Source organism: Amycolatopsis sp. NPDC004368 (genome assembly GCF_053602515.1).
Map to the genome: position 1 here is coordinate 1 of NZ_JBSGDT010000023.1, position 57,016 is coordinate 57,016.

Sequence of the window (57,016 nt, forward strand, 5' to 3'; positions counted from 1 at the left end):
TCCCAGCACCTCGTTTCTGACCTTCGACAAGCCAGAAACCTAGGCCGAGCACGGCGTGCGCCCCTCCCACGCCACGCCACACACCCACGGATCAATCACAAGAGCCTTTTTTGTCGGGGGTGGCCGATAGGCTGGACGTGGGACGCCCCCCGGGAGGGTGGGGTATGTCCGGGGCCCAGGAAGGTGACGGGCCCAGGAAGGTGACGGGCCCAGCAAGGTGACGGGCCACAATGGATAGAGCCGGCCCACGCGCCGAGCCGGCCCCTCAATCCGGCCTGCCCCTCAATCCAGCCGGAACACCGACTGCGCGTTCGTCGAGTAGATCTTCGTGCGCACCTCCTCCGCCAGGGCCGACTCGCCGAGGATCGAGACCGCCGCGGCGGGGCTCCAGCAGGGGTGGTCGGTGCCGTACAGGATGTTGTCCGGGCCGTAGTACTCCAGGGCCGTGCGGATGGTCAGGGACTGGGGCGCGACGGTGTCCACGAAGACGCGGCGGAGGTAGTGCGACGGCAGCGACGGCAGGCCCTCGATGCGCGCGTTCTTGTCGATGCGCCCTGCCTGGTAGGGCAGCAGGCCGCCGGCGTGGGTCTGGACGATGCGCAGCGACGGGTGGCGTTCCATGATGCCGCTGAAGATCAGGCGGAGCACGGTGACGCTGGAGTCCAGGAGCCGACCCAGAGAGCGCTGGATGCCGTCTTGATAGCCGGTGAGGACCTCGTTGAACGCGAGGTCCGTCGGGTGCACGATGAGCGGCACGTCGAGCTCCGCGACGCGGGCGTAGAAGGGCTCCAGCCGTTCCACATCGACCGTCTCCGGGCCGATCATCGACGGCAGGTTGACGCCGCGCAGGCCGAGCGAGCCCACCGCGTGGTCCAGCACCTTCAGCGCGGAATCGGTGTCCTGCAACGGAATCGCCGCGGTGCCGAAGAAGCGGCCGGGAAACCGCCGCTGGGCGCCGGCGATTTCCTCGTTGTACGCGAAGGCCACGTCCAGCGCCTCGGTGGCCGGCATCTGGTCGAGCATGCCCGCCAGGACGCCGGTGGTGCAGACCACCACCGTCTCCCTGCCGGTGGCGGCGTACGAGGCTTCGAAGCCCGCGTCGAGGTCGTACCACTTGGCCGGCAGCGGGATGAAGCCCTTGCCGTTGTTGTAGAGGTAGCGGTAGCCGTCGCCCACGCGTTCGGTGCGGGGGAAGCCGGAGCGGGCGGCCATGGTCTCGAAGTGGGATCGGGGGAACCAGTGGAAGTGGGTGTCGACCACGCGCATCGGAACTCTCCTCAGCTCATCCGGTGTTCGGCGAGGATGCCGGCGAAGATGCGGTCGGCATCGGGGCGGTACTTCTCGTGCAGGGTGCGGAACAGGTCGTGGCAACGGGTGGCGGGCCAGTCGGCCGGCAGGTGCTCGGCGGGCAGCCGCGGGGTCTCGCGCAGCAGCTGCCGGAACGCCGACGCGAGCATCAGGTCGCGGCCCAGGTCGTCGGTGGCCTCGGGCACGGGGTCGGGCACGTCCCACGCCCGCAGGAACCGGTGGTAGCGCGCGGCGAGCTCGTCGAGGTGCCACGTGCGGGAGATCATGCCCTGCACGTCGTCGAACTTCGGGTACGCCGTGAACACCTCGACGTGCTTGTCGACCCCCGCGCCGGGCAGCTGCTCCAGGATCGCCGTCACGTCGCGTTCGCCCGGGGCGAGCCACACGCCGTCGCGCAGCAGGCCGAAGCTCTCCCACGCCAGGGCGCGCCGCAGCAAGTGGCGTTCCTTGCGGTGCGTCTCGGGCAGCGAGAAGCACAGGATCGTCCACGCCCCGGGCGGCTGCGGCTCGTCGCCCGTGTCGTGGAACGTGCGCTGCTGCTGCACGCGCACGACCCGCAGCCCGACCTCCGACGCGCGGAAGTACGCCACCCGGCCCCGCCGTGACCGCTCCAGCAGGCCGCGCTCGGTCATCCGCGACACGGTGAGCCGGGTGGCGTGCGCCGACAGGCCGATCCGCGCTAGCACGTCGATGTACCCCGTGGTCGCGATCTCGGGGTTCTCCTCCAGGCAGTAGCGGCCGATCATCGTCAGCAGCAGCGTCTGCGGGGTCGGCGCCCGGCTCAGGTCGGGCGCCGGTCGCTCGGTGGTCAGGACGAACCCCCTGTTCTCACGCCCGCCGTGGCGTTCTGTGCGAACGTACCCCCGAGCAGCGGCAGCACGTGCTCGCGCAGCACCGAAACGGTCGCCGGATCCGGCCCCAGCAACGACTCCGCGACCCGCCGCGCTCGCGCCCGGCCCAGCTCCCGCTCGGCGAGCGTGGTGAACTTCGCGACGATCTCGTTGTCCGGCAACGGGTTCCCCGGGTCGCCCCGCGCGTCGAGGCGATCGGTGGAGACCGCCCCCGACGCCGTGGTGATCTCCACCCGCGCGCCCCACTTCGCGGGGTACGCGGCCGTGAGGTCGTCGGCCGAACCGACCTCGACGACCCGCGCCAGCTCCAGCACGGCGTCGTCGTGCAGCGCGCCGTCGTCGAAGTCCCACGGCGTGCAGTGCCCCCGCAGCGCCGAGGTCGCCAGCACGAACTGGGCGCTGCCCAGCGCGCTCAGGGCCGAGCCGAACGGCGGCGGCCGGTCGACGATCCTGGCCAGCTGTGCCGGCAGCAGGCAGGTCAGCCGTCGGATCGAGCCGGAGGTCCAGCCGCCCGGAGGCCGCAGCGCCAGCACGGCGTCGATCGCGCCCTGCAGGTGCTTCGCGCCCGCGTGGGGCTTCAGGCTGGTCTCCGGCAGCAGGTACGGCGGGGGCAGCTGCGCGTCCGTCCGGCGCAGCGGCGAACGCGGGTCGTCGAGGATGTCGAGCGGGCCCGTCCACCCCGAGTCGGCCGCCAGGAACGCGGTGACCGCGCGCTCGGCGGCGAACCCGGCCAGCAGGTACTTGCCGTCGGCCCGGTCCGTCGCCCCCGCGATCGAGCCACCCGCGTGCTGCACGGCCAGCGCGATCGCCGACGCCGTGACGGCGGGGGAGCGGTCCAGCAGCACGGCCGCCGCGGCCGCGCCCCCGAGCGGGGCCAGCAGCGCGGTCGGCCACCAGCCCCGGCGGATCAGCCCCTCGCCCCCGATCACGGCCGCCGCGCCGAGCGCCACCTCGTAGCCGGCCAGCAACGCCCGCTCGTACTGGTCGGCGGAAACATCCCCCGGCAGCACGGCCAGGGTCGCCGGCAGCACCACGCACCCCGGGCACAGCACCGAGCCGCGGTGGATGTCGCCGACTTCCCAGGCGTGGGCGTACGCCCCGCCGAGGAACGCCATGCGCCGGGCGGCGCCGTCGTCCGCCGACAGGGTGCGCGCCAGCCCGGACATCGAGCCGCCCAGGGTGGTGCGGCCGGCGACCAGGGCGCCGACGGCGTCGGTCAGGTGGGCTCGCACGGCGGCCCGGACCGCGGGCGGCACCGGCCGGGAAGCGACCGAGTGCGCCCGCGCGGCGAGCTCACCGACGAGCGACATCTGCCTGCGTGGCCCGGAGCCGGCCGGTCTCCGGCTCGTCCACCCGCCCGTCGGCCGTGAGCACGACGCCGTACAGCTCACGCGCGGCCTCGGCCGTCACGAAGCCGTCGCGCACGTCCTCGGCGACGTCCTCGGCCGGCCGCTCCGCCGGCACACCCCAGCCACCACCGCCCGCGGTGAGGAAGGTGACCTTCGATCCCTTCTGCAGCGCCAGCCCCGTGTGCTTCTTCACGTGCTGGGGCTGTCCGCCCGGCTGCGTCACGACCGTGTCGTTCACCGCGCCCGCCTGGCCGCCGCGCAGGCCCCACGGCGGGCAGGTCGTGCGCTCGTTGGCGATGTTGGTGAACATCATCTGCTGCGGTTCCACGTCGATCGCGAGCCCGAGACCACCGCGGTGGCGGCCCGCGCCACCGCTGTCGGCCCGCAGCTCGTGGCGCGTGAACACCAAGGGGTAGCGCGCTTCCTGGATCTCGATGGGGATGTTGCGCACGTCGCCCTGGCACACCGACACGCACGCGCTCGGCCCGTCGCCCACGGGACGCCCGCCCCAGCCGCCGCCGTTGATGTTGAGGCACACGAACCGCGCGCCGGTCTTCTCGTTGATGCCGTGGAAGGTGAAGCCGGACATGTCACCCTTGTGCGCGGCCGGCACCTGGTCGGGCAGCGCGTCGGCCAGCGCCCGGATGATCGTGTCGACCACCGTGGGCAGCGAAATGCTCCACTGGCCCAGCGCGGCCGGCGACTGGGCGTTCAGCAGCTTTCCTTCCGGCAGCACCACGTGCAGGTTGCGGAAGGAGCCCTCGTCGACCGGGTGCGTGGGCAGGGTCAGCATCTTGAACGCCACCCGCGCGGCCGCGACACCGCCCGACTTGCCGGAGTTGAGCGGGCCCTTGACCTGCTCGTTGATGTCGGAGAAGTCGATCGTGAGCTCTTCGCCCTTCACGATCACCTTGAGGTCGAGCGTGATGCGCTTGTCGAGGTCCTGCCCGTCGTTGTCCATCCACGCCGATGCCGTGTACTCGCCGTCGGCCATCTGCGCGACGGCGTGGCGCGAGAGGCGTTCCGACTGGTCGCGCATCTCGGTGATGCACGCCATCACCGTGTCGAGGCCGTAGCGCTCGCACAGCTCGGCTATGCGGCGCTCGCCCAGCCGGCAGGCCGCGATGGCCGCGCGCAGGTCGCCGAGCGACGATTCGGGGATGCGGATGTTGTCCTTGAGGATCTGCATCACGTCGGCGTCCCACTCGCCGGCCTTCATCACCTTGATGGAGCGCAGCTGCAGGCCCTCGGAGTAGATGTCCGTGGTGGCGGTGGAGCCGAAGCCGATGCGCGAGCCGCCGATGTCGACCCAGTGGGCGCGCACCGCGGGGAACGCCACCACCTTGCCGTCGACGAAGATCGGCGTGTAGACCACCACGTTGTTGAGGTGCTGGCCCGCGACGTACGGGTAGTTCATCACCAGCGCGTCGCCGGGTTCGAAGCCCTCGAGACCGTGGCGCTCGATGCCGTCGGCGACGGACACGCCGAGGTCGGCCAGGAAGATCGGCAGGCCGCCGAGGTTCTGGGCGATCAGCTCGCCCGCGGTGTCGACGAGGCCCACGCAGTAGTCCTGCACCTCGAAGATCATCGGGTTGTAGGCGGCGCGGCGCAGCGCGGTGGCCATCTCGTCGGAGTACGCCACGAGCGCGCAGCGCACCACTTCGAGCGTGACGGGGTCGATGCTGGTCGGGCGGGTCATGCGGGGCTCCCCACGGAGACGACGAGTGACAGGTCGGCGGCGACGGTCAGCACGTCGCCGGCGTAGAACACGACGGACGAGGTGGCTTCCTGCACCACGGCGGGACCGGTGATCCGGTGGCCGGGCCGCAGGGCCTCGCGATCGTAGACGGGACAGGCCACGGGTTCCGGGCCGCCGCCGTGCAGCACCACGGGCCGGTGCTCGACCGGCTCCGGGTCCCCGGCCGCGGTCTCGATCTCCGCCGCGGTGCCCGCGGTCGTTTCGAGCGGCAGCGAGATCACCGTGCGGACGCCGACGGCTTCCACCGTCTCGTCGGCCGCGTGGTGCCCGTAGAGGCGGTCGTGCAGTTCGTCGTAGAGCGCGCGCACGGTCGCGTGGTTCGCGGTGGACAGTCCCTCTTCGGGCACCGGCACCGGGATCGTGAACTCCTGGCCCTGGTAGCGCAGCTCCAGGAAGTGCTGCAGCACGGGCTGGGTCGTCGGCTCGCCGACGTCGGAGCGCAGCCGGGCCCACGCCTCGGCGCCGAGGGCCTTGAGCGTGATCGCGTACTGCTCCACTGTGGACGGTTCGAAGCGGGCCAGGTGCGTGCGTGTGAGGTCGTGACGCACCTCGGAGTAGAGCATGCCCTTGGCCGAGAACTGCCCGGGCAGCACCGGCACCACGACCGTGCCGATGGTCAGCTCGCGCGCGATCGACACCGCGTGCAGCGGGCCGGCACCGCCGGTCGCCACGAGGGCGAACGTGCGCGGGTCCTCGCCCTTCTCGACCGAGACGGCGCGCACGGCCAGCGACATCTGCGCGTCGGCGATCGTCACGATGCCGCGCGCGGCGGCCAGCAGGTCGAGGCCGAGCGGCTCGGCGACGTGCTTCGTGATCGCGGCTTCCGCGGCCGCACGGTCCAGTGGCATCTCGCCGCCGAGGAACCGGCTCGCGCCGAGGCGCCCGAGCACCAGGTTCGCGTCGGTCACGGTCGGGCGGTCGCCGCCGCGGCCGTAACACGCCGGGCCGGGCGCCGCGCCGGCGCTCACCGGGCCGACCTTGAGCGCACCCGCCGGGTCGACCCACGCGATGCTGCCGCCGCCGGACCCGACCTCGACGATGTTGACCACGGGCAGCGCCATCGGGTGGCCGGTCGCGTAACCGCCGATGAAGTAGCCCGGGCTGATGTCGACCTGACCGTCCTTGACCAGGCTGGTCTTGGCCGTGGTACCGCCCATGTCGAACGAGATCAGCCGTGGCAGGTCGAGGCCGGCGGCCAGCGCCGACGCCCCGATCACGCCGGCGACCGGGCCCGACTCCATCATGCGCACCGGGCTCTGGCGCGCGGTGTCCACGGACATGATGCCGCCGTTGGACTGCATGATCAGCAGCCGGCCGCGGAAGCCGCGGGCCTCCAGGCGCGTGGTGAGCGAATCGAGGTAGCGCGACACGACCGGGCCGACGTAGGAGTTGAGCACGGCGGTCGACGTGCGCTCGTACTCGCGGTACTCGCGCATGATCTGGTGCGACAGCGTCACGTACGCCTCGGGCCACAGCTCGGTGAACAACCGCCCCAGCTCGAGCTCGTGCTCCGGGTTGGCGTACGCGTGCAGCAGGCACACCGCCACGGACTGCACACCCGAGGACTTCAGCTCGGTGATCAGCTCGCGCGCGGCCGCGACGTCCAACGGCGTGCGCACATTGCCGTCCACGAGCACGCGCTCGCGCACCTCGCGCCGCAACCGGCGCGGCACCAGCGGGTCGGGCTTGCCGAAGAACAGATTGTACGGCTCGGAGCGGTTGCCGCGCCCGATCTCGTAGACGTCGCGGAAGCCCTCCGTGGTGATCAGCGCGGTGGCGGCGCCCGCGCGCTGCAGCACGGTGTTGATCGCGATGGTCGAGCCGTGCAGGAACAGCTCGGTGTCGGGCAGGTGCGCGCCGAGCTTGTCGAGCCCGTCGAGCACGCCCTCTGCGTGGTCGTGCGGGGTGGTCAGGGTCTTGGCGGTGCTGAAGACGCCGTGCTCGTCCACGGCGGTCAGGTCGGTGAACGTCCCGCCGATGTCGGCGGCGATCTGCTTCACGGGGTACCTCTTCCTCGTCAGCGGGGTCAGGGGAGTTCGGTGCGCCAGGAGTCGGCGAGGGATTCGAGCTTGCGGGCGCCCACGTTGAGCAGGACCCCGGCCACGATCACCACGAACACGGACGCGAGTACCTCGGTCGTGCCGAGGTGTCCGGCGAAAAAGCTGATGTTGTAGCCGATCCCGCCGTCGCCCGCGAAGAATTCGCCCACGACCACGCCGACGAGGCCGCGGCCGACGCCCAGACGCAGGCCGGCCATCACCGTCGGCACCGACGCGGGCAGGATCACCTTGCGCAGCAACGCGGTCTCGCCGGCGCCGAACGACACGGCCGTGCGGATCAGCTTCTTGTCCACATTGCGCACGCCCTGCGCCGAGTTCACGATCACGGGGATCACCGACATCAGGAACGTGATGGCGATGACCGTCGGGCTGCCGAGGCCGAACATGAGCACCAGCAAGGGGAACAACGCGATGATCGGCGCCGAGTACAGCAGCCACACGTACGGTTCGACCACGTAGTCGACGTAGCGGTAGCGGCCCATGAGCAGCCCGACGACCACACCGACGATCGCGGCCATCAGGAACCCGATCACCAGCTCCAGCGCGCTCGTGCCGAGGCTGCGCAGCAGCAGCCCCGAGCCGATCTGCTCGCCGAGCGAGCCCGCGATGAGAAGCGGGGAGGACGTGAGGAACGGGTTCACGAGGCCGGCCCACACGGCGATCTGCCACAGCACGGCGACCAGCACGAGGAAACCGCCGCCGAGCACGACCGGCATGGCCTTCTCGGGCAGACGCCGCTTTCCGGGGCTGACAGTGGTGGTCATCGGTTCACCTCTCCCACGACGCGACTGGTGCTGCTCAAGGTGCCGAGCACACGCAGCAGCGCGGTCACGACGTACCCGAAGATCCCGACCACGAGCGTCAGGAACAGCAGCGGCGCGACGTCGAAGTTCTGGCCGTAGGTGGAGATCAGCTGGCCCACGCCGTCCGTGCCGCCGTACAGCTCGGCCACGATCACGGCGATCACGCCGCGTCCGGCACCCAGGCGCAGGCCCGCCATGATCGTCGGCAGGGCGCTGGGGAACAGGATCTTGCCGAACATCGCGCCACCACCGGCGCAGAAGGCGCGTGCGGCCTGCACGAGCTTCGGGTCCGTCTCGCGGATGCCCGCCATCGCGTTGACCGCGATGGTGATCACGGCCTCGATGAAGACCATCGCGATCTTCGAGGCCTCGTCGATGCCCAGCGCCAGCACCACCAGCGGCAGCAGCGCGAGCGACGGCGTCACGTAGAGCGCGATCAGCGCCGGCTCCAGCGTCTGGCGGATCCGCAGCTTCCAGCCCATCAGCATGCCCACCGGCACCCCGACGACCACGGCCAGCGCGAACCCGGCGAAGAACTCGACGAGGGTCGTCTGCGCGTTCTCCCACAGCTCGCCCGAGCTCATGAGGTCACCACCGGCCTGCACGATCGCCAGCGGGGTGCTGGTGAACTGCACGTCGACCACGCCGGTCGACGCGGCGAGCTGCCACAGCGCGAGCACCACGACCACGCTGCCGAGCACGAATCGCGCCCGCACCGGCGGCAGCCGGCGCAGGCCCACCGCGCGGCTCGGCGGCGCCGCGGCCACCGGGCGTGGCGGCCGCGTGCGCAAACCCTGCGTCATGACGGCACCGCCGCCTGCGCCTGCGCGCCGAAGAGCAGCTCGGCCAGGTGCGTGCGGTACTTGCCGAACGCCTCGCTCGCCCGCACCGCCGCGTCGCGCGGACGCGGCAGGTCGATCTCGATCACCTCGACCACGCGGCTCGGGCTGCCGCCCATCACCAGCACGCGGTCGGCGAGGAACACGGCCTCGTCGATGCCGTGGGTCACGAACAGCACCGTTTTCCGGTCCAGGTCCCAGATCCGCAGCAGTTCGGTGGCCATCAGCTCGCGCGTCTGCGCGTCGAGCGCGCCGAACGGCTCGTCCATCAGCAGCACCTCGGGGTCGGTGGCCAGGGCGCGGGCGATGCCCACACGCTGGCGCATGCCGCCCGAAAGCTGGTGCGGGTGCGCCTCTTCACGCCCCGCCAGGCCGACCAGCTCGATGAAGTGCCGCGCCCGGTCCAGCCGCGTCGTTTTGTCGACGCCCTGCATCTCCAGTCCGAACGCGACGTTCGCGAGGATCGTGCGCCACGGCATCAGCGACGCGTCTTGGAACACCACCCCACGGTCGGGGCCGGGTTTGGTCACGACCTTCTCACCGATGCGGATCTCACCGGCGGACGGGCGCAGCAGGCCGTCGGCGGCCAGCAGCACGCTGCTCTTGCCGCAGCCGCTGGCGCCCACGATCGTCACGAACTCGCCGTCGCGCACGTGCGCGTCGAACCCGTTGACCGCAACGAACGATTCGCTCTTGCCGGGGTAGGAGATCTGCAGGCCGTCGAAGGTGATGTCTGCCATCTTCTCCTCCGTTCAGCTGGTCTTGGGCAGGAAGCGGGTGTCGAGCCACTGCGAGTCGGGCAGCCGTTTCGCGAACACCTTGCCCTGCAAGCCCATCTGCCAGAAGTCGTCCATCGCCTTGGCCGAGGGCATGCGGCCGTCGGGGTAGAGCTGGCCGATCCACTCGGCCATGCTGGCCTTCGAGTCGTCGACGCTGATCTTCAGCGCCTTGGCGATCGACTTGGCCGCGGCGTCAGGCTGGTCCTTGGTCATCTGCATGGCCTGCTTCAGCGTGTCCACGAACTTCTTGGCGCGGTCGGGGTTGTCGTTGACGAAGCCCGGCTTGCTCCAGGTGACGTGCATCGGGTAGCTGTCGACGAGGTCCTTGAGATCGAGGATCTTGTTGTAGCCGGCCTTTTGCGCGTAAACGGTCTGCGGCTCGGTGAAGATGTTGGCCTGCAGCTGGCCCGCCTTCATGGCCGCGAACCGCGCCGCCGAGGCGCCGCCCTGCACGACCTTGATGTCCTTGTTGGGATCCAGCCCCGCCTTCGCCGCGGCGAAGCGCGTGAGCAGGTCGGTGGACGAACCGATCGTGGTCACGCCCCAGTTCTTTCCCCTGCCCTGCGCCACGGTGTGGATCTCGGGCACGGCGTACCAGGCGAAGGCCGTCATGTCGAAGCCGCCGTAGATGACCTTGACGTCCTGGCCGGCTTCCTCGGCCGTGAGCGGTCCGGTGAGCGAGCCGACCGCGACGTCGACGTCACCGGACAGCACGGCCTTCGCCAGCTCGGCGTCGCCCTTGAACGTCACGGCCTTCACGGTGAGACCGTGCTGCTTCCAGAGGTTCTCGTCGTTGGCCAGGTAGACCGGGGCGAGGGTGGTGGCCTGCACCGGCAGGCCGAGGGTGAGCGTCTCACCGCCGCCCGAGGAGGCGGCGCCGCCCGAGCCGCACGCGGTGGCGACGAGGGCGAGGGCGAGGGCCGGTACCGCGAGCCGGGTCCGGCGGAGTTTTTTCCATGGCACGGGGGAGACCTCGATTGTGTCCAGAGGGGAGACCGAAACGCGGGGAACTTTGCCGCCTCGGTCTGGAATCGGGCGAGGTGTCGACCATGAGAAGCATCGGGAGGTGCACCTCTTTGTGCTCCGGTCAGTGTGACTCCCGATCTCGACGCGCGTCAAGAAGCTGAGAAACATCATTCGCGCCGGTCGGCCGCGGCCGCACGTCGGCACGACGAAACCCCCGGCGGACCCGAAGTCCTTGTCCGCCAGGGGAAGTCGCCGAGCACGTCCGTCCTAGCGGAACACCTCCGGTCGGTTCTTCGCGAGGTTGATCAACCCGCCCGCCTCGAGCATGTCGACGAGGAACGGGTCGGCGGCCGCGCCGCGGATCGTGGTCTGGGTGGTCAGGTTGGTGAACTCGCCTGTGGCCAGGTCCACGCGCACCCGGTCGCCGTCGGACGCGAAGTCGGGGTTGAGCCCGACCTCGAGCGCGGGCAGGCCGACCTCGAAGCAGTTGCGGTAGAACGTCCGGGCGAACGTCTCCGCCACCACACAGCCGATTCCGGTGGCCTGCAACGCCTTCGTCGCGATCGCGCGGCCCGAGGACTGCCCGAAGTGCTTGCCGGCGAACACGATGTCACCGGGCTGGACCTTCTTCGGGAACTCCGGGTTGAGGTCTTCGAGCACGTGCTGCACGAGGATCTCCATCGGCTCGAACACGTACTGCGTCTTCACGAGCCGGTCGGTCGGGATGTTGTCCCCGAACCGCCAGCAGCGGCCCTCGAACTTCACGATTTCCCTCCCGTGTGGACGGACGAGGCGATGACCCCCGCGACGGCCGACGCGGCGACGGTGGCCGAGGACGCGAGGTACATCGACGCGTCGGGGCTGCCGTTGCGGCCGGGAAAGTTGCGGGCATGGGTGGAGATCATCGTCTCGTCGGACGCCATCGCGCCCATGTTGTAGGCCTGGTTCGAACCGGTGCTGGGCGGGAACCACGTGGCACCGGCCTCGTGCAGCGCGAGCACCAGCCCTTCGCGCGCCGCCTCCGCGAACACTTCTCGGCTCGAGGGCACGAGGTGGAACCGCGTGTCCGGGTGGACCTTGTGCCCGGCCAGCACCTCGGCCGCCGCGCGGAAGTCCTCGAGCCGTCCGCCGCCGTGGCCGCCCAGCTCGGCGTACTGCACCGGAGTGCCGGCGACCTCGGCGACGGGCTTGACGTTGCCGACGGTCGGCGGGCACGCGACCGTCGGGTCCACCTCGCCGACGTCGAAGCGCAGCACCTGGGCCGCTTCCTCACCGTCGCCGTGCACCAGCATGCCGGCGTCGCCGCCGGGCAGCGTGCGCACGAAGGCCTCGGTGACCTCGTCCGGTTCGACGAAACTGCACTTCGCGCCGAGGTCCACGCACAGCAGCGGGAACAGCCAGCGGTCCCAGAAGGACAGTGCACGCACGTACGGCCCGCCGAACTCCACGGCCCGGTAGTTCAGCGCGCCCTCGCCGATGCGCCCGACCAGCCACAGCGCGATGTCGCGCGGGGTCACGCCGGGCTTCGGTGTGCCTTCGAGGTGCACGCGCGTGGTCTCCGGCACCTTGAACCACGCTTTGCCGTACGGCAGCACGGTTCCGGCGTGGGAGTCGTTGCCCAGCGCCACCGCGAGCGCGCCCAGCGTGCCGTGCACCGGCGTGTGGCTGTCGGACCCGACCACGATCATGCCCGGCTTGATGTGCCCGTTGCGGACCACCGCGTGGTGCAGGTTGCCGTTGCCGCAGTCGTAGAGCTTCAGGCCGTGCTTGCGGGCCCAGCGACGGTTGTGCTGCAGCACGTCCGCCTGCTGTTCGGTCGGCGGTGCGAAGTGGTGGTCGAACACCATCACGGCCCGCTCGGGGTCGGGGATGGGCACGTTCACGCGCTTTTCGTACACCTGCGAGGTGAGGTACCCGGACAGGTCGTGCATGATCAGGCGGTCGACCTTGGCCACCACGATCTCGCCGGGCTCCACGGAGTCGCGGCCGCTCGCGCGGGCGAGGATCTTCTCGACGAGGTTCACGCGACCACCGCCGTCGCGACGATCTCGCGCGGGTCGGTGATGACCCCGCGGATGGCCGAGGCGGCCGCGGTGGCCGGGCTCGACAGGAAGATCTTCGAGTCGTAGCTGCCCATGCGGCCCTGGAAGTTGCGATTCGCGGTCGAGAGGGTGGTTTCGCCGTCGGCCATCGCGCCGCCGTTGCCCGCGCACGCGCCGCAGCCCGGGTTGGTGATCATCGCGCCGGCCTGGATCAGCTTCGTGAGCACGCCGCTGTCGGAGGCCTGCGCCATGATCTTCGCCGACGCCGGCGTGACGATGAGCCGCAGGCCCGGCGCCACGCGGTGGCCGTCGAGCACGTCGGCCGCGATCACGAGGTCGTCGTACTTGGCGTTGGCGCACGAGCCGATGAACACCTGGTCGAGCTTCGTGCCGGCGACGTCGTCGACACCCACCACGTTGTCGACGGTGTGCGGCACCGCGATCTGCGGCGCCAGCGTCGGCCCGTCGAGCCGCACGGTGGCGCGGTAGGTCGCGCCCTCGTCCGGCAGCAGGATGTCGAGCTCGTCGCGCGGCACGCCGGCCTCGTCGAGGTAGGCGAGCGTGGTGCCGTCCGGCGCCACGTAGGCGTTCTTCGCGCCCATTTCCATGGCCAGGTTGCAGAACGTCATGCGCTCCGACACCGACATGCCCTCGACGTAGGAGCCGGAGAACTCCACCGACTCGTACGTGAGCCCGTCGGCACCGAGGTCGCCGATGAGCTTGAGCATGATGTCCTTGGCGTACACGCCCGGGGCGAGGTCGCCGTCGATCACGATCCGCACCGACTCGGGCACCTTGACCCACAGCTTCCCGGTCACCCACGCGGCGGTGATCTCACTGAAGCCCACGCCGGTGCCGAACGCACCCAGCGCGCCGTAGATCGTGGAGTGCGAGTCGGTGCCGATGATGAACTGCCCGGGCCGGACCAGGCCGTGCTCCATGAGCACGATGTGCGCGATGCCGCTGTTGACGTCGAAGAAGTTCTTCACGCCCATCTTCTTGGCGAACTCGCGGCACAGCGCGTGGTCCGCGGCCGTTTTCGCGTTCATGGCGGGGGACAGGTGGTCCATCACCATGGCGACGCGGTCGACGTCGAAGAGCCGCTCGACGCCCATCTTCTCGAGCGTGCGGATGCACCGCCAGCTCGCGGTGTGGCTCATGTACAGGTCGGGATAGGCGTCGACGATCTGGCCCGGCACGAGGTCGGCGACCCCGGACGCGCGCTCGATCGCCTTCTGCGCAAAGGTCTTGGCGGTCACTGCTTTCCTCCCGCGAAGCTCGCCATCAGGTGCGGGATCAGGCCGCCGTCGGCCATGATCTCCCGCAGCACCTGCGGGTACGGGCTGAACGGGAAGGTCTGCCCGCCCACCTCGACCGTGCCCGCGTCGTAGTCGACCCACATCTCGCCGCCGTCTTCGGCCGCCTCGGCCGCGGCGGGCGACTCGACCGCGACGAGCCCGGTGTTGATGGCGTTGCGGAAGAAGACGCGGGAGAAAGAGGCCGCGACGACCGCCTTGATCCCGGCGCCGATCAGGCACGTGGCGGCCTGCTCCCGCGCGCTGCCGCAGCCGAAGTTGCGGCCGGCGACGACCACGTCGCTGGCCCGCAGCCGCGCCTGCGTCTCCGGCCCCAGCGGCTCGAAGGCGTGCTCGGCGAGCTCCGCCGGGTCGATGCTCACGAGGTAGCGGCCGGGGATGATGACGTCGGTGTTCACGTTCTCGCCGAAGGTGATGACTTTTCCTCCGACGCGGTGCTCACTGCCCATGGGAAGTCTCCGCTCGTGGTTGCGGGGGTGTCAGGCGAAAACCGGTCACGGGCTCGTCTCTTCCAGGAACCAGTCGGTGGGCACGGTGTGCCCGAGCTCGCGCTTCTCGGCCAGCGCCAGCGCCCGCGCGCAGACGGCCGCGAACTGCACGCCCATGCCGGTGTTGTTGGCGAACACCGTGATGTCCTCGGGGCTCGTGCGGCCCGGGGCCTCGCCGAGCAGCAGGTCGCCCAGCTCGCGGATGTCGTCCCACTCCATCAGGCCGCGGTCGACCGGGCCCAGGATGTCGTACTGCTTGTCGTGGTGCACCTGCTCACGCGAGAGCACGGTGATGTGCGGCGCGGCGCGGTCGAACGTCGTGTCGTCCAGCTCGCGCCGGGTGGCCGTGCCGTCGGGCGAGGTGATGGCCGTGACGTGGGTGCCCGGGTCGAGCCAGGCGCCGTCGAAGCAGGCCTCCATGGCGGCGGTGGCGCAGGTGACGATCTGGCAGCCGGCCACGGCGTCGCGCCGTTCGTCCACGGCCACGATCTTGCGCCCGGTCTTTTCGCTCCACACCTTCGCGAACTGCTCGCGGTGCTCGGGCGTGGGGCTGTACACCCGCACTTCTTCGATGTTCGGCCGTACCATCAGCAGGCACTCCAGGTGCGCCTCGGCCTGCCAGCCGGAGCCGAACATGCCGGCGACCGTCGCGTCCGGATTGGACAGTTCGCGGATGCCGAGCGCGGAGGTGGCGCCCACGCGCATCTTCTGGATGAAGCTGTCGTGCATGATGGCGAGCGGTTCGAGCGTGGTCAGGCTGTAGAGCGTGACGAGCCCGACGTACTTGCCGCCCGGCGCGGCCGGGATGAGCCGCCGGCGCTGCACACCGCTGGGCAGGGTCTCGACGCCCGCGATGTCGGACGTGATGCGCAGGGCCCAGACGCCGGCCGAGACGTTGCCGCCCTCCTGCGACTTGAACCGGAAGCGGAAGCCGGGGTGGCGGCTGTCCTCGACCGGGAAGTAGGTGTGGTTGCGCGGCCGGTTGGCGCCCTGGCCGGAGTTCAGCTCCTTGTACGCCTGCTCCAGCGCGTCGAGCGTCTCGCCGGCGGTGAGCACCTGCTCGATGTCGCCGTTGGAAAGGATCCTCACCGTTGTGCTCCTGTCAGGTGTTCAGCTTCGCCCGCGCTCACGCGGACGGTTTCGGCCACGGCCGCGTTCCCGCCGTCGGCGAAAGTGACTTCCACGGAGACCGCACCCGCCTCGCCCTCGGCCAGCACCGCGGCCGGGTCCTGGGCGCGGAACTCGCCGCTCGTGGACAGATCGGCCTGGTTGACCCAGCGGACCTCGACCTGCGCGCCTTCGGGCAGCTTCGCCAGCGCAGGTGCGGCGGCCTCCGCGAGCTCGCGAACGGCGGCGCCGGTCCGGGCGGCCGCGATGGCCGCGGTCAGGGCGTCCTTGAGCGCGGCGGGCCAGCCGGCGCCGTCGCCGAGCACGCGGCTGGAGTACACCCAGTTCATGCGGTACTGCCCGGTCACGCCGAAGGACGTGACACCGTCCGAAGTGGACAGCGAGATCGGGTAAAGGTCGAGGAACCCGCCGCCGCGCAGCGCGCGCTCCACGGTCTCGACGCGGCTGCCGGCGGTGCTGCCCTCCACGGTCGCCTTGGCCGCGGCGTCGTCCAGGATCCGGCCGGCCGCGCGCAGCAAATCGGTCTCGGCCTTCGAAGGAACCAGGCGCTGCTCACGGACCAGGCTGCCGAGGCGCTTGACCTGCCAGCCGGGCACCGCCGCGACGATCTCGTCGGCGACGTCGGCGGGCCACAGCGCGGCGTCGACCAGGCCGATCGTGCCGTCCTTCTTGTCCAGCAGGTACTTCGCGACGAGCTCGGCGAAGTTCTTGCCGCCGCTGAACTCGGTGACCTTCGACGAGGCCCTCATCCAGTTCTGCACCCGCAGCGAAAGCTTGGTGAGGAACGTGACGGGTCCTTCGGCGGGGATCGCCAGCACCCCTTCGTTCCAGTAGAGGCACAGGTTGGTCAGGTAGGCGAGATCGTCCGAGCGCGAGACGTCGGCGTAGACGAAGGCGACGTCGACGCCCTCGGCGGCCATGGCTCGCTGCAGCGTGGCGACGCGGTCGTGCCACTCCTGGTCGGGGGTTTCCGCGGGGTCGAGTACGTGCAGACCTCGTTTCACGCCACGTCTCCTGTCTCGAACAGCTTGCGTTCGGTCGTGATCAGCACTTCACAGCCGTCGGCGGTCACGCGCACGGGGTCGCCGAGCACGTGGTAGCCGGCGAGCGGCGTGTAGGTGTTGGGGTGGATGATGAACACGGAGTTCTCGGGCAGCACCGTGTGGTTGCCCTCGATGATCGGCGTCTCGTCGAGGTGCAGGCCGTGACCGTGGCCGCGCACGCGGGTGTAGGCGCTGGTGCAGTACTCGCCGTAGCCGTACTTGCGGAACACGTCGTTCTCCGCCACCGCCACCTCGTGGGCGGTGATGCCGGGGCGCACCACGGAGATGCCGGCCTCGACGGCCTCGTTGAACAGGTCGAACGACTGGCGTTGCCCGTCGTCGGCCTTGCCCACCACGGCGGAGCGGCAGATCTGCAGCCAGTAACCGTCCATTTTGGGCGTGAGCTCGGTGCGGACCATGTCGCCGGCTTCGAGCAGCCGGTCGCCGGGCGGGGTCATGCCGCGCACCTCGTCGCGGCCCGAGGCGATGAGCATGAAGTTGTCCTCGGCCCCGAGGTTCTTCAGCCGCGCCTCGACCTCCGCGACGATCCGGTACTCCGGCAGGCCCGGTTCGAGCACGTCCACGAACGCTTCCCAGCCCGCCGCGCACACCACGGCGCTGCGGCGCATCCGGGCCAGCTCCCACTCGCTCTTCACCAGCCGCGCGGTGTCGAGCAGCTTCGTCGCCGACCCCACTTCGGCGCCCGGCGCCGCGGCGCGGATCGTCTCCATGAGCACGAGCGGCACGAGCTCGTGGTGGGCGATGCCGATGCGCCGCGGCGCCAGCTCCTTGAGGACCACGCCCAGCTCCGCCGGGTTCGCCGGGTCCAGCCGCCGGGCCTCGCCGACCCAGCCCTGCGCCTTGAACGCCGCGAGGTCGGAGGGCCGCGTCGAGAATGCGACCGCGTCACCCTCGGCCGGGAACACGACCAGAGCCGCGCTGCCCGCCGGGGTCACGTCGGTGAAGTAGCGGATGTTCTCGCGCCGCCAGGCCGGGCCGTAGGCGAGCACGACGTCGAGGCCCTGTTCGGCCATCGCGTCGCGGATCTTGCGGTGCCGCAGCTGCAGCTCCGCGAGATCCTCGGGGGACAGGCCCGCTCCGGCGGGTGCCGGGGCGTGGTCGATCGTCATGGTTCCTCCACGGGGTGGTGGGTGGACAGGATTACGAACGAGCGGTGGTCAGGACCGAGTCCGGCCGTTTCCCGGTGATCTCCTGCGAGATCTGCTCGACGGTCCTGCCGCGGGTCTCGAAGGTCGCCACGAGCGCGGCGATCCCGGCGAGGATCGAGATGATCCCGAACAGCAGGAAGAACAGGAACTGCGAAGCGTGCGCCGCCAGGATGAACCCGACGAGCACCGGCATGATGAGGCCGCCGACCTTCTGCCAGGCCGCCGCCCAGCCGAGGCCGGTCGCGCGGCTGGCGGTGGGGTAGAGCTCGCTGGCGTAGGCGAACAACGTGCTGCCCGCGAGGCCGCTGCCGAAGAACGTGGCCAGCGAACCGAGCACGATCACCGCGCCGGTGGCCGAGGTCGTGCCCCAGGCGAGGCAGAACAGTCCGCTGAGGACGAACGCGCCGCCGAGCACCACGCGTCGGCCGATGCGGTTGATCAGCTGCCCGGCCAGGATCGCGCCGACGACGCCCGAAGCCGTGATGATCGCCGTGTAGCCGAAGCTCTTCAGCAGATCGACACCTTGTTTCTCGAGCACCGAGGGCAGCCAGCTCGAGAGCCCGTAGAGGAACGCGCCGGCGCAGACCTCCATGAACCAGATGGCGATCGTGTAGCGCAGGTAGTGCTTGGCGACGAGCGTGCGCACGGTGGCCCCGGCCTCGGGCACCGCGTGTTCGGCACCGGGGGTCTCGGTGCCCTCACCGCCGCGGCACAGTGCGCCGACGACGGCCGCGGCGTCGCTCAGCCGTCCGCGGCGCAGCAGGTAGCGGACGGACTCCGGCAGCGTGGCCAGCATGACCGCGCCGACCACCACCGGCACGGTCGCGATCACGAACATCGCGCGCCAGCCGAACGCCGGCACGACCGCGGTGCCGATCGCGGCCGCCGTCGGCAGCCCGATCAGCCACGCCGCCGTCGCAGCGGTGACCAGCGGTCCGCGGTGGCGCGACGGCACGAACTCCGCGATGTAGGGCAGGACCACGGCGATCTCGGCGCCGAGTCCGATTCCCTGCAGTGCCCGGAACGTGACGAGCGCGCCGAAACTCTGCGCGAACACCGCGGCGAGGGAGAACAGGGCGTAGACGATCACGGTGATGGCCAGTGGCACCTTCCGGCCGAACCGGTCGGACACCGTGCCGGCGACGGCCGCGCCCACGAGCATGCCCGCGAACAGCGCGGAGGAGAACACGCCGGCCGACTCGCTGGTGATGTGGAACGTCTTGATGACACCCGGCAGGATCACGCCGGTCAGGTTGATCACAAACCCGCACAGGAAGTGTCCGATGAGGACGGTCACGTAGATGCGCAGGTGCCGGCCGGTGAACGCCGACTCGTCGAGGCGGTGCAGGAGTGCGCGCGGTGAGGTCGCGGGGGATGGGGGCATGGTGGGGCCACCTCCTTGTGGCTCTGAAAACCCTGTGGCTCTGAAAACCCTGTGGCTCAAAAACCTGTGGTTCCGGGCAACCGGTTGCTGGGAACATCCCTGGGCGGTGAGGCCCCGTTTGCGGGTGGCTCGCGGCGGTGGGTGCGTCACGGCGCGCGGAACCGGCCGGTGCGAGACCTCGTGGCGAACGCCCCGGTGGTCTCGATCCGGTGTGGTGCGGTGGTGCGACCCCCCTTGGGTCTTCTTCCGTTACCGGTCGTCCAGGTTGCCCTGGACGTCGAAGTACAGCTGCGAAAGCGCGGGCAGGATCTGCTCGCGCACTTCGGGCGTGAGGCCCGCGGTGAGCTCGGAGGTGAACTTGTCGAGCGCGCGCCGGGCGGAGTCGCGGGCGTTGACGCCCTTGGGGGTGAGCTCGAGCTGCATGGTGCGCCGGCTCGTGGCCGACGGGCGCCGCGACAGGAATCCCTGGGTGACCAGCTTGTCGACGCTTTCGGACATGGTCGACGGGTTGCGGTGCGCCAGTTTGCACAGCGCGGTGAGCGAGGTGTGTCCGCTCCCGACCCTCGACAGGATCCGGTACTGCCGGATGGTGAGCGGTTGCTCGAGTCCGGCCATGAGCTCCGTCTGGAGCCGCGTCAGGCGCCCGCCGAGGGCGAGCAGCACTTCGCCGAGTGAGGCCTGGGGGCCCAGCTCGTCAAAGGTTTCGGTGTCGCGAGTGGTCATTTTGGTCCCCGTACGTTCCGGTACCCGAAATAACGTCGGGGCCGACTGTACGTCCGCCGACCGTCCGCTGGGAAGGGGTGATTTCGTGACGAGGAGAGTCTTTCAATGGGTGAAAACGCGGATGGCCGACGGCACGCTCCGGGTGAGAGCTTCACCGAAGCCGACCCCGACCGAAGGAGCTCTGAGGCGTCGATGGCAGCGTTCGCCCGAAACCAGTGGTATGTCGCCGCATACGGCCGCGAGGTCGGCCGGGAGCTGTTCTCCCGGACCGTGCTCGGCGAGGCGATCGTCTTCTACCGCACCGAATCCGGCGACGTCGTCGCGCTGGCCGACCGCTGTGTGCACCGGCGCTACCCGCTCTCGGAGAGCCGGCTCGACGGCGACAAGATCGTCTGCGGCTACCACGGCTTCACCTACGACAGCGCCGGCTCGTGCGTGTTCGTCCCCGGCCAGGCGCGCATTCCGCGCACCGCACGGGTTCCGTCGTACCCGGTGGTGGAGCAGGACTCGTTCGTGTGGGTGTGGATCGGCGAGCGGGAGCTGGCCGACGAGAGCAAGATCCCGCGCGCGCCGTGGCTCGCGGACCCGGTCTACACCACCGTGAGCGGCATGGAACCGCTCGCGGCCCGCTACGAGCTGCTCGTGGACAACCTGCTGGACCTTTCGCACGAGACGTACCTGCACGGTGGTTACATCGGCACGCCCGAGGTCGCGAACACGCCGATCACCACGGAGGTCGACGAGGACCGCGGCATCATCTACGTCAGCCGCCACATGGCCGACGCAGAGTGCCCCTCGTTCTACGCGAAGTCCACCGGCATCGAGGGCCGCATCACGCGCTGGCAGGACATCGAGTACCACCCGCCGTGCCTGTACCTGCTGCACAGCCGCATCGCGCCGGTCGGCGTGCTGCCGAATGAGGACGGCACCGACCCCGACGGCTTCCACGTCGAGGTCGTCTACGCGATCACGCCGGAGACCGAGCACAGCACCCATGACTTCTGGGCCGTGGCACGGGACTTCGCCCTCGAGGACCAGGGCGTGTCCGATTTCCTCGCGGAGAACAACCGCACGGTGGTGCTGCAGGACGTCAAGGCGCTCGACATTCTCGAACGCGTCATCCAGACCGAACCCGAGGGGCACCAGGAGCTTTCGGTCAACATCGACACCGGCGGCCTGGCCGCGCGCCGCATCCTCAAGAAGCTGGCGGCCGGCGAGAGCGCGCAGGTCGTGCCGTCGTGAGCGAGCGCGTGGCGATGCTGCGGGGCGAGACCGTGGTGCGCATCCACTGGAAGCTCGGCACGGATGTGCTCGTGGGCGTGTGCCACTGCGGTGCCGAGCACGAGTCGGAGGATCCGGTCGAGCTGTGGGACTGGTTGCTGGCCCATCCCGTCGGACACGGTGGATCGAAACCGCGCGGTGGTGCGGAACCGGCGGCTCCCCGCGAGCCGGCACTGGCGGCACGGGCCTGAGGAGGGAACGAATGAGCGTGGCCACCGAGCTGGAGCTCGACGTGGTGCCGGCGGCCCCCGAACGGCTGGCCGACGGCGTCGTCCGGTTGACCCTGCGCGATCCCGCCGGGGCGGACCTGCCGGAGTGGACGCCGGGCGCCCACGTGGACCTGGTGCTGGGCCCGGATCTCGTGCGGCAGTACTCGTTGTGCGGGGATCCGGCCGACCGGTCGGTGCTCCAGGTGGCCGTGCTGCGGGAGCCGTCCGGCCGCGGGGGTTCGGCGTTCGTCCACGAGCTGACCGGCGGCGAGCGGCTGCGGGTGCGCGGGCCGCGCAACCACTTCGCGCTCGAACCGGCGCCGCGGTACCTGTTCGTGGCGGGCGGCATCGGCATCACGCCGCTCGTGCCGATGATCGCCGCGGCCGAGGCGGCGGGCGCCGACTGGCGGCTGCTCTACGGCGGCCGCACGCGGGCATCGATGGCGTTCGCCGACGAGCTGCGGACGGCCTACGGCGACCGCGTCGAGTTGGTGCCGCAGGACGAACGCGGCCTGCTCGACCTCGACGCGGCGCTGGCGGCGGCACCCGGCGCGGCCGTGTACTGCTGCGGCCCCGAGCCGCTGTTGGCGGCGGTGGAGCAGCGGTGCGACCCGGGTTCGCTGCACGTGGAGCGGTTCACGGCGAGGCCCGACACCGAGCCGAAAGCGGCGTTCGAGGTGGAGCTGGCGCAGTCGGGCCGCACGCTGGCGGTCCCGGCGGACCGGTCGATCCTGGAGGTGCTCGAAGAGTCCGGGCTGCCCGTGTTGTCCTCGTGCCAGGAGGGGACGTGCGGCACGTGCGAGACCGGCGTGCTGGAGGGCACGCCGGACCACCGCGACTCCGTGCTCACCGCCGCGGAACGCGAGGCCGGTGACGTGATGATGATCTGCGTGTCGCGCTGCGCGGGTTCGCGACTGGTTCTGGATCTGTGACCGTCCGGGTAGCGTGAGGCGATGACCCGGCAAGCCCCGGCGACGGGCACCTCGGTGACCAGCAAGGTGCTGGCGCTGCTCGAGGCGTTCACGCCGGACGCGGCCGACCTCAGTCTCAGCGAGCTCGCCCGCCGCTCGGGCGTCTCCCTGGCGACCGCCCACCGGCGGGCGGCCGAGCTCGTCGAGTGGGGTGCGCTGGAGCGCGACGCGGCGGGGCGCTACCGCATCGGCCTGCGGTTGTGGGAGGTCGCGTCGCTCGCCCCGCGGGGGCTCGGCCTGCGTGACGCCGCCATGCCGTTCCTGGAGGACCTGTACGAGGTCACGCACGAAAACGTGCAGCTCGCCGTGCGCGAGGGCATGGAAGTGGTGTTCGTCGAACGCATCGCCGGCCGCGACGCGGTACCGGTCTGGACCCGCGTCGGTGGCCGGTTCGCGTTGCACGCCACGGGCGTGGGCCTGGTGCTGCTCGCCCACGCCCCGGCGACCGTGCAGGAGGAGGTGCTCGGCGCCCCGCTGCACCGGTTCACCCCGAAAACCGTCTCCGACCCCGGCCACCTGCGCCGCATCCTCGCCGACGTGCGCAAACACGGCTACTCCGTGAGCGACGGCCAGGTCACCGTCGACGCCCTCTCCGTCGGCGCGCCGGTCTTCACCCCCGACGGCACGGTCGCGGCGGCCGTGTCCCTCGTGGTGCGGGCCGACAGCGCCGAGCCGGGTGCGCTGGCCCCGCTGGTGATGGCGGCCGCCCGGGGGATCTGCCGGTCGCTGGCGGGTGGGCCCTCGCGGGTGTTCCCGGCCGGCCGCACCCGCCCGTGACCCGCGCGGACGGGAATCGCCAAAACAGGCCAGGTCAGCGGTGCGGCGCCTAGGATCGGCCGGGTGGAGCTTCCCGTGATGCCGCCCGTGCGGCCGATGCTCGCCAAAGCCGTGCACGAGGTCCCCCGCAGCGAGGGGCTGTGGTTCGAGCCCAAGTGGGACGGGTTCCGCTGCGTCGTGTTCCGCGACGGCGCCGAGGTGGAGCTGGGTTCGCGCAACGACCGGCCGCTCACGCGCTACTTCCCCGAGCTGGTCGGCCTGCTCACCGAGGCCCTGCCGGACAAGTGCGTGGTCGACGGCGAGATCGTGCTGGTCACCCCGGCCGGCCTCGACTTCGAGGCGCTGCAGCTGCGGCTGCACCCGGCCGCCAGCCGCGTGCGGAAGCTGGCTGAGGAGACGCCGGCGAGTTTCGTCGCGTTCGATCTGCTGGCGCTGGGGGAGCGCGACCTCACCGGCGAGCCGTTCAGCGTCCGGCGGAGGCTGCTGGAGGAGGCGCTCGGCGACAACCCGGACGGCGGTCTGCGCCGCGTCCACCTGACACCGCTGACCACGAATCCGGACACCGCGCAGGACTGGTTCACCCGGTTCGAGGGCGCGGGTTTCGACGGCGTGATGGCCAAGCCCGCCGACCAGCCGTACGAGCAGGACAAACGCGTGATGTGGAAGGTCAAGCACGAGCGCACGGCCGACTGCGTCGTCGCCGGGTTCCGCTGGCACAAGGACGGGCAGGGCGTCGGCTCACTGCTGCTCGGCCTTTTCGACGACGCCGGCACGCTGCACCACGTGGGTGTCGCCAGCAGTTTCACCGCCGCCCGGCGCCGGGAGCTGGTGGACGAACTGGCGCCGCTGCGGGAAAACGCGCTGGAGGGCCACCCCTGGCGCACCTGGGCCGAGTACGAACCCGAGCCCGGCCGGCGACCGGGCGCCAACAGCCGGTGGGCGCCGCAGAAGGATCTGTCGTGGGAGGCGGTGCGGCCGGAGTGGGTGGCGGAGGTCCGCTACGAGCACCTGCAGGGTGGCCGCTTCCGCCACGGCGGCCGGCTCGTGCGCTTCCGCCCCGACCGTGACCCCGCTTCGTGCACGTACGCGCAGCTGGAGGAAGCCCCGCCCGCCGAGCTGGCGACGCTGTTCGGGGAGGCGAGATGAGCGGCGTGGTGCTGGAGCTCGATGGCGTCGAGCTCACGATCTCCAGCCCGGACAAGGTGTACTTCCCCGAGCGCGGCGAGACGAAGCTCGACCTCGTGCGCTACTACCAGGCCGTGGCCGGCCCGCTGCTCGCCCGCCTCGGCGGCCGCCCGCTCCTGCTGGAGCGCTACCCCGACGGCGCGGGCGGCAAGAGCTGGTTCCAGAAGCGCGTCCCCAAAACCGCCCCGGACTGGCTGACCACCACGGAGGTCGCCACTCCCAACGGCACCACCAGCGACGCCCTCGTGGCCGCCGACCTCGCCCACGTGCTGTGGGCCGTGAACCAGGGCTGCCTCGGCTTCCACGTCTGGCCCAACCGTGCGGCGTCGCTCGACATCGCCGACGAACTGCGCATCGACCTCGACCCCTCACCCGGCATCGGCTTCCCGCAACTACGGGAGGCGGCCGTGCTCGTGCGCGACTACCTGAGCGAGCTGGGCATCGAGGTCCACGTGAAAACGTCCGGCTCCCGCGGCCTGCACCTCTACGCCATCCTCGAACCGCGCTGGGACGGCTACCAGGTGCGCGCCGCCGCCGTCGCCCTCGCGCGCGCCCTCGAACGCCGCCACCCGGACCTCATCACGGCCCAGTGGTGGAAGGAGGAACGCGGCGCCCGCGTCTTCGTGGACTTCAACCAGAACGCGCCGCACAAAACGGTTTTCGGTGCTTGGTGCGTGCGCCCGCGGATCGGCGGCCAGGTCTCGACGCCGATCTCGTGGGCCGGCCTCGCCACGGTCGTGCCGGACAGCCTCACCCTCTCGACCGTCCCGGCAATGGTGGCCGAGCAGGGTGATCCGTGGGCCGAGGCGAACGACCGGCCGCAGTCGATCGAGCCGCTGCTGGAACTGTCCCGTGAGGACTTGGCTTCCGGCCTGATGGACGCACCGTGGCCGCCGGTGTACCCGAAGATGCCGGGCGAGCCGCCGCGGGTGGCGCCGAGTCGCGCGAAGAAGGCCTGAGGCTCGGGCTTCACTCGAACGGCAGGTCGAAGGCCAGCTGGTCACCGCCACCCGGTGGTGCGCCCGACAACGTCGCCGCGCAGTCCGGGCACGGCGTGACGTCGCCGGTGCCCGGGGCCGTGAGGTCGATCGGCGTCCAGGTGCGCGATTCGCGGTCGCCGCAGACCGACCGGCGGTAGCGGAGGTCGCCGACGCGGGTCATCAGGTGGGCGACGGGGGCGTCGTCCGGCAGGGCGCCGACGAGGTACCAGCGGGTCGCGGTGTGGACTGTGGGGATGGTCGCCATGGAACTGTCCTCCTGGGAGGCCGGTTCAGCTTCATTCCTTCGTCACAGTCATCTTCCGTCGCCTCGGGGCCGAATCCGTGCGTTTGGCGGTGTTCGGCGTGGCGTGGTCAGTCCTCGGGGGACGGTTCGCCCTGGTCAGGCGCCGGTTCGTGCGATTCGCCGGGTTCACCCGGCTCGTCGAGGTAACGCAGGATCCGCAGGAGGCCGCGTTCGTCGATCGTGTCGTCTTCGGCGAGGCACCCGGTCAGCCTGCGCGTGACGTCGTCGGCGTCGAGCCCGGCGCCGATGAGCACGAGCTCGGTGCGCCGCTCGGCCGGCCACGCGGAGCGGTCGAGCTGGATGAACGCGCCCACGGTGTGCAGCCCGAAGCGCTCGCGCGGCCCCAGGTCCACGTGGCCTTTCACGCGGTAGAGGCCGGGCGGGCGCTGTTCCAGGAACGCCAGCAGCCGCCGCGGCGAGAGGGGCCGGTCGGTGGTGAACGTGACGCTCTCGTACGCCGCGTGCAGGTGCTCGGAGTGATCGTCGTGCTCACGCAGGTCGTCGAAGGACAGCTGGCCGAAGCTCTCGCGGGGCTTCGGGTCGAAGAACAGCTGCGGGTCCACGCGGCCGTGGTCGGTCACGAGCACCGGCACGCCCGGCGCGAGCTCCTCGACGGTCGCGGTCAGCTTGGCGAGCTCGCCGGGCGCCACGCGGTCGGCCTTGTTGACCACGACCAGGTCGGCGATGCGCAGGTGCTCGGCCAGCTCGGGGTGGCGTTCGCGACTGCTCTCGAACTCGGCTGCGTCGACGACCTCGGCGAGCCCGCCGTAGCGGATGTCGGGGTTCTCGCTCGCGATCATCAGGCGCAGCAGGTCGCGGGGCTCGGCGATGCCGCTGGCCTCGACCACGATCACGTCGATGCCCGCCTCGGCGCGCGAAAGCCGGCCGAGCATGGCGTCGAGACCGCTCGCGTCGTCGGCGCAGCAGAGGCAGCCGTTGCCGAGCGACACCATGGTGTCGACCTGGCCGGACACGGCGAGCGCGTCGATGTTCACGCTGCCGAAGTCGTTGACGACGACGCCGACCCGCGCGCCCTGGCGGTTGGCGAGCAGGTGGTTGAGCATCGTGGTCTTGCCCGAGCCGAGGAAACCCGCGACGAGGACCACCGGAATCCGCTGCCTGGCCAACCCACACCCTCCTGCCGTCACTGCGACTCTACGCCAGACGATCACGGAACCGCTTCCAGGTCGTGATCAATTTTCCGCACACACAATCCGCAAGGTCGCCGTAACGCATTTATTTCCGCGTCGCTCACCTGCGTCTATCCCATTTTCGCGGTGTCGCAGACACATTCGGCGGTTGCCTCCAACGTCGCTTCGGGTACGCTTCCCGGCTTGGCGAACCCTTGGGGCTACGGGGTTTTACGCTGTCGACTCGGATCAGCACCGAATGACGGAGGAACAGTGGGTCTTCCCTGCGTATCGCGGGTTGTGCGTTCGAAGAGTGGAGTAGCCCGGTGACCGTTGCGTCCATGCGAGTGAAGCTCGACGAAGCGGTATCACGCGAAAGAGTGATAAGTGTCGAATACGCGGAGGCCGAGGAATTCCTCCGCCTGTGCCACGCCGAAGCCGCCGTGCCCGGCCTGCGCTTGGACGAGCGCCTCGCGCAGATCAAGGAGGAGATCGCCGAAACCGGTTCCTACCGCCACACCTACGCCGAGCTGGCGTACGGCGCGCGGGTCGCGTGGCGCAACTCCGCGCGCTGCATCGGCCGCCTCTACTGGCGCGGCCTGCGCGTGCGCGACCGCCGCGACGTGCGCGACGCCGCCGGAGTCGCCGCCGAATGCGTCACGCACCTGCGCGAAGCCACCCGCGCCGGCCGGCTGCGGCCCACGCTCACGGTGTTCGCACCGGACAGCGCCACCACGCCGGGCCCGCGCATCCACAACGACCAGCTCATCCGCTACGCCGGCTACCGCCTCGAAGACGGCTCCGTGCTGGGCGATCCGCAGTACGTCGGGTTCACCGAAACCGTGCGCGAGCTGGGCTGGCACCCGCCCGAACGGCGGGGTTCGTTCGACGTGCTGCCGCTGCTGGTCGAGGCGGAACCCGGTTCGCCGCAGCCGTTCGGGTTGCCCGCCGACGCCGTGCTGGAGGTGCCGCTCACGCACCCGGACCACCGCTGGTTCGCGAGCCTCGGCCTGCGCTGGCACGCCGTGCCCGCCATCAGCAACATGCCCCTGGAAATCGGCGGCGTGCGGTACTCGGCGGCCCCGTTCAACGGCTGGTACATGGCCACGGAGATCGGCGCGCGCAACCTCGCCGACCGCACGCGCTACAACCTTTTGCCCGTGATCGCCGGCCTCATGGGCCTGCCCACCGACGACGATCGCACGCTGTGGCGTGATCGCGCGCTGGTCGAGCTCACGCTCGCGGTGCAGCATTCGTTCGACCAAGCGGGTGTCACGATCGCCGACCACCACTCGGAGTCGGGGCGGTTCCTGACGCACCTCGAGCGCGAGGAGCGAGCGGGCCGCTCGTGCCCGGCCGACTGGAGCTGGGTCGTCCCACCGCTTTCCGGCGCCCAGACCGCGGTTTTCCACCGCTACTACGACGCACCCGATCCCTCGACGCGCCCGGCGTTCCTGCTGCCTGGCCAATGAGAACAGCCGTTCGGCGGATCCCTGGCGACTGGGGGCGCCGACGGTCCGCCGAGGGCGGACAATGGGGCTCATGACCGCAGTGCTCGTCGCTCACGCAGGCAAGACCGGCGGCACCCGCGAGATCGCCGAGGTGGTCTCGCAAGAGCTGCGCGCCCTCGGCCACACCGTCGACACCCGCGACGCGGCCGACGTCGCCGACGTGACCGCGTACTCGGCCGTGGTGGTCGGCAGTGCGCTGTACTACTCGCGCTGGCGCCCGTCGGCGGTCCGGCTGCTGGAGCGCAACGTGGCGGCTCTGCGCGAGCGTCAGGTCTGGCTCTTCCACAGTGGCCCGTGCGGCCCGGGCGCTTCGCTGGCGCACGTGAGCCTGCCGGCGTCCGTGGCCCTGCTGGCGGCAAGCATCGACGCGGAACGCACCACGACCTTCGGCGGGCGGCTGGACCCCACGCTCGTCCGCGGCGTTCTGCCGCGCTTGATGGCGCGCGGGTCGCGCGTCGGCGATTTCCGTGACTGGGCGCGGATTCGCACGTGGGCGCGCGATGTCGGGCACCACGTGAGCTCGCACGTTTCTCTCTGAACCCTTGCCCGTTTCACCTGTGACGCTCGTCTTCTTGACCCTCGCGCGCCCTGCTCGGTCTGCGCGGGAATCCGCCCAAAACCCTTGAATGGCGGGAAAACCGCCAAACCACATCGGTTGCCGGGTCACTCACCCAGGTGTAAACCAACACCGGCGACACCTCGAAACTCACCAACGAGCAGGGGGACTCCGGTGCCGGATGCCACGGCGGGCAAGAAACCCAAACTCACCTCGGACCAGCGCAACGCGTTCATCGCCGCCTGGCTCGGATGGACCATGGACGCGTTCGACTACTTCCTGGTCGTGTTCATCCTGGCGGACATCGCGAAGGACAAGTCCTTCGGCGCGACCGCGACGCAGCTGGCGTTCATCACCACGGCGACGCTCGTGATGCGCCCGGTGGGGGCGCTGGTGTTCGGCCTGTGGGCGGACCGCGTCGGCCGGCGGATCCCGTTGATGGTGGACGTGCTGCTGTACTCAGTCGCCGGCGTGCTCTGCGCGGTGGCGCCGAACTTCACCGTGTTGCTGATCCTGCGGTTCGTCTACGGCATCGGCATGGGTGGCGAGTGGGGCCTGGGCGCCGCGCTGGCCATGGAGAAGATTCCGGTGCAGCGGCGCGGGTTCTTCTCGGGGGTGCTGCAGGCCGGCTACTCGAGCGGTTACCTGGTGGCCGCGCTGGCGTACCTGCTGTTCCACACCGCGCTGAACCTGGACTGGCGCTGGATCTTCGTGCTGAGCGTGTTCCCGGCGCTGATCAGCCTGCTGATCCGTTCGCGCGTCAAGGAATCCGAGGTGTGGGAGGCCGCGCAGGAGAAAATGCGGGTCACGCGTACGTCGGTGAAGGACGTGCTGCTCAACGGCAAGGTCATCCGCCGCTTCGCGTACCTGATCGTGCTGATGACGGCGTTCAACTGGCTCAGCCACGGCACCCAGGACGTGTACCCGACGTTCCTCAAGTCCACCGACCACGGCGGCGTCGGCCTGAGCGCCTCGACGAGCACGTGGATCGCCGTGATCTACAACATCGGCGCGATCATCGGCGGCCTCACGTTCGGCGCGCTGTCGGAACGCTTCGGCCGGCGAGTGACCATCGTCAGCGCCGCCGTGCTGGGTCTGCCGATCATCCCGATCTTCGCGTTCGACCACGGTGCGGGCATGCTGGCCCTCGGGTCGTTCCTCATGCAGATCATGGTGCAGGGCGCGTGGGGCGTCATCCCGGCCCATCTCACCGAGATGTCGCCCGACGCCATCCGCGGCTTCTACCCCGGCGTCACCTACCAGCTGGGCAACCTGCTGGCCGCGCTGAACCTGCCGATCCAGGAAGGCATCGCGCAGTCGCAGGGGTATCCGGCCGCTCTACTGTGGACGGTCATCCCCGCTCTGGTCGGCGTCGCCGTCCTGACGGCCCTGGGCAAGGAAGCCAAGTCCATCCGCTTCGGCGACACGGCGGCGACCACGGCACCGGCGAGCTCGGGCGCGTAGGCCCGCTCCCACCCGGCCCCCTGGGGTCCGGCCACCACGGGGCGTGGCTGGCGGCCCGCTCCGGGTCACGTCAGCTTCCCGTCCGGCGGTTCGGCGTCCCACCCCAGCAGCCCCGAAACCACGTCCGCCGCCGCCACGGTCCGGCGCCCGGCCACCGCGAGCCGGGCGCCGATGCGGGTGTGCGGCGCCGAGATGTTCAACGCCGCGACCACCCGTCCCCGGAAGTCACGGATCGGCGCCGAAACGCCGGACAGACCGGGCTCGAACTCCTCCGCCACCTGGGCGAAACCGGCTTCCCGCGCCACCCGGATCGTCGCCCACAGCGACGGCAGCGAGACATGCCCGGGGAACCGCACGTAGAGCTCGTCGGGAGTCGCGTCGAACAGCAGCACGCGCCCCGCGGACGTGCGGTCGGCCGGCACGCCGCGGCCCTCCCACTCGTGGACGCGAAACGAGTGGCCCGACACCGACAGCAGCGTCAGCACCTCACGATCCCGCAGCACGCACAGGTGGCTCGTCTCCTCGAGGTCCGCCGAAAGCGAGTGCATCACGGACTCCGCCGCCCGCACCAGCCGATCCTCGCCACTCCGCGCGACGAGCGAGAACAGCCTGCGCCCCATGCGGTAGCGCAGGGTATCCGGATCCCGCTCGACCACACCCTCCTCCGCGAGCGCTCGCAGCGCCCGCGACACCTGGCTCTTCTCCCGCCCCGCCAGCTGCGCGAGCCGCACGACGCCCAGCCCGCCACAACGCTGCGCCTCACCCGAGGCGAGCGCCTCGAGCAGGTCGAGGTCACGACGCAAACCGTGCCCCGGCCGACGGCCGGTGGGTGACATGGCCGAACCCTAAACCGAGTTGGCCTGAGCGCAACTCACATTGCGATGTCCCACGCATCCTTGTCGGCGGCCCGAGCCGGCTCGTAGCGTCGGGGTCGATGAAGATCACCGCGATCACCCTCGACCGGCTGCGGTTGCCGCTCGAACCGCCGCTGTGCGCGGCGTGGGATCCCGAGCCGCGGCGGCACTTCGATGCCACGCTCGTGCGCGTCCACACCGACGAAGGCGTCACCGGCGTCGGCTCGGGGGACACAATGGCGGGGTTCGAGGCCGTGGCGCACCTGTTCGTCGGCAAGGATCCGCTGGACATCGTCCAGCACGTGAAGGCGATCGAGACCGCCAACTTCCACGGCGGCCGCTACTGGCCGCTCGAAGCCGCGCTCTGGGACGTCATCGGCCAGGTCGCCGGTCTGCCCGTCGCGGCGTTGTTCGGCAACGCCGCGCGCGCCCTGCCCGTGTACGCGTCGTCGGCGGAGCTGAAGTCCCCGGCCGAACGCGTCGAGGCCGCCCACCAGGCACGCGAAGCCGGGTTCCGCGCGCTCAAGATCCGCGTCGACCGTGCCCGCGCCGACGAGGGAGTCGAGACCGTCGCGGCCGTGCGCGAGGCGCTGGGGTCGGATTTTCACCTCATGGTGGATCTCAACCAGTCGTGGCGCATGGCCGGTGACACCGCGCCCGCCATCGACCTCGCCGCGACCCGACGGCTGGTGCGCCGCCTGGCCGAGCTCGACGTGTTCTGGGTCGAGGAGCCCTTGCCCTACGCCGATCTCGACGGGTTCCGCACCCTGCGCGCCGAGAACCCCGGCCTGCGCATCGCCGCGGGAGAAATGCACCACTCGGTGCCCGACCTGTTGTGCTATCTCGAACAAGACGTGCTCGACGTCTACCAGATGGACGCGGTTCTGGCGGTGGGAATGCACCGCGCTCGAACACTAGCCGAGGTCGCACACTTCAAACATCGCGCGTTCACCCCGCACAGCTGGACCAACGGCATCGGCCTGCTCGCGAACCTGGCACTGGCCGCGGGCGTCGGCGCCGGTCCGTACCTGGAGTTCCCGTACGACCCGCCGGGCTGGACCCCGCACCGGCGCGACTTCATGCTGGCCGAACCCCTCGCGATCACCCCCGACGGCGAGCTCGCCGTTCCGCGACAACCAGGGCTCGGCGTCCAGCTCGACGAGGAAGCGGTGGCCCGGTGGCGCCTCTGACTTGTCGACTTGTCCACCGCTGAAGAAGGGGGCGCACGTGGTGCGGGCCGAGTTCGGACCCGGCTTCGTCGACCGGCTACCGGAGTTCGCCGCCGAACTGGGCGGAACGCGGGTCTTCGTGGTGACCGACCGCGGGCTGCGCGCGACGGGAATCCTCGGCCGCGTCGAGAAGATCTTCGCCGCGGCCGGCGTCGAATGCGCAGCACACGAGGACGTCGGCCCCAATCCCGCGACGACGGAACTCGACCGCGGCGCCGCACGCCTGCGCGAATACGGGCGGTGCGTCGTGATCGCCCTCGGCGGCGGCTCGGCCCTCGACGCCGCCAAGGGAATCTCGCTGCTGGCCGGCAATCCCGGCTCGCACGCCGCCGACGCCGACGCGCTCTGGTCCGCCTCGGCCGGACTGCCGATCATCGCCGTGCCCACGACCTCGGGCACCGGCGCCGAGACCAACGGCTTCGGCGTCGTGGAGGATGTCCACTCCCGCCGCAAGCTCTGCCTCGGACACGACTCGGTCCGGCCGCGGATCGCCGTGCTCGACCCCGAGCTCACCCTCGGACTGCCCGCCGCGATCACCGCCGCCACCGGCCTCGACGCCCTCGTCCACGGTGTCGAATCCCTCGCCTCGCGCGGCGCCGACGCGGTCTCGGCCGCCGACGCCGCCCGCGCGGTCGCCCTCGTCGGCGAATGGCTCCCCGTGGCCCACCGCGACGGCGCGAACCTCGAAGCCCGCTCCCACCTCATGCTCGGCGCGCACCTCGCGGGCCACGCCCTGAGACGCTCCGGTCTCGGCCTGGTCCACGGTCTCGGCCACGCCATCACCGCCCGCACCGGCACTCCCCACGGCGTCGCACTCGCCGCCGTCCTGGAGGAAGTGATGACCTACACGGCCCCCTTCGCCGAAGCCGCCTACGCCACCGTCGCCGATTCACTCCGCGCCCCCGCCGCACAAGACGCACAAGAAGCCGTTGCCGCGATCTCCGCGGCCGTCGACCTCAAACGCCCGCTCCGTTCGTTCGGCCTCACCCAGGAAGATCTCCCGGCGGTGGCGTCGGCCGCCCTGGCGGACGCCGTGACGAAGAACGCCCCTCGCATCCCGGACCAGGCCGAGTCGAGGAGCTCCTCGCATCGGTCTACTGAGGACACAAAAAGAAACGCCGGACCCCACAGGGCCCGGCGTTGCCCCGATACAGACAACCTATCGCTTCAACCCGTGCTCGATCGCCTCCACGATCCGCGGCCGCAGGTCCGCCACGCTGACGATCGCGTCGACCGAGCCGACCTCGACGGCGCGCTGGATGCTGTGCACCCGGTCGAACTCGGCCGCCACCTGGCCGAGTTTCTCGGCCCGCACGGACGACTGCACCTCCACCAGCTCGGCCGCGGTCGCGGCCCGCTCGGCGCCGCTGAGCTCGCCGAGGCGGGCCTGCAGCGTCGACACACGTGGGTCGTTGGCCGTGCGGGTGTCGACCTCACCCGAGAACACCACCGCGGCGGCCGGCGCCCCGCCGAGCACCGAAGCGAACGAGCCCTCCAGCGCGAGCACCGTCATGTTCGGGTTGAGTGCCTTCGAGAACACCACGAACGCCCCACCGTGGTAGCGGGAGATCACGGTGAACACGATCGGACCGTCGAAGTTCACGATCGCGCGGCCGATCTCGGCGCCGTACTCGAGCTGCAGCTTGCGCATGGACTCGGGTGAGCCGTCGAAGCCCGACAGGTTCGCCAGCACCACCAGGGGACGGTTGCCGCTCGCCGAGTTGATGGCGCGGGCGACCTTTTTGGACGAACGCGGGAACAGCGTGCCCGCGGTGAACGCGTCAGGGCCGTCGGTGGGAGGGAACCCGCGGCGCGGCACGGCGCGCGACTCGATGCCCAGCAGGCACACGGGGTGCCCGCCGATGTGCACGTCCTGCACCGCCGCCGTGTCCGCGTCGGCCATGCCCGCCCAGCGTTCCAGCACCGGGTGGTCCTGATCGGACAGTGCGCGCATCACCGTGCGGATGTCGAACGGCTTCTTGCGGTCCGGGTTGTGCTCGGCCGAGAAGATCTGGCCCACCGTGGTGAAGTCGCTGTCGACGATCGCGTGCGGGAAGTCGGACATGTCGCGGTTCACCGGGTCGGCCGTCGCGGCGGTGCGCGGGCCGGGCTCGCCCGGGACGACGTAGGTGTGCGAGTAGTGCGCCATCAGCACGTCGCGCGCGCCCGCCAGGTTCGGCGCCCAGTACTGCGCCTGGCCGTTGGGGCCCATCACGCGGTCGTAACCGCCGATGCCGAAGTTGTCCTCGGCCGACACGCCGCCGGAGAAGTCGAGCGACTGCTTGCCGGTGAGCACCATCGCCGAGTCCGGCGTCATCACCAGGATGCCCTTGGTGTGCATGAGCATCGTGGCTTCGGCGTTCCAGTACGGCTGGCCGCCGACGGTGATGCCGGAGACGACGATGTTGATCTCTCCGCCGTCCTGGGTGAACTCGACGATCCGCTTGAGCGCCGCCGCGATCCAGTCCATGTTCTCCACACCGGAGTCCATGGAGATCTTGGCGCCGGACGACAACGCGAACCACTCGACCGGCACCTGCATCCGCTCGGCCAGGTCGAGCGCACCGATCACCCGCGCGCACTCCGGCTCCGCCAGCGCACCGAGGGACTTCGTCGGGTCACCGAGCAGCACCACGCGCGTGACGCCCTCGGGCACCCGGTCGGTCGGCGTGGAGACGACACCCGCGACGATGCCGGCCTTGTTGCGCCCCTTCGGCCGATCGACCGGCACGAGGGCGCCGCTGTCGTCGAGGTCGTGCTCGGTGAACGTGCCGCCACCGGCGAGCAGGTCGGTGAGCTCGTACGGGTACACGGTGTCGCGCCGCGCGGCGCGCAGCACCTTCTGCCGGTAGTCGTCCAGCGGCTGCACCGGTTCCCGCGGCGGCTCGCCGACGGACAGGCGCACACCCGAGCCCGCCTCGTTGCGGATCGTCACGGCCAGCTCGGTCAGCTCGCCTGTCTCGGGGTTGCGCCGTCGCGCCAGGAACTGGATCTCCTCGAGGCCCGCGCCCGCCGTGGACGGCAGCACGCGCTGGGCGAGCAGGTTCAGCTCGTCCATCGTGAGGTCGCTCGGCGGCCACACGTAGACGACGATCCGGTTGGTGTCGAAGCGTTTGCGCGCCGGGCGCTGCGCCTGCACGTTGCGGATCGCGTCGAGGCACGCGGCCAGCGTGTCCTCGGCCGCGGGCAGCGACACGAGCCGGCCGTCGGCCTCGCGCAGCGGCGTGAGGTCACGCACCTGCGCCATCGCCACCAGCCGCTCGTCGGCCGGGTTGGCCTTCGCCACGGACTTGAACAGGTACACCTCTTCGTCGGCCGACGGCAGGCGCGTGAGGTCGAACTCCTGCAGCCGCTCCAGCTGCATGCGCTCGGCCACGCGCGGGTGCAGGCCGCGGATCAGCCGGTCCTCCGCGAAACCTTCGGCGCCCCGGCGGAACGTGAAGTGGTGGTGCATCACCGCACCGCCACCACCGGCGACAGTGGTGGTGATGCGGTTGATCCCCTCGGGCAGCGGCTGCGCGGCAATGACCTCACCGAGGCGCGCGGCCATCGTGTCGGTGTCCGGCTGGTCGGCCCACGTCACGTAGATGTCGGCCACGGCGTACGTGCCGGTGCCGTTCGCCAGCTCACCGGCCGCACGCACCGCTGCGGGCAGGTGTTCGAAATCCACCGCCGTGGTGATCACGCGGGCGGGTTCGGCGTGCTCCGCGGTGACGAACACACACTCCGCGACTTCGCGACGTTCGATTTCGGACAGGCTCTTGTTGCCGTAGTAACGCCGGGTCAGCACCTCCAGCAGCGGCGCGGGGTCCGTGCCGGGCCGGCCGATGCGCTGGCCGAGCAGCCGTACCAGCGGTTCGGAGCTCGCCACCATGCCGGCGATGAGCTCGGCGCGGTCCGGCGCGTCGGGGTTCCGGTCGAGGTGGCGCAGGCTCCGGCGCACCTCGGCGTAGACCTCGGCCCGCGCGCGGCGCAGCAGCGGCTGGGCGAACCAGCGGAACACCACGCCACGGGCGATGTCGCTCACCGCCGGGTGGCGCACCTGCGTGGCGGCCACCAGGTGCTCCAGCGCCAGACCGGCCTCCTCCCGCAGGTCGCCGGTCGGCGGCGCCTCCGTGAGCCACTGCCGCAGCAGCGCCGTGATGATCGCGACGTCGGACGAGGCGCGCTGCTGGGCCAGGAAGATGCGGAACACCGCTTCCTCCAGCTCCGGCGTGCGCTCGAGGTCGGTCACCCCGTAGTGGCCGAGCACGCGGCGCAGGCGCGCCTGGAACGTCTCGGGCAGGCCGGCGCGCTCCACGTCGAGGCTCTGCAGGTACGCGTGCAGGTACTCGCGCGGGCTGTGCACCGGGCTGGCCGCGCTCACGTCCTCGCCCGCCGGCTTGTTGCGCGTGAGCTCCGACAGGTCGGCGAACACCCGCAGCAGCTCCACCTCGCTGGTCAGCGGCCGGGCGGCACCCAGGTCGGCCCGCGCGGCGAGGTACCCCGCGAGCGTGCGGCGCTGGTCGTGCGGGTCGACGTCGAACCCGAGCAGCAGGCTGCACAGGTCCTGCAGCCCGCGGTCCGCGCGGTCGGCGGGCGCGGTGGCCGTGGGTTCGGCGGGCAGCTCGATCTCCACGGCCTCGCCCGCGCCGGCGGCCTCCTCGGCTTCGTCCCCGTCGGCCAGCGGCTCGAGGCGCATCAGCGCGGCGCCGGTCTCGACCTGGCTGCCGACCGACACGGGCAGCTCACGCACCCGGGCCCGGAACGGCGCGCGCAGCACCGTCTCCATCTTCATGCTCTCGAGCACGAGGATCGGCGCGCCGCCGTCGACCTCGTCGCCGACCGCCAGCGGCGTCGCGACCACCAGCGCGGGCGCGGGGGAGCGGACGACGCCACCCTCGTCGCGGCTCACGCGGTGGGTGATGCCGTCGACCTCGACCAGGTGGGTCGGGCCGTGGGTGGCGGCGACGAGGCGGAACCGCGTGCCGTTCACGGTGATCTGGCCGCTGTGGGCGTCGAAGCGTTCGATCTCGACGTCGGCCGGGTGCACGTCGCCGCCGCCGCTGATGCCGACCCGGAAGCGCTTGGGCCCGATGCGCGCGACGCTCACGCGGTACGAGACACCCCGCAGCTTCAGGTCGAGCGGCCGTCCGCTCTCGAACTGCACCTGCGGCCGCCCGCCGCGCGCGGTGGACAGCAGCCGGACGCGGGCCATCTCCTCCTCGTCCTCGTAGGCCTCGATGGCCGCGGCGGCGAGCGCGATCGCGGAATGCTTGGTGGTGACCAGCCGGCCTTCGGCGCGCACGCGGTCGATCCAGCCCGTGTCGGCGCTCGCGTCGATCACCTCGGGCTGGTCGAGCAGGTCGAGCACGAAGCTCTTGTTGGTGGCGCCGCCCTCGATGATCACGGTGGTCTCGGACATCGCGCGGCGCAGGCGGGCGAGCGCCTGGTCGCGGTCGCGGCCGTAGGCGATGATCTTGGCGATCATCGAGTCGAAGTCGGCGGGGATCGTGTCGCCCTCGCTCACGCCGGTGTCGACGCGGATGCCCGGGCCCGCGGGCAGCAGCAGCCGCGCGATGTGGCCGGGCGAGGGGGCGAAGTCGCGGTCGGGGTCCTCGGCGTTGAGCCGCGCCTCCACGGCGTGGCCGAGCTCGGCCGGCTGCTCGCCTTCGAGCTTGCCGCCGCTCGCGACGTGCAGCTGCAGCCGCACCAGGTCGGTGCCGGTGGTGATCTCGGTGATCGGGTGTTCCACCTGCAGGCGGGTGTTCACCTCGAGGAAGGCGAACAGCTTCTCACCCGGGTGGTAGAGGAATTCGACGGTGCACGCGCCGCGGTAGCCCACCTTCACCGCGAGCCGCTCGGCCGAGGTCTTCAGCTCGGCCGTCTGCTCCGGCGAGAGGACCGGCGACGCCGACTCCTCGATGATCTTCTGGTTGCGCCGCTGCACCGAGCAGTCGCGCACGCCCAGCGCCCACGCGGTCTCGCCGTCGGAGATCACCTGGACCTCGACGTGGCGGGCGCCGGTGACCAGGCGCTCCAGGAACACGATGCCGCTGCCGAACGCGCGCAGGGCTTCCTGGCTGGTGCGCTCGTAGGCGTCGGTGAGCTCGTCGGCCGAGGACACCTTGCGGATGCCGCGCCCGCCACCGCCCGCCGTGGCCTTGAGCATGAGCGGGTAGCCGATCTTGTCGCCGGCCGCCAGCGCGTCTTCGAGCGTCGCGACCTCACCGCGGCTCCACGGCGCGACGGGCACGCCCACCTCTTCGGCGATCAGCTTCGCACCGATCTTGTCCCCGAGCTTGCGCATGGCGTCCGCGCTCGGCCCGACGAAGGTGACCCCCACCTTCTCGCACAGCTCGGCGAACGCCGGGTCCTCGGCGACGAATCCCCAGCCCACCCACGCGGCGTCGGCCTTCGTCTCGACCAGCGCCTGCTCCAGCTTCGCGAGGTCGAGGTACGGCCGTGCCGAGGCCGGCCCGAGCGAGTACGCGATGTCGGCTTCCCGCACGAACGTCGCGGACCGGTCGGCGTCGGTGTAGAGGGCGACCGTCTCGATCGGTGTCCCGGTCTCCGCGGAAAGATCTCGGACAGCGTGGATCAACCGCATTGCGGCTTCCCCGCGGTTCACGATGGCGACACGACTGAACACCGGACTGATCCTCCCAAGTACCCACGCACAGCAGGCGACGTCCGTCCCCGGATCGTCGCCTGTCTTCGCTTACACCCTGCTCCCTTACCGGCGGGTACACCAATGTCGTGCATGGCGCATGCCGGACCCGCTGCATTGTGGGAACCCGCCAAAAAGTTGCCCAGGCCACACCGCCGGGGCCCCGTTTCACACGAGGTCTGCCACAAACCACCCGGGAACCGTACGGCGTGCCGACCGGGGAAAGCACGGGAGTGCGGAGAGTGGCCGGCGTTTGTCGCCCCGCCGGTGCGTGATCGTCATCAGGTGTTCAATCCCGCCGACTGTAGTTTTGCTGCGAATAGTTCGATGCCGTACTATTTTGGGTTCGCGCTGCTTCGAGGAGGTCGAATGGGTTCCGCTGTGGATGCAGGAGGAGTTCGACAACCACTTCACGGTGAGTCCGGTGTGGACGGAGTTGCTCGCGGCGGAAGGGGAGCTTTCGGGGGTGGTGGAGTTTCCCTCGGGCGAGGAGGCGTGATTGCCTCGCTCGGGCGTAGGTTTTCGCAGATCCTGATGGTGTTCGGTCCTGTTTCGTTCGTTTCCGCACGCTTGCGGCGTAAGCCTTGACGCACTTGGGGGCGAGGGAGGTGCACGCACTCCTCGGGGAGAACGGGGCGGGCAAGTCCACCCTGATGAAGGTTCTCTCCGGAGAGGTGGCCCGCCGAGGAGGGGGCGATCCGGATCGGCGAGGTGCCGGTCCGGGTCGCCCGCCCGGCCGACGCGCAGCGGGCCGGTGTCGCGATGATCCACCAGGAGCTCGACGGCGTCGTCGCCGCGTACGTCGTGCCGGCGCTTTCCGTGGCGGAGGACGTGTTCCTCGGTCGTGAGCCGCATACCCGCTACGGCCTGCTCGACCGCAAACGCATGCTCCGCGAGACGAAGGCGCTGCTGGAGCGGTCCGGTGTGACCTCGACGCCACCACGCCCGTCGAGCGGTTGCGCACCGGCGAACAGCAATGGGTGGCCATCGCCAAAGCTCTGTCGCTGAACGCACAGACCCTGATCATGGGCGAACCCACCTCGGCGCTCTCCCCGCGCGAGGTTGAGCGATTGTTCGCAGTGATTGATCAGTTGCGCACATCCGGTGTTCCAACACCGTCCTGTCCGTGGTCGACGCGCTGGCCCGCTTCGGGTTCGTCGCCGCCGGGCGTGAGCGCGAAGCCGCACAACGCTCGGCCGAACGGCTCGGTGTCAAACTTCGCACATCGGCTGATCCCGTCGGGGCGCTGTCCGGCGGCAACCAGCAAACGGTGGTTCTCGGACGCGCGCTGCTCACCAAGCCACAACTGTTGTTGCTCGACGAACCGACCCGCGGCGTCGACGTCGGCGCGAAGGCCGAGATCTACCGGATCTTGGGAGAAGTCGCACAAACGGGTGTCGGAATCTTACTTGCGTCGTCCGAACCCGCGGAGCTTGTCGGAGTTTGCGACCGCGTGGTGGTGTTGCCTGGCGGCAAGACCGTGCACGAGCTCGACACCGCATTGGCGGGCGAGGGCGAGCTGCTCGCCGCGTCGATGGGAGACGTCCGGTGACCCGCCGCGCGATCCTCACGACGCTCTTGCGGCTCCAGAGCGTCTTCGGCCTCGTCGTGGTGTCCATCGCCGCGATCGTGTTCGCGCCCTCGAACGGCGGCGAGCTGGTGTTCCTCGAGAGCGGCAACCTGCTCAACGTCGTGCGCGCGATCTGCGAGATCGGCATCATCGCGGTCGGCATGACGCTGGTGATCCTCGTCGCGTGGTCTGGCCCGCATGTGGTCCGGCGGCGAGGGCGTGTCGATCACTTACGGCGACGGCCCGGGCCAGGCGCTGGTGCCGTTCTCTCTGCTGGGAGAGCGGACGTTCGACGGCACCGTGCCGATCCCCGCGCTCATCTGCGTGGTTGTCGCCGCGCTCGCCGTGGTGCTGCTGGGGGTGAGCGACTTCTCCCGTCACCTCTACGCGATCGGCGGCAACGAGAAGGCCGCGCGGCTTTCCGGCGTGCCCGTGGTGCGGGTGAAGGTGCTCGTGTTCAGGATCTGCTGGCCGCACTCGCCGGCATCGTCCACGCGGGACAGTTGAACTTCGGCGGCCCAACGACGGCGCCGGTTACGAGCTCAACGCGATCGCCACCGTGGTCATCGGCGGCACCAGCCTTCGGGCGAGCGCGGGACCGTGCTGGGCACGGTGGCGGGCGCGTTGCTGGTCGGCTGCAACGGGTGCGCCCGGGTCGGGCGCAGGCCGGGCCGTAGAGGGAAGGGAGACCCTCGGCCCCAACGAGGCGACGTCGCTCACCGGTGTTGTCAAGAAGGCTTATGAGCAAGGCATTGCCGTGCTCGTGCTCGACCGCAAAGTGGACGGTGACGCGTACACGTCGTTCATCGGCGCGGACGATGTGGACATCGAGCGCCAGGCGGGCGAGTGCTTCAAACAGCACCTGCTGCCCCAGGGCGGGAAGATCGTGGAGCTGAAGGGGCTCGCGGGTTCGACGCCGGCGAAGGAACGCGCCGAGGGTGGCATCAAGGCGGTGGAGGCCGGGCGGCTGTCGGCCACGTTCAGCTACCCGACCGGGGCGGAAGCCGTGGCCGCGGCGAAGAAGCTGCTCGTCGACTGTGGACAGCTGCCGAAGACGCAGAAGTTGCCGACGCGCCGGATCACCAAGGACAACGCGGCGCAGGCGTACGCCGAGCTCAACCCGGGCTCATGAGCCGCGTCGGCGTGCTGGCGATCACACCCTGGTTCAGGACGCGGCGAGGTCGCGGTGGGCCGGTCGGGCCGGTCTGTGCGGCGAGGCACACGGTGAACCGCCTCACGGTCGTCCGGGCCCGGGGGACCCCGTGACGGCGCCGAGCGTGGCACACCGGGCGGGCAGGCGTGCGGCCGGTAAAGCCAGGCTCTGCGGGCGTACTCGGCAGCTTGCGGACACCGATCGAGGACGCGCTTCATGCCGATGAGTGAGCACATGAGACGTCCGTCTCCACCAAAGGGGTGAAAGATCGGTTGTTGGGCAGCTCGTACTCTTACGGGGCGTTACTCATAGAGGAACATTCACGTTGAATCGTGAGTTGACTGCACCCGAGAACGACAAGAAGGAGGTACCGCCATGGGCACCGAGCCCCCCTTCGTCCACGCGACGATCGTCTTCGGGCTGCGCACGTTCGGGAGCGTTCCGCTGCCGGTGCGCGCTGACCTCGAGTACGACCCGTCGGACCCGTACGCCATCTCCGTCGGCTACCACGCCGGCCCCGGTGTCGTCCGCTGGCTCTTCGGCCGCGACCTGCTCGCCGACGGCCTGATCGCGCCGGCCGGCGACGGTGACGTCCGCGTGCGCCCCGCCGCCGACGACGCGCGCGTGGTCGTCGAGCTCAACGCCCCCGACGGTTCCGCCGTGCTCGAAGCCCCCGCCGACGAGCTCGCCGACTTCCTCGACCGCACCTACGACGAGGTCCCGGCCGGCGACGAGGCCCTGTGGTTCGACTTCGACGAGGAACTGGCGAAGCTGGCCCTGCGGGACTGAGCTGCCGCGCCACTGGGGAGGGCCGCCCGTGCGGTCAGCCCCGCTGCCCGGCCCACCGGACGGCGGGACCCATCGCACTCCCGGCGGCCACGAACACCGCACCCACCAGCAGCCAGCCGGGGGTGCCCCACTGCATCACCACCGTGCTGAGCAGCGCCGGACCCGCCATGCGGGCCACGGACGTGCCGGTGCCGAAGAACCCCTGGTACTGGCCCTGGCGGTCGGCGGGTGCGAGGTCGAAGCCGATTTCCCACGTCCCGGCCGACTGCAGCATCTCGCCGAGGACCTGGAGCAGCGCGCCGGCCACGAGGACCACGGCGGCGACCGTCGCGGACGAGCCGGTGGCCGAGAGCGCGAAGGCGACGCAGGACGCGGCGAGCAGCACCCCCGAGTGCCGCACGAGCCGCGTCGCCGACCGCAGGCCGGTGACCCGCGTCGCGACGCGGACCTGACCGAGCACCACCACGATCGTGTTCAGCACGAACAGCGCCGAGACCGTCCACTCGGGAGCGGCGGTGCGCGCAACGATCCACAGTGGAATCGCGACGCTCAGCAACGGCATGCGCAGCAACAGGATCGCGTTGAGCAGGGTCACGAGCGCATACGGCCGGTCGCGCAGCACGGCCAGCGCGGGTTCGCCCTTCACCCGCGGCACCGGCGCCACGGCCGGCAGCAGGCGCAGCAGCGCCGCCGACACCACGAACGCGGCCGCGTCGAGGGAGAACGCCGCGACGTAGGCGCCGGGCGTGTCGGCCAACAGCGCGAGGCCGCCGAGGCCCGCGCCGATCGCGAGGCCCGCGTTCCCCGCGGACTGCAGGTGCGCGCGGATTCGCGTGCGCCGGCCCGGTTCCGCCACTGTGGCCAGCAGCGCCTGGCGCACGGCGCCCACCCCGCACTGACCGGTGGCGTAGCAGCAGGCCGCGAGCGTGAACGTCCACGCCGACCCCGCGAAGAGGAACGCGGTGATCGCCAGGCCGGTCGCCAGCGACAGCAGCACGGCGGCTCCGCGTGCACCCCGGCGGTCGGCCGCGTGCCCGAGCGGCACGCCGGCGACCGTGCCGACCGCCCACCCCAGCGTGAGTCCCAGCCCGACCTGGCCTGGTGTCAAACCGACAACACGCGTGAAGTACAGGACCGAGCAGGTGAGAAAAGCCCCATCGCCCAGGGAGGCGGCCAGCTGGGCCGCCGCGAGCAGCCGGCCGGGCCGCGAGCCGGTTACGGCCCCGGAGCGCTCGATCGTTGTCATGCGCGGGACGTTAAAGGGGCTTTTGGCCCTGCACCAGAGCCAATTCTGAGCGGCCTGACCGGGCCAATGTAAGCTGCCTGAGGTGGACTTCCACGTAACGCTCACCGGGCGCGGCGACCTCGGCACCCACATCTACCGCGAGCTGCGCGACGCGATCCTCGACGGCCGCCTGCGGGCCGGCGAACGCCTCCCACCCACCCGTGAGCTGGCCCGCAGTCTCTCGGTGTCCCGCAACACCGTCGCCGTGGCCTACGACCGGCTCACCGCCGACGGGTTCCTCGCCGGGCGTGTCGGCTCCGGCACCTTCGTGTGCGCGGTGGTCCCCGCCGGCCGCGACCGTCAGGCACCCGCCGGCTCGGCGCTGCGGCCGCGAACAGTGTGGCGGGCGGCGCCCCCGCCCGAACCCGAACCCACCGGCGCCGAACCGGAGTACGACTTCCGCGTCGGTATCCCCGACGCCCGCCTGTTTCCGATGCAGACCTGGCGCCGGCTGGTGTCCGCGGAGCTGCGCGGCACCGGTTTCGCCCACTACGGCGACCCCGCGGGCCACGCCGGGCTGCGGGCGGCGATCGCGCGCCACGTCGGCGTCTCGCGATCCGTGCGAGCCGATGCCGAAGACGTGCTGGTGACCCACGGCGCGCAGCAGGCGCTCGACCTGCTGTGCCGCGTGCTGCTCGAACCCGGCGACCGCGTCGCCGTGGAAGAACCCGGTTACCGCATGGCGCGGCTGCTGTTCCGGTCGCACGGCGCCGAGGTGGTCGGCGTGCCCGTGGACGGCGAAGGACTGCGGGTTTCGGAGCTGCCCGCGCGCAGGCGCCTGGTGTACGTGACACCGTCGCACCAGTTCCCGCTCGGCACGCCGATGTCGCTCGCGCGCCGCACCGCGCTGCTCGACTGGGCCGAGCGCGCGGGCGCGATCGTGATCGAGGACGACTACGACAGCGAGTTCCGCTTTTCCGACCGGCCGCTCGAACCACTGCAGAGCCTCGACCGCGCGGGGTGCGTCGCCTACGTCGGCTCGTTCTCCAAGACGCTGCTTCCCGTGCTGCGCCTGGGTTTCCTCGTCGCGCCCCGCTCGTTGCGCGACGCGCTGCGCCACGCCCGGCAGCTCGCCGACTGGCACGGCGACCACCACACGCAGGCCGCTCTCGCGAGGCTGCTCGACGAAGGTCTCTTCGCCCGGCACATCCGCAAGGCGACCCGGGAGTACGCAGCGCGCCACGAGCAGATCACGACCCTGCTTCACGAAGAGTTCACCGGATTGCTGGAACCCGTGCCGTCGGCAGCCGGCTTGCACCTGTGTGCACTGTCCGAAGTGGACATCGAACCCGCTGTCGCGCGGGCGAACCGGGCCGGCGTCGGCGTGCAGACACTGGCGAGCCTGTGCGGCGCACCTGCGCCGTCCGGGCTCGCCCTCGGGTACGGCGCCGTGTTGCCCGAAAAGATCGGCGAAGGGCTCGCCGTGTTGAGACACGTGTTCGACGGGGGTTGACCTCACCGCCCACTGGCGTACCGTCGAAGGCGTTGGCTGTTGTTCAGACACGTGCTCCGGTCAGCGCCCCTGCAGATCCCTGCGAGAGGAGCGCACCATGAACACCCCGCTTTCGTCCGCGGTATCGATTCCGGCGGAGCTCACCATCACCACCACCGACCACGACGGCATCCGCGTCGTCACCCCGGTGGGGGACCTCGACGCCGCGACGGCCTCCGAGTTCGCCGAAGCGCTCACCGACGCGGCCCGCCTCGGCGTGCCGGTGGTGGCGGACCTCTCCCGCGTGGAGTTCCTCGGCTGTGCCGGTATCCGGGCCTTGTTCGCGGCCCACGATCGAGCCATTTCGTTCACCGTCGTGGTCGACGGCGTGCCCAGCGTGCGCCGCTGCCTCGACGTCACCGGAGCGTCGGCCAAGCTGGCCGTGCTCACGACGCTCGCCGAAGCTGTCACGTCCTGAAGAGGTTTGCGGTCCGGAACCTCGGGTAGGCCGTGATCATGACTGCTCACACGACGAACGTGCCGAACATCGAGCTGAACAACGGTGTGCGCATTCCGCAGTTCGGGTTCGGCGTGTTCCAGATCCCCGAAGACGACACCGCCGACGCCGTGCGCAGCGCGCTCGAGGCCGGGTACCGCCACATCGACACCGCGCAGATGTACCGCAACGAAACCGGAGTCGGCGAGGGCATCAAGAACTCGGGTGTGCCCCGCGACGAGGTCTTCGTGACCACGAAGCTCGCCAACGACGCCCAGGGCCACGACAATGCCATCAACGCGCTCGAGGGCAGCCTGCGCCGGCTGGGCCTCGAGTACGTGGACCTGTACCTGATCCACTGGCCGTTGCCGCACCAGGACAAGTACGTGCGCACCTGGGAAGGTTTCGAAGAGCTGCTGCGCGCCGGCAAGGCGCGCTCGATCGGCGTGTCCAACTTCCAGGTCGAGCACCTCGAAGAGCTCGCCCGCCGGACCGGCACGGTGCCGGCGGTGAACCAGATCGAGTTGCACCCGGCGTTGCAGCAGACGGAACTGCGTGCCTACCACCGCGCCCACGGCATCGCGACCGAGGCGTGGAGCCCCCTCGCGCAGGGCGCCGTGCTGTCCGACCCGGTGCTGACGGAACTGGCCGGCAAGCACGGCAAGACCACCGCGCAGGTCGTGCTGCGCTGGCACCTGCAGCTGGGCAACATCGTGTTCCCGAAGTCGGCGACGCCCGCGCGGATCCGCGAGAACATCGACGTGTTCGATTTCGAACTCTCCGACGCGGACATCGACGCGATCGGCAAGCTCGACGCCGACCACCGCACGGGCCCGCACCCCGACACCTTCCGCGGCTGAACCGGACCCACCGAGGGTTTTCTTCCCCTGGTCGAGGGGTAGTTCTGAAGGAGAGGCCGGAAGGAGGGTGCCGGGATGAGCACCGAAGCGTACGTGTCGTTCCTCGCCATCGGCGTGGTGCTCGTGCTGATCGACGGGCAGATCATCTACCGGAGCGGACGCGGATACCTGGAGAGTTCCTACGGTGACCCGGCCGCGGGCGCGTCGATGACCCGGCTGGTCACGGTGTTGTTCCACCTGGTGACGCTGGGGCTGCTGGCGCTGCTGTCCACGATTCCGCTCGGCGACAGCGATCTGCCCGGCGTGGTGGGCCGCGTCGGCGTGTTGCTGCTGGTGCTGGCGATTATGCACGCGATCACGCTGGCCGTGCTGGGCCGCATCCGCGGCGAGCAGGTCGGCGAGGCCGTGGTGAACCGGAGGATCTCGCGCCGTGAGGCCGAGGAGCGCGGCGTGGCGATGACCACCGCGGTGCCGGCGCAGGAGGCGAGCTACCCGTCGAGCTACCCGGACGTGAGCCCGCCGCTGGAACACCGCGCACCGTAGTGAGCCGTGCCTCAGACTTTCGAGTACGAACCTGAGGAGCGAACGGATGAACAGACCCGTGGTCGAAATCGAACGCGAGCGCAAGTACGAAGTCGCGCAGGACGTGGTGGTCCCCGAGTTCGTCGGCGGCGGGACGGTGCGGGGGCAGGACGCCCCAGCCGAGAAGCGGCTCGACGCGACCTACTACGACACGGCCGGGTTTGCTCTGGTCCGCGCCGGGATCACGTTGCGCCGGCGCAGCGGCGGGCACGACGCGGGGTGGCACCTCAAGCTGCCCGTCGGACCCGACACGCGCGAAGAGCTGCAGGTGCCGCTGGGCGAGGACGGCGAGCTGGTGCCGCGCGAGCTCGACCGGCTGCTGCGGGCCCACACGCTGGGCCGCAAGCTGCTGCCGATCGCGCACCTGAAGACCGAGCGGTTCGAGCACCGGCTGACCGACGCGTCGGGCCAGGTCGTGGCGACGGTGACCGACGACCACGTGACCGGCGAGGTCGGCGGGAAGACCGCGCGCCTGGACCGGTGGCGCGAGTTCGAGGTGGAGCTCGAGGGTGACGCCGCACCCGAGCTGCTCGACGAGCTGGAAGGCACGCTGGTCGAGGTCGGCGCCCGGGTGTCGGTTTGGCCGTCGAAGCTGCGGCGCCTCGTCGGCGACCGCGTGCCGAATGGACGGCCGGTGGCCAGGAAGCCTTCCGCGCGCGGGGTCGTGGGCGACTACCTGCGGGAGCAGTTCGCGGCGTTGCAGCGCGCCGACGTCGGGGTCCGCCGTGACGTCGAGGACTCCGTGCACCAGTTGCGGGTGGCTTCGCGCAAGCTGCGGAGCGCGCTGGGGACGTTTTCGTCCATTGTGGACGACGGACGGGTGCCGGGTGTGCGGCGAGAGCTGAAGTGGCTGGGCGGTGAGCTGGGCCCGGCCCGCGATGGCGAAGTGGTCGAGGCGCTCGTGCGCGACTGGGTCGAGGGGGCGGATGCCGAGCTCGTGGTCGGGCCGGTGGACCAGTACCTCACGCGGCGGTTCTCCCGGGAGGCGGTGGAAGCGCGCGAGAAGGCGTTGGCCGCGCTGGAGGGCAAGCGGTACCTCAGGTTGGTGCGGGAGCTGGACGAGGTCGTCTCGGGCGTTTCCGCTGGACGCGGGTCTGGCTCGGCGAAGAAGGAGCTGCGCAGACCGGTGCGCAAGGCCGCGCGGAAACTGCGGAAGGCGGAGAAGGCCGCACGCGGGCTGTCCGGGGAAGAGCTGCAGCTAGCGTTGCACGAGGTGCGCAAGAAGGCCAAGCGCGCCCGCTACGCGGCCGATGTGGTGCGGCCCGTGTTCGGTGGCAAGGTCCGGGCGTGGCGCAAGAACGTGAAGCGCGTGCAGCAGGTGCTGGGCGACCACCAGGACTGGGTGGTGGCCGGCCCGGTCGTGTACCGGCTGGGTGTCGACGGGCGTGACGAAGGGGTCGGGTTCTCCTTCGGTGTGCTGTACGGGGCCGGCGGGGGAGTGCGGGCCGGGTTGCGGCGCGAGTTCGCGGGCCGGTGGAAGCGGCTCGACAACGGCACGGCGCCGAGCTGGCTGTAGCCCGTCGGGCGGAGGTGACCACGAGTGAAGGCCGGGTGCCGGGGCGCCCGGCCTTCGTCCATGCGTGGGGACGAATTCGCGGTGCGGTTGAACCGCGGGCCCGCGCCGTCCGTGTTGCTGGGTGAGAGCGGCGTTGTGAGGAGGGCAAGTGCGGGGTCAGCCGGCGGGTGACGTGGTCGCGTTCGTGCTGCCGGGCAACGTGGACGACGTCACGGAGCCCAGTGGGGGCAACACTTACGACCGGCGGATGTGCGAGAGCCTGCCCGGTGTGGGGACGCCGGTGCTGCAGGTCGCGGTGCCGGGCTCGTGGCCCGAGCCGGGGCCGACGGGACGCGCGCGGCTGGCGCGGGCGCTCGCGGCGCTGCCCGATCACACGACGGTGCTGATCGACGGGCTGGTCGCGTGCGGGGTGCCCGAGGTCGTGGTGCCGCACGCGCGGCGGCTGCGCCTGGGCGTGCTGGTACACCTGCCGCTGGCCGACGAGACCGGGCTCGACCCCGGGCACGCCGCGGAGCTGAACGCTTGTGAACGCGAGACGCTGCGGGTGGTGCGCCAGGTCGTGGCGACGAGCCCGACCGCAGCGCGCACGCTGGTCCGCCGGCACGGTCTCCGGCCGGCGACGGTTTCCGTGGTGGAGCCGGGCGTTGACCCGGCGCCGCCGGCGTCGGGCACCGACGGGGTGTCGCGGCTGGTGTGCGTGGCTGCGGTGACCCCGCGCAAGGGCCAAGACGTGCTCGTCGAGGCACTGGCCCAGGTGCCCGACGTCACCGTGGACTTCGTCGGTTCGCTGACGCGGGCGCCGGAGTACGTCGACGAGCTGCGGTGGTCCGTCGACCGCCTCGGCCTGGGCGATCGCGTCACGTTCAGCGGGCCGAGGGCCGGCGCCGAGCTCGACGCGGCCTACGATCGCGCTGACCTGGTGCTGCTGCCCTCGCACGCGGAGACCTACGGCATGGTCGTCACCGAAGCCCTGGCGCGCGGCATTCCCGTGGTGGCCAGCGAGGTCGGCGGCGTGCCGGACGCGCTCGGCCGCTCGTCGGACGGCGCGGTGCCCGGCCTGCTGGTGCCGCCCGGCGACCCGGACGCGCTGGCGTCCGCGCTGCACAGCTGGGTGACCGACGCCGAGCTGCGGCATCACCTGCGCACCGCGGCGCTCGGCCGCGGCAGCACGCTCGAAGAGTGGGACGGCGCGGCCCGCCGGCTCACCGAAGTCCTATCCCGCTGGCGTTCGATCCCGATCAAGGTGGCCTGATGCGTACGTTCTGGTCGTGGTTCCGAATCCTGGCCGGGTTCGCGATCATCGGGGTGCTGGCGTGGCGCCTCGGCACCGACGCCTTCCTCGACGGCCTGCGCGTGATCGGCCTGGCGCCGGTGCTGGCCGCGCTGGCGATCGGTGTGCTGACCACCGTGGTGAGCGCGTGGCGGTGGCGCGTGGTCGCTTCACGCCTCGGCCTGCGGCTGCCGCTGCGGCGCGCCGTGGCGGACTACTACCGCGCGCAGTTTCTCAACGGTGTGCTGCCGGCGGGCATCCTCGGCGACGTGCACCGCGCGGTCGAGCACGGGCGGCAGTCCGGTGACGTGGCGCGCGGCGTGCGGGCCGTTGTCCTGGAACGCGCAGCCGGACAGGTCGTGGTGGTGGCGGCCGGACTCGCCGTGCTGGTTTTCCGGCCGGCCGTGTTGCCGGCGTTCGCCCACGATGTGCTGACGGTCGCGGGTGCCGGTGTTCTCGTGGTCGCGATCGTGGTGCTGACGGTCGCGTGTACCACCGGGGACCGCTGGCTGTTCAGCACGTCGAAGTGGCGGCGGGGCTTCGCCGAGTCGATGGCCGACGTGCGCGCGGGGCTGCTGGGGCTGCGGACGTGGCCGCGGGTCACGGCGTTGTCGCTGGTGGCGCTGGCGGGCCACCTCACGTTGTTCGTGGTCGCGGCGCACGCGGCCGGGGCGACGGCGTCGCTGATGACGTTGCTGCCACTGCTGGTGCTGGCGCTGCTGGCGATGGGGCTGCCGATCAACGTCGGCGGGTTCGGGCCGCGGGAAGGCGTCGCGGCGCTGGCGTTCGCGGCCGCGGGGCTGGGCGCGCAGGAGGGCGTGACGGTCGCGGTGGTGTACGGGCTGCTGGGGCTCGTGTCGACGGCTCCGGGCGGGGCGGTGTTGCTGGTGCAGTGGGTGGGCTCGCTGCGGCGGCGGCCGGTGGTCGCCGAGACGCCGGTTGTCGCCCATGCTCGGGTGCCGGCGCACTCCGCCGCCTGACGGTTCCGCTGCGGTCGACCGCAGGGTAATCTTGCTAGACAAAATTCACCTGACAAAAGTACTTGACCGTCGCGCCGAAGACGAGGAAAGGTGTCACCCGTCCAACCGGCGTCCGCTTCAGGGCGCCCTTCGGAGGGAGACAGAGTGCGGATCGCGGTCGTCGGCCTGGGAGTCATGGGCCTCCCGATGTCGCTCAACCTGGTCGAGGCGGGCTTCGACGTCGTGGGCTTCACCCGTACCGCGGACAGAGGCCGTCCGCTGGCCGAGGGCGGTGGCGCGCTCGCCCCCTCGCTCGCCGAAGCCGTGTCCGGTGCCGACGCCGTGGTCACGGTGCTGCCGGACAGCCCCGACGTGCAGGCGGTGTATGCCGACGTCTTCGAGGCGGCCGCCGAGGGGACGCTGCTGGTCGACATGAGCACCATCCGGCCGGACGTGGCGCGTGAGCTGCACGAACGCGCTGCCGAGCGGTCGATGCCGATGCTCGACGCGCCCGTGAGCGGCGGCGAGGCCGGCGCCAAGGAAGGCAAACTGTCGATCATGGTCGGCGGCGCGCCCGAGACGCTGGAGCGCGCGCGGCCGCTGCTCGAGGCGATGGGCACCACGATCGTGCTGGTCGGCGGCCCGGGCAGCGGGCAGACGGTGAAGGCCGCGAACCAGCTGCTCGTCGCCGGCACGCTGCAGCTCGTGTCCGAGGCGCTGGTGTTCCTCGAGACCCACGGCGTGGACCTGGCCCCGGCCCTCGACGTGCTCGGCGGGGGGCTCGCGGGCAGCACGGTGCTGGCTCGCAAGGGCCAGGCGATGCTGGCGGGCGAGTTCGCCCCGGGCTTCCGGGTGGACCTGCACCACAAGGATCTGGAGATCTACCGTGCGGCGGCGCGCGCCAACGGCGTGTTCTCGCCGGCGGGTGCGCTGGTGGGGGAGCTGATGGCGTCGTTGCGTGCGACCGGTTCCGGCGACCTGGACCACTCGGCGCTGCTCAAGCAGGTGGCGGCGCTCTCAGGCGTCGAGAAGTGGAGCGCGTGATGGGTGAGAAGCTGCGGCTCGTCGCGAACGTCTCGCTGTTGTTCGCGGAAGTTCCCTACCTGCAACGCTTTTCGCGCGCGGCGGCCGCCGGGTTCACGGCCGTGGAGACGTGGTGGCCGTGGCCGGTCGCCGTGCCCACCGCGGGGGAAGTCGACGTGTTCGTCTCCGCGATCTCCGACGCCGGCGTCACGCTCACCGGTCTCAACCTGTTCGCCGGCGACATGCCCGGCGGCGAACGCGGCATCGTCTCGAACCCCCTGCGCCGTGAGGAGTTCGCGGCGAACCTCGACGTCGTCGTGGCCATCGCCGAGCGCACCGGCTGCCCCGCGTTCAACGCCCTCTACGGCCAGCGCGCCGACGGCGGCGACCCGGCCGAGGAGGACGCGGTCGCCCGCGACCAGCTGGCGACCGCGACCCGCCGCCTCGGCGCCGTCGGCGGCACCGTGCTGGTCGAACCCCTCGGCCGCGGCCTCAACGGCGCCTACCCCCTCACCACCGCAGCGGACGGTGTGCGCGTGGTGGAGCAGGCCCGCACCGACACCGGCGCGGACTCCATCGGCCTGCTCTTCGACACCTTCCACCTCACCACCAGCGGCGACGACCTCCTGAAGGTCATCGACACCCACGCCGCCCTCATCGCCCACGTCCAGCTCGCCGACGCCCCCGGCCGTGGCCAGCCGGGGACCGGCGACATCGACTTCGCCGCGGTCACCGAGCGCCTCTGGAACTCCGGTTACCGGGGCAATGTGGCGGGCGAGTACAAGCCGACCGTGGTCACGGAGGAGTCGCTCGGGTGGCTTGAGGGAGTTCCCCGGCTGGGCTGGTGAACGACGAGTCGCGACGTCGGCGGGGCTGATGCCTGCCGACGTCGTGATCCCGGCTGTACCGACCGGAACCGGCCTCAGACCGGCACCCCGGCCCCCTTCGCCGCGTCTGCCAGCAGCATGTCGCGGCAGCCGTGCAGGTCGGCGCGCATCGCTTCTTCCGCGATGCCCGCGTCGCCCTCGCGGATGGCGTCGATGATGGCCGCGTGGCGGGCCGTGAGCTCCACGAGGTCGGTGGAGGTGGTGCGGCGGACCTGGGCGATGCAGAGCTGCGCCTCGCCCATCACGGTGCCGTGCATGCGCTGCAGGCGGGGGCTGCCGGTGGCCGCGACGAGCGCGCGGTGGAACGCGACGTCGGCCTCGGTGTGGTCGGAGTGCAGGGACTGCTCGGCGGCCAGGCGCATCATGTTGAGCGCCTGCTGGGCGTCGGACGGCACGGTGCCGGTCTCGGCGAGCGTGCGGACCGCCAGTGTCTCCACGGGTTCGCGGCTGAAGTAGATGTCGCGGATGTCCTCAGAGGACAGTTGCGGCACGATCGAGCTGCGCCGGGGACCGCGGCGCAGGAGTCCTTCGGCGACGAGGCGGTCGAGGCCGGCCTTGGCGGTGGGGCGCGCGACGTCGAAGCGGCTCGCGACCCACGCTTCCGTGAGCCGCAGACCGGGTGCGACCTCGCCGCGGATGATCTGCTGGCGAAGTGCGTCGCTGAGCGACTCGGTCAATGACGGTGATCCGAGTACCGACGACACCGCTGGCACCTCCTGTGGTCGAGCTCCTCGTGTGTCGCCGCCCCCAGCTGCACCGGCGCCGCAACCCCACGCCCCGGCCAGGGTCGGGCCGGGAAACGACAGCGCCCCCAGTGTAGGCGAGCGCGCACTGGTCCAGCCGGACGAGGTACGACAAGTCCGGCTCTGCAGAAATACTTGTCAGACAAAATTGGTCAGTCAAGTACTTGACGCATACCGAACCGGTGGGGCACTGTGAGCGCTGCTCGACAGGCAGCTCAACAGTGCCGTTGGACTGAGGAGTCCCCCAGTTTTCCGGCCAGCGCGGCGGCTTCCGCAGGCCGAGTGCGCGGTTTTGGCCCGCAACACGTCGAAGCCCGCCTCCGCCAGCAGCCGGTGCACCTCGTGCTCGGCCACCACGTCGCCGCTCGACACCACCCGCCGCCGGGCTGTCGGGCCGGATGGACGTGGCCGTGACGGGCTCGGTCATCACGGCGATCGGACCCGACCTCGACCGTCTTGGTGCGGGGCGCGTCGTGGACGTGTCCGGAAGCCTCGTCACGGCGGGGCTTGTGGACCTGCACACGCACGTTTTCGCGTCCGGCTCGGCGCTCAGCGTGGACCCGGACGTCGCCGGTGTGCTCTCGGGCGTGACGACGGTGGTCGACGCGGGCAGCTCGGGTGCAGCGAACTTCGCGGAGTTCAAGGCGGTGCTGTCCTCCTGCCGCACCTCGGTGGTGCCGTTCGTCCACATCGGACGCCGTGGTCTCGCGGTGAAGCCCGATGTGTCCACAGTGGACGATCTCGACCCCGGCGGCGTGCGCCGCGTGCTCGCCGAGAATCCCGGCCTGGTGCGGGGGATCAAGGTGCGCATGGTGTCACCCGCGCTGCAGGGACCCGGGCTGGACATGCTCCGGACGGCCCGCGCGGTGGCGCGGGAGGCGGGCGTGCCGCTGATGGTGCACGTCGGCGACATCGGCGGGATGGCCGGCCCGCGCGTCGGCCCGGAAACCCTGGACCTGCTCGACGCCGGCGACATCGTCACGCACGTGTTCACGGCCAACCCGGGCGGCGTGCTGGACGCCGACGGCGTGGTCCTGCCCGAAGCCCTGGCCGCCGCCTCGCGCGGCGTGCTCTTCGACTCGGCGCACGGCTGCAAGAACCTGTCGTTCGATGTCGCCCGCCGCGTGCTCGACCAGGGGATCCCGCTGCACGCGGTGAGCACGGACATGACGCTGACCGGCCACGGCGAGATCGTCTTCAGCCTCACGGAGGTGCTCAGCCGTTACCTCGCGCTGGGCTTCTCGGTGCCGGAGGTGATCGCGATGGCCACCTCGGGCCCCGCCGCGGCCGCCGGCATCGCTTCGCACGCCGGACGGCTTGCGGTCGGGCGCCCGGCCGACCTGTCGGTGCTCGATCTCGTGTCGGGGGACTGGTCGGTGTCCGATTCGGTCGGTGCCTCGCTGAGGTTGGACCGCGCGTTCGTACCGGTGCTCACAGTGCGCGCGGGCGAGGTCGTTTCGCCGGGGGCGGCGCCGCATCCGTGGGGCTGGGCGCCTACGCCGACTCCGACGGAGGTCGCGAACGTGTGCTGAGCGCTCAGCTCGCGTCGAGCCGAGCCTCGGCGCGGGTCGGCTGGAACAGCTCGATCGGGTTGCCCGACGGGTCGTCGACCAGGACCTGCCGGCCGCCGACGCCCTCGATGACCGGGCCACGCATCGGCACGCCGGCGCGGTGCAGGCGGGCGACGACCGCGTCGAGGTCCTCGACTTGCAGTGAGAAGCGGTTCCACCCGCCCGGTGCGGGGACGCGGCCGTCGGGCATGGCCTGGCTGCCGCCGCCGGGGCCGCCGCCCGGGGCGCTCAGCGTCAGGCGCAGGTCGCCGTGGGTGAGCATGGCGAAGGTGGGCGCCGGGTGCATCACCTCGGTGAACCCGAGGTGATCGCGGTAGAACGCGATCGCGGCGTCGACGTCGTGGACGATGTAGCGCACGTTGACTGTGCCCATGGTCAGCCTCCCGAGGAGGCCAGGTTACGCCCGGCTGAACCGCGCGCCCCACTCTCGAACCCGCTCGCGCAGCTCCGGTGGTGAAACCACCTGAAAATCCGCGCCCACCACGCCGAGCGCCAGGGTCGGCCAGTCCAGCGAGTCGGCCGTCATCAGGACGCGGCAGCGTTGCGCGTCGAGCTCTTCGACCGTGCTCCACTGCCCGATGCGGGAGCGCACGTCGGCGGCCGGTGCGTCGACCACGACCTCCACGCGGTACGGCCCGACCGCGGTCTCGAGGCCGGTGCGGACGAACTCGGCGGCGTCGGGCGCGGGCAGCTCGCGCGGGCGGAACGGCACGCCTGTGCTCTGCGGCGCGCAGAGCCGGTCGACGCGGAAGCTGCGCCAGTCGTGCCGGGTGAGGTCGTAGGCGACGAGGTACCAGCGGCGCCCGACCGGCACGAGCCGCAGCGGCTCGACGTGGCGGTCGGTCTGCCGGCCGTTCGCCGCGGTGTAGGCGAACCGCACGCGTTCGCTGTCGCGGCAGGCCAGCGCGAGAGTGGTGAGCACACCAGGGTCGACGCTCGGGCCGGGCGCGCTGGTCCAGTCCAGCGGCACGGTCATCGCGCGCAACGCGTCGACCCGCCGCCGCAGGCGCGCCGGCATCACCTGCACCACCTTGGCCAGCACCCGCAGCGACGACTCGGCGATGCCCTCGACCGAGCCCTGAGCGGCCGCCTGCAAGCCGACCGCCAGCGCCACGGCCTCCTCGTCGTCGACGACCAGCGGCGGCAGCGTGGCGCCGGGTGCGAGCTGGTAGCCGCCGTCGACGCCGCGCTGCGCCTCGACGGGGTAACCCAGCTCGCGCAACCGGTCGACGTCGCGGCGCAGCGTGCGCAGCGACACCTCCAGACGCTCGGCCAGCTCGGGGCCGGGCCAGTAGCGGTGGGTCTGCAGCAGGGACAGCAGCCGCAGCGTCCGTGAGCTCGTGTTGGCCATGAATCCAGATTCTCCCGCATTGCGGCCAGAAAGTGGCCGGAATACGGATTACCTTGGCTTTCGAAGGCACCAAAGGTGTCAAATGCACCAAACCCCCCAACGAGAGGACACCGCCGTGAACGAGACCCTCGCGACCGACGTGACCACGGGCGAGCGCGCCGACCTGCTGGAGATGCTCACGAAGCACCGGCACTTCCTGCGGTTCACCACGCGGGACCTCACGGACGAGCAGGCCGGGCTGCGGCCCACCGCCAGCGAGCTGTGCCTCGGCGGCCTGATCAAGCACGTGGCTTCGGTGGAGCGCGGCTGGGCCGAGTTCATCGTCACCGGTCCCTCGGCCATGCCGGACTTCTCGCAGATGACCGAGGCCGACTTCGCCGAGCGCGCCAACGAGTTCAGCATGCTGCCCGGCGAGACGCTCG

53 protein-coding genes and 1 pseudogene (1 of these 54 cut by a window edge) are annotated in these 57,016 nt (G+C 71.0%); 28 read left to right on the forward strand and 26 right to left on the reverse strand.

Annotated elements, in window-relative coordinates; all coding sequences use genetic code 11:
• Window positions 1-282: 282 nt before the first annotated feature.
• The 18 genes from ACWEOE_RS27665 to ACWEOE_RS27750 all read right to left on the reverse strand — a co-directional run bounded on the left by ACWEOE_RS27665 (window position 283) and on the right by ACWEOE_RS27750 (window position 20,007).
• The gene (locus ACWEOE_RS27665; protein WP_452014107.1) at window positions 283-1,266 is read right to left on the reverse strand and encodes an amidohydrolase family protein; all 984 of its coding nucleotides are present in this window, start codon (window positions 1,264-1,266) and stop codon (window positions 283-285) included.
• 11 nt (window positions 1,267-1,277) lie between these two features.
• Window positions 1,278-2,120 carry a PaaX family transcriptional regulator gene (locus ACWEOE_RS27670; RefSeq protein WP_452014363.1) on the reverse strand — a complete coding sequence of 281 codons (843 nt, stop codon included), beginning with the start codon at window positions 2,118-2,120 and terminating at the stop codon, window positions 1,278-1,280.
• Window positions 2,117-3,469: an MmgE/PrpD family protein gene (locus ACWEOE_RS27675; protein ID WP_452014109.1), complete on the reverse strand. Its 1,353-nt coding sequence runs from the start codon at window positions 3,467-3,469 to the stop codon at window positions 2,117-2,119. The genes ACWEOE_RS27670 and ACWEOE_RS27675 overlap by 4 nt, the downstream gene beginning before the upstream one ends.
• Entirely contained in the window at window positions 3,453-5,207 is a 1,755-nt protein-coding gene (locus ACWEOE_RS27680) for a hydantoinase B/oxoprolinase family protein (protein ID WP_452014111.1), read from the reverse strand. Before ACWEOE_RS27680 ends, ACWEOE_RS27675 begins: the two co-directional genes overlap by 17 nt.
• Window positions 5,204-7,267, reverse strand: a complete 2,064-nt coding sequence (locus ACWEOE_RS27685) for a hydantoinase/oxoprolinase family protein (protein WP_452014113.1) — start codon at window positions 7,265-7,267, stop codon at window positions 5,204-5,206. Before ACWEOE_RS27685 ends, ACWEOE_RS27680 begins: the two co-directional genes overlap by 4 nt.
• A 26-nt stretch (window positions 7,268-7,293) precedes the next feature.
• Window positions 7,294-8,091: an ABC transporter permease gene (locus ACWEOE_RS27690; RefSeq protein ID WP_452014115.1), complete on the reverse strand. Its 798-nt coding sequence runs from the start codon at window positions 8,089-8,091 to the stop codon at window positions 7,294-7,296.
• Window positions 8,088-8,933: an ABC transporter permease gene (locus tag ACWEOE_RS27695; RefSeq protein ID WP_452014117.1), complete on the reverse strand. Its 846-nt coding sequence runs from the start codon at window positions 8,931-8,933 to the stop codon at window positions 8,088-8,090. Before ACWEOE_RS27695 ends, ACWEOE_RS27690 begins: the two co-directional genes overlap by 4 nt.
• Entirely contained in the window at window positions 8,930-9,709 is a 780-nt protein-coding gene (locus tag ACWEOE_RS27700) for an ABC transporter ATP-binding protein (RefSeq protein ID WP_452014119.1), read from the reverse strand. The genes ACWEOE_RS27695 and ACWEOE_RS27700 overlap by 4 nt, the downstream gene beginning before the upstream one ends.
• A gap of 12 nt (window positions 9,710-9,721) precedes the next feature.
• Window positions 9,722-10,711 carry an ABC transporter substrate-binding protein gene (locus tag ACWEOE_RS27705; protein ID WP_452014121.1) on the reverse strand — a complete coding sequence of 330 codons (990 nt, stop codon included), beginning with the start codon at window positions 10,709-10,711 and terminating at the stop codon, window positions 9,722-9,724.
• Between the two features lie 270 nt (window positions 10,712-10,981).
• On the reverse strand, window positions 10,982-11,479 hold the full coding sequence (locus ACWEOE_RS27710) for a LeuD/DmdB family oxidoreductase small subunit (protein WP_395885847.1): 498 nt from the start codon (window positions 11,477-11,479) through the stop codon (window positions 10,982-10,984).
• A complete protein-coding gene (locus ACWEOE_RS27715; RefSeq protein ID WP_452014123.1) occupies window positions 11,476-12,738 on the reverse strand; it encodes a 3-isopropylmalate dehydratase large subunit in 1,263 nt (420 codons plus the stop codon). Before ACWEOE_RS27715 ends, ACWEOE_RS27710 begins: the two co-directional genes overlap by 4 nt.
• Window positions 12,735-14,015, reverse strand: coding sequence for an aconitase/3-isopropylmalate dehydratase large subunit family protein (locus tag ACWEOE_RS27720; RefSeq protein ID WP_452014125.1), 1,281 nt, complete (start codon window positions 14,013-14,015; stop codon window positions 12,735-12,737). Before ACWEOE_RS27720 ends, ACWEOE_RS27715 begins: the two co-directional genes overlap by 4 nt.
• Window positions 14,012-14,521 (reverse strand): LeuD/DmdB family oxidoreductase small subunit, encoded by a 510-nt coding sequence (locus ACWEOE_RS27725; RefSeq protein ID WP_452014127.1) that lies wholly within the window; start codon window positions 14,519-14,521, stop codon window positions 14,012-14,014. Before ACWEOE_RS27725 ends, ACWEOE_RS27720 begins: the two co-directional genes overlap by 4 nt.
• Before the next feature lie 45 nt (window positions 14,522-14,566).
• Window positions 14,567-15,649, reverse strand: coding sequence for an ornithine cyclodeaminase family protein (locus ACWEOE_RS27730; RefSeq protein WP_452014129.1), 1,083 nt, complete (start codon window positions 15,647-15,649; stop codon window positions 14,567-14,569).
• Window positions 15,646-16,692, reverse strand: a complete 1,047-nt coding sequence (locus ACWEOE_RS27735; RefSeq protein WP_452014131.1) for an aminopeptidase P family N-terminal domain-containing protein — start codon at window positions 16,690-16,692, stop codon at window positions 15,646-15,648. Before ACWEOE_RS27735 ends, ACWEOE_RS27730 begins: the two co-directional genes overlap by 4 nt.
• Window positions 16,689-17,861 (reverse strand): M24 family metallopeptidase, encoded by a 1,173-nt coding sequence (locus ACWEOE_RS27740; RefSeq protein WP_452014133.1) that lies wholly within the window; start codon window positions 17,859-17,861, stop codon window positions 16,689-16,691. Before ACWEOE_RS27740 ends, ACWEOE_RS27735 begins: the two co-directional genes overlap by 4 nt.
• Window positions 17,862-17,892: 31 nt before the next feature.
• Window positions 17,893-19,284: an MFS transporter gene (locus ACWEOE_RS27745; protein WP_452014135.1), complete on the reverse strand. Its 1,392-nt coding sequence runs from the start codon at window positions 19,282-19,284 to the stop codon at window positions 17,893-17,895.
• A gap of 249 nt (window positions 19,285-19,533) precedes the next feature.
• A complete protein-coding gene (locus ACWEOE_RS27750) occupies window positions 19,534-20,007 on the reverse strand; it encodes a MarR family winged helix-turn-helix transcriptional regulator (protein ID WP_452014137.1) in 474 nt (157 codons plus the stop codon).
• Between the two features lie 192 nt (window positions 20,008-20,199).
• Here ACWEOE_RS27750 and ACWEOE_RS27755 point away from each other — a divergent pair, with 192 nt between their 5' ends.
• The 6 genes from ACWEOE_RS27755 to ligD all read left to right on the forward strand — a co-directional run bounded on the left by ACWEOE_RS27755 (window position 20,200) and on the right by ligD (window position 25,389).
• Window positions 20,200-21,249, forward strand: coding sequence for an aromatic ring-hydroxylating dioxygenase subunit alpha (locus tag ACWEOE_RS27755; protein ID WP_452014139.1), 1,050 nt, complete (start codon window positions 20,200-20,202; stop codon window positions 21,247-21,249).
• The gene (locus tag ACWEOE_RS27760) at window positions 21,246-21,479 is read left to right on the forward strand and encodes a hypothetical protein (RefSeq protein ID WP_452014141.1); all 234 of its coding nucleotides are present in this window, start codon (window positions 21,246-21,248) and stop codon (window positions 21,477-21,479) included. Before ACWEOE_RS27755 ends, ACWEOE_RS27760 begins: the two co-directional genes overlap by 4 nt.
• A gap of 11 nt (window positions 21,480-21,490) precedes the next feature.
• Window positions 21,491-22,429: a PDR/VanB family oxidoreductase gene (locus ACWEOE_RS27765; RefSeq protein ID WP_452014143.1), complete on the forward strand. Its 939-nt coding sequence runs from the start codon at window positions 21,491-21,493 to the stop codon at window positions 22,427-22,429.
• Between the two features lie 21 nt (window positions 22,430-22,450).
• Window positions 22,451-23,245 (forward strand): IclR family transcriptional regulator, encoded by a 795-nt coding sequence (locus tag ACWEOE_RS27770; RefSeq protein ID WP_452014145.1) that lies wholly within the window; start codon window positions 22,451-22,453, stop codon window positions 23,243-23,245.
• A gap of 63 nt (window positions 23,246-23,308) precedes the next feature.
• Window positions 23,309-24,391, forward strand: coding sequence for an ATP-dependent DNA ligase (locus ACWEOE_RS27775; protein ID WP_452014147.1), 1,083 nt, complete (start codon window positions 23,309-23,311; stop codon window positions 24,389-24,391).
• Window positions 24,388-25,389, forward strand: a complete 1,002-nt coding sequence (gene ligD / locus ACWEOE_RS27780; protein ID WP_452014149.1) for a non-homologous end-joining DNA ligase — start codon at window positions 24,388-24,390, stop codon at window positions 25,387-25,389. The genes ACWEOE_RS27775 and ligD overlap by 4 nt, the downstream gene beginning before the upstream one ends.
• A 10-nt stretch (window positions 25,390-25,399) precedes the next feature.
• On the opposite strand, the gene ACWEOE_RS27785 is transcribed toward ligD, so the two are convergent.
• Window positions 25,400-25,675, reverse strand: coding sequence for a hypothetical protein (locus ACWEOE_RS27785; RefSeq protein ID WP_452014151.1), 276 nt, complete (start codon window positions 25,673-25,675; stop codon window positions 25,400-25,402).
• A gap of 107 nt (window positions 25,676-25,782) precedes the next feature.
• Window positions 25,783-26,841, reverse strand: coding sequence for a CobW family GTP-binding protein (locus ACWEOE_RS27790; protein WP_452014153.1), 1,059 nt, complete (start codon window positions 26,839-26,841; stop codon window positions 25,783-25,785).
• 344 nt (window positions 26,842-27,185) lie between these two features.
• Here ACWEOE_RS27790 and ACWEOE_RS27795 point away from each other — a divergent pair, with 344 nt between their 5' ends.
• The 3 genes from ACWEOE_RS27795 to ACWEOE_RS27805 all read left to right on the forward strand — a co-directional run bounded on the left by ACWEOE_RS27795 (window position 27,186) and on the right by ACWEOE_RS27805 (window position 30,375).
• Window positions 27,186-28,316 (forward strand): nitric oxide synthase oxygenase, encoded by a 1,131-nt coding sequence (locus ACWEOE_RS27795; protein WP_452014155.1) that lies wholly within the window; start codon window positions 27,186-27,188, stop codon window positions 28,314-28,316.
• Window positions 28,317-28,386: 70 nt separating this feature from the next.
• Window positions 28,387-28,893 carry a flavodoxin domain-containing protein gene (locus ACWEOE_RS27800; RefSeq protein WP_452014157.1) on the forward strand — a complete coding sequence of 169 codons (507 nt, stop codon included), beginning with the start codon at window positions 28,387-28,389 and terminating at the stop codon, window positions 28,891-28,893.
• 192 nt (window positions 28,894-29,085) lie between these two features.
• Window positions 29,086-30,375: an MFS transporter gene (locus tag ACWEOE_RS27805; RefSeq protein WP_452014159.1), complete on the forward strand. Its 1,290-nt coding sequence runs from the start codon at window positions 29,086-29,088 to the stop codon at window positions 30,373-30,375.
• A 65-nt stretch (window positions 30,376-30,440) separates the two neighbouring features.
• Here ACWEOE_RS27805 and ACWEOE_RS27810 read toward each other — a convergent pair whose 3' ends face one another.
• On the reverse strand, window positions 30,441-31,211 hold the full coding sequence (locus tag ACWEOE_RS27810; protein WP_452014161.1) for an IclR family transcriptional regulator: 771 nt from the start codon (window positions 31,209-31,211) through the stop codon (window positions 30,441-30,443).
• A 98-nt stretch (window positions 31,212-31,309) separates the two neighbouring features.
• On the opposite strand from ACWEOE_RS27810, the gene ACWEOE_RS27815 reads away from it, so the two are divergent.
• Both ACWEOE_RS27815 and ACWEOE_RS27820 read left to right on the forward strand, forming a co-directional pair.
• A complete protein-coding gene (locus ACWEOE_RS27815) occupies window positions 31,310-32,419 on the forward strand; it encodes a mandelate racemase/muconate lactonizing enzyme family protein (RefSeq protein ID WP_452014163.1) in 1,110 nt (369 codons plus the stop codon).
• Between the two features lie 40 nt (window positions 32,420-32,459).
• Window positions 32,460-33,464, forward strand: a pseudogene (locus tag ACWEOE_RS27820) (iron-containing alcohol dehydrogenase); the annotation flags it as partial.
• Window positions 33,465-33,617: 153 nt separating this feature from the next.
• On the opposite strand, the gene ACWEOE_RS27825 reads toward ACWEOE_RS27820, so the two are convergent.
• Window positions 33,618-39,089, reverse strand: a complete 5,472-nt coding sequence (locus ACWEOE_RS27825) for an ATP-binding protein (RefSeq protein ID WP_452014165.1) — start codon at window positions 39,087-39,089, stop codon at window positions 33,618-33,620.
• A 358-nt stretch (window positions 39,090-39,447) separates the two neighbouring features.
• Between ACWEOE_RS27825 and ACWEOE_RS27830 the strand changes: the two genes are divergently transcribed.
• The 6 genes from ACWEOE_RS27830 to ACWEOE_RS27855 all read left to right on the forward strand — a co-directional run bounded on the left by ACWEOE_RS27830 (window position 39,448) and on the right by ACWEOE_RS27855 (window position 42,619).
• Window positions 39,448-39,606, forward strand: a complete 159-nt coding sequence (locus ACWEOE_RS27830) for a hypothetical protein (RefSeq protein ID WP_452014167.1) — start codon at window positions 39,448-39,450, stop codon at window positions 39,604-39,606.
• Window positions 39,607-39,818: 212 nt separating this feature from the next.
• Window positions 39,819-40,115, forward strand: a complete 297-nt coding sequence (locus ACWEOE_RS27835) for a hypothetical protein (protein ID WP_452014371.1) — start codon at window positions 39,819-39,821, stop codon at window positions 40,113-40,115.
• 118 nt (window positions 40,116-40,233) lie between these two features.
• On the forward strand, window positions 40,234-40,659 hold the full coding sequence (locus ACWEOE_RS27840; RefSeq protein WP_452014169.1) for an ATP-binding cassette domain-containing protein: 426 nt from the start codon (window positions 40,234-40,236) through the stop codon (window positions 40,657-40,659).
• A 237-nt stretch (window positions 40,660-40,896) separates the two neighbouring features.
• Entirely contained in the window at window positions 40,897-41,184 is a 288-nt protein-coding gene (locus ACWEOE_RS27845; RefSeq protein WP_452014171.1) for an ABC transporter permease subunit, read from the forward strand.
• A 52-nt stretch (window positions 41,185-41,236) separates the two neighbouring features.
• Entirely contained in the window at window positions 41,237-41,809 is a 573-nt protein-coding gene (locus ACWEOE_RS27850; protein WP_452014173.1) for a substrate-binding domain-containing protein, read from the forward strand.
• Between the two features lie 396 nt (window positions 41,810-42,205).
• The gene (locus ACWEOE_RS27855) at window positions 42,206-42,619 is read left to right on the forward strand and encodes an SsgA family sporulation/cell division regulator (RefSeq protein ID WP_452014175.1); all 414 of its coding nucleotides are present in this window, start codon (window positions 42,206-42,208) and stop codon (window positions 42,617-42,619) included.
• Window positions 42,620-42,653: 34 nt separating this feature from the next.
• Here ACWEOE_RS27855 and ACWEOE_RS27860 read toward each other — a convergent pair whose 3' ends face one another.
• Window positions 42,654-43,865 carry an MFS transporter gene (locus tag ACWEOE_RS27860; RefSeq protein ID WP_452014177.1) on the reverse strand — a complete coding sequence of 404 codons (1,212 nt, stop codon included), beginning with the start codon at window positions 43,863-43,865 and terminating at the stop codon, window positions 42,654-42,656.
• 82 nt (window positions 43,866-43,947) lie between these two features.
• Here ACWEOE_RS27860 and pdxR point away from each other — a divergent pair, with 82 nt between their 5' ends.
• From pdxR to ACWEOE_RS27905, 9 genes are all read left to right on the forward strand, one after another.
• On the forward strand, window positions 43,948-45,357 hold the full coding sequence (gene pdxR, locus ACWEOE_RS27865; protein ID WP_452014179.1) for a MocR-like pyridoxine biosynthesis transcription factor PdxR: 1,410 nt from the start codon (window positions 43,948-43,950) through the stop codon (window positions 45,355-45,357).
• Between the two features lie 97 nt (window positions 45,358-45,454).
• Entirely contained in the window at window positions 45,455-45,814 is a 360-nt protein-coding gene (locus ACWEOE_RS27870; protein ID WP_452014181.1) for an STAS domain-containing protein, read from the forward strand.
• Between the two features lie 38 nt (window positions 45,815-45,852).
• Window positions 45,853-46,692, forward strand: coding sequence for an aldo/keto reductase (locus ACWEOE_RS27875; RefSeq protein WP_452014183.1), 840 nt, complete (start codon window positions 45,853-45,855; stop codon window positions 46,690-46,692).
• A gap of 75 nt (window positions 46,693-46,767) precedes the next feature.
• On the forward strand, window positions 46,768-47,235 hold the full coding sequence (locus tag ACWEOE_RS27880) for a hypothetical protein (RefSeq protein ID WP_452014185.1): 468 nt from the start codon (window positions 46,768-46,770) through the stop codon (window positions 47,233-47,235).
• 46 nt (window positions 47,236-47,281) lie between these two features.
• Window positions 47,282-48,790, forward strand: a complete 1,509-nt coding sequence (locus ACWEOE_RS27885; RefSeq protein WP_452014187.1) for a CYTH and CHAD domain-containing protein — start codon at window positions 47,282-47,284, stop codon at window positions 48,788-48,790.
• Between the two features lie 148 nt (window positions 48,791-48,938).
• Window positions 48,939-50,042: a glycosyltransferase family 4 protein gene (locus tag ACWEOE_RS27890; protein WP_452014189.1), complete on the forward strand. Its 1,104-nt coding sequence runs from the start codon at window positions 48,939-48,941 to the stop codon at window positions 50,040-50,042.
• Window positions 50,042-51,040, forward strand: coding sequence for a lysylphosphatidylglycerol synthase transmembrane domain-containing protein (locus ACWEOE_RS27895; protein ID WP_452014191.1), 999 nt, complete (start codon window positions 50,042-50,044; stop codon window positions 51,038-51,040). The genes ACWEOE_RS27890 and ACWEOE_RS27895 overlap by 1 nt, the downstream gene beginning before the upstream one ends.
• Before the next feature lie 144 nt (window positions 51,041-51,184).
• On the forward strand, window positions 51,185-52,063 hold the full coding sequence (locus ACWEOE_RS27900) for an NAD(P)-dependent oxidoreductase (RefSeq protein ID WP_452014193.1): 879 nt from the start codon (window positions 51,185-51,187) through the stop codon (window positions 52,061-52,063).
• Entirely contained in the window at window positions 52,063-52,890 is an 828-nt protein-coding gene (locus ACWEOE_RS27905) for a hydroxypyruvate isomerase family protein (RefSeq protein WP_452014195.1), read from the forward strand. The genes ACWEOE_RS27900 and ACWEOE_RS27905 overlap by 1 nt, the downstream gene beginning before the upstream one ends.
• Window positions 52,891-52,964: 74 nt before the next feature.
• On the opposite strand, the gene ACWEOE_RS27910 is transcribed toward ACWEOE_RS27905, so the two are convergent.
• The gene (locus ACWEOE_RS27910; protein WP_452014197.1) at window positions 52,965-53,633 is read right to left on the reverse strand and encodes a GntR family transcriptional regulator; all 669 of its coding nucleotides are present in this window, start codon (window positions 53,631-53,633) and stop codon (window positions 52,965-52,967) included.
• A 449-nt stretch (window positions 53,634-54,082) separates the two neighbouring features.
• Between ACWEOE_RS27910 and ACWEOE_RS27915 the strand changes: the two genes are divergently transcribed.
• Window positions 54,083-55,204 carry an amidohydrolase family protein gene (locus ACWEOE_RS27915; RefSeq protein ID WP_452014199.1) on the forward strand — a complete coding sequence of 374 codons (1,122 nt, stop codon included), beginning with the start codon at window positions 54,083-54,085 and terminating at the stop codon, window positions 55,202-55,204.
• 4 nt (window positions 55,205-55,208) lie between these two features.
• On the opposite strand, the gene ACWEOE_RS27920 is transcribed toward ACWEOE_RS27915, so the two are convergent.
• Entirely contained in the window at window positions 55,209-55,616 is a 408-nt protein-coding gene (locus ACWEOE_RS27920) for a VOC family protein (protein ID WP_452014201.1), read from the reverse strand.
• 24 nt (window positions 55,617-55,640) lie between these two features.
• Window positions 55,641-56,594, reverse strand: a complete 954-nt coding sequence (locus ACWEOE_RS27925; RefSeq protein ID WP_452014203.1) for a helix-turn-helix transcriptional regulator — start codon at window positions 56,592-56,594, stop codon at window positions 55,641-55,643.
• 172 nt (window positions 56,595-56,766) lie between these two features.
• On the opposite strand from ACWEOE_RS27925, the gene ACWEOE_RS27930 reads away from it, so the two are divergent.
• Window positions 56,767-57,016, forward strand: the 5' portion of a protein-coding gene (locus ACWEOE_RS27930) for a DinB family protein (RefSeq protein ID WP_452014365.1). 230 nt of this gene lie beyond the right edge of the window; only the first 250 of its 480 coding nucleotides appear in the window; its start codon is at window positions 56,767-56,769; its stop codon lies off the right edge, out of view.

Coding starts and splice junctions, on each gene's coding strand:
- ACWEOE_RS27665 (WP_452014107.1), bottom strand. CDS start 1,266: ATGCGCGTGGTCGACACCCACTTCCACTGGTTCCCCCGATCCCACTTC.
- ACWEOE_RS27675 (WP_452014109.1), bottom strand. CDS start 3,469: ATGTCGCTCGTCGGTGAGCTCGCCGCGCGGGCGCACTCGGTCGCTTCC.
- ACWEOE_RS27680 (WP_452014111.1), bottom strand. CDS start 5,207: ATGACCCGCCCGACCAGCATCGACCCCGTCACGCTCGAAGTGGTGCGC.
- ACWEOE_RS27690 (WP_452014115.1), bottom strand. CDS start 8,091: ATGACCACCACTGTCAGCCCCGGAAAGCGGCGTCTGCCCGAGAAGGCC.
- ACWEOE_RS27695 (WP_452014117.1), bottom strand. CDS start 8,933: ATGACGCAGGGTTTGCGCACGCGGCCGCCACGCCCGGTGGCCGCGGCG.
- ACWEOE_RS27700 (WP_452014119.1), bottom strand. CDS start 9,709: ATGGCAGACATCACCTTCGACGGCCTGCAGATCTCCTACCCCGGCAAG.
- ACWEOE_RS27725 (WP_452014127.1), bottom strand. CDS start 14,521: ATGGGCAGTGAGCACCGCGTCGGAGGAAAAGTCATCACCTTCGGCGAG.
- ACWEOE_RS27740 (WP_452014133.1), bottom strand. CDS start 17,861: ATGACGATCGACCACGCCCCGGCACCCGCCGGAGCGGGCCTGTCCCCC.
- ACWEOE_RS27745 (WP_452014135.1), bottom strand. CDS start 19,284: ATGCCCCCATCCCCCGCGACCTCACCGCGCGCACTCCTGCACCGCCTC.
- ACWEOE_RS27750 (WP_452014137.1), bottom strand. CDS start 20,007: ATGACCACTCGCGACACCGAAACCTTTGACGAGCTGGGCCCCCAGGCC.
- ACWEOE_RS27755 (WP_452014139.1), top strand. CDS start 20,200: ATGGCAGCGTTCGCCCGAAACCAGTGGTATGTCGCCGCATACGGCCGC.
- ACWEOE_RS27765 (WP_452014143.1), top strand. CDS start 21,491: ATGAGCGTGGCCACCGAGCTGGAGCTCGACGTGGTGCCGGCGGCCCCC.
- ACWEOE_RS27770 (WP_452014145.1), top strand. CDS start 22,451: ATGACCCGGCAAGCCCCGGCGACGGGCACCTCGGTGACCAGCAAGGTG.
- ligD (WP_452014149.1), top strand. CDS start 24,388: ATGAGCGGCGTGGTGCTGGAGCTCGATGGCGTCGAGCTCACGATCTCC.
- ACWEOE_RS27785 (WP_452014151.1), bottom strand. CDS start 25,675: ATGGCGACCATCCCCACAGTCCACACCGCGACCCGCTGGTACCTCGTC.
- ACWEOE_RS27795 (WP_452014155.1), top strand. CDS start 27,186: ATGCGAGTGAAGCTCGACGAAGCGGTATCACGCGAAAGAGTGATAAGT.
- ACWEOE_RS27800 (WP_452014157.1), top strand. CDS start 28,387: ATGACCGCAGTGCTCGTCGCTCACGCAGGCAAGACCGGCGGCACCCGC.
- ACWEOE_RS27810 (WP_452014161.1), bottom strand. CDS start 31,211: ATGTCACCCACCGGCCGTCGGCCGGGGCACGGTTTGCGTCGTGACCTC.
- ACWEOE_RS27815 (WP_452014163.1), top strand. CDS start 31,310: ATGAAGATCACCGCGATCACCCTCGACCGGCTGCGGTTGCCGCTCGAA.
- ACWEOE_RS27855 (WP_452014175.1), top strand. CDS start 42,206: ATGGGCACCGAGCCCCCCTTCGTCCACGCGACGATCGTCTTCGGGCTG.
- ACWEOE_RS27860 (WP_452014177.1), bottom strand. CDS start 43,865: ATGACAACGATCGAGCGCTCCGGGGCCGTAACCGGCTCGCGGCCCGGC.
- ACWEOE_RS27870 (WP_452014181.1), top strand. CDS start 45,455: ATGAACACCCCGCTTTCGTCCGCGGTATCGATTCCGGCGGAGCTCACC.
- ACWEOE_RS27875 (WP_452014183.1), top strand. CDS start 45,853: ATGACTGCTCACACGACGAACGTGCCGAACATCGAGCTGAACAACGGT.
- ACWEOE_RS27880 (WP_452014185.1), top strand. CDS start 46,768: ATGAGCACCGAAGCGTACGTGTCGTTCCTCGCCATCGGCGTGGTGCTC.
- ACWEOE_RS27885 (WP_452014187.1), top strand. CDS start 47,282: ATGAACAGACCCGTGGTCGAAATCGAACGCGAGCGCAAGTACGAAGTC.
- ACWEOE_RS27895 (WP_452014191.1), top strand. CDS start 50,042: ATGCGTACGTTCTGGTCGTGGTTCCGAATCCTGGCCGGGTTCGCGATC.
- ACWEOE_RS27905 (WP_452014195.1), top strand. CDS start 52,063: ATGGGTGAGAAGCTGCGGCTCGTCGCGAACGTCTCGCTGTTGTTCGCG.
- ACWEOE_RS27920 (WP_452014201.1), bottom strand. CDS start 55,616: ATGGGCACAGTCAACGTGCGCTACATCGTCCACGACGTCGACGCCGCG.
- ACWEOE_RS27925 (WP_452014203.1), bottom strand. CDS start 56,594: ATGGCCAACACGAGCTCACGGACGCTGCGGCTGCTGTCCCTGCTGCAG.